Source organism: Klebsiella sp. JB_Kp042 (assembly GCF_040065275.1).
Taxonomy (GTDB): domain Bacteria; phylum Pseudomonadota; class Gammaproteobacteria; order Enterobacterales; family Enterobacteriaceae; genus Klebsiella; species Klebsiella quasipneumoniae.
The window spans coordinates 1-55,935 of the sequence record NZ_JBEAJL010000092.1; the positions used below are offsets into that span (position 1 = coordinate 1).

The following is a 55,935-nucleotide window of genomic DNA, read 5'->3' on the forward strand; positions in this document are numbered from 1 at the left end:
CGGCTGTCGCCTTACCCGGCCTGCAGGGCCCTCTCACAGGCTCATACCCCGTAGGCCCGCGCAAGCGCAGCGCCGCCGGGCAAGATATCAGGCACGGTACCTGTAATTTCGCCGGGTGGCGGCTGTCGCCTTACCCGGCCTGCAGGGCCCTCTCACAGGCTCATACCCCGTAGGCCCGCGCAAGCGCAGCGCCGCCGGGCAAGATATCAGGCACGGTACCTGTAATTTCGCCGGGCGGCGGCTGTCGCCTTACCCGGCCTGCAGGGCCCTCTCACAGGCTCAGACCCCGTAGGCCCGCGCAAGCGCAGCGCCGCCGGGCAAGATATCAGGCACGGTACCTGTAATTTCGCCGGGCGGCGGCTGTCGCCTTACCCGGCCTGCAGGGCCCTCTCACAGGCTCAGACCCCGTAGGCCCGCGCAAGCGCAGCGCCGCCGGGCAAGATATCAGGCACGGTACCTGTAATTTCGCCGGGCGGCGGCTGTCGCCTTACCCGGCCTGCAGGGCCCTCTCACAGGCTCATATCCCGTAGGACCGCGAAGCGCAGCGCCGCCGGGCATGAGGAGATTTACTTCCCGGCTTCCGGATGGGTATCGAACGCCGCCATTACCGCCGCCAGCGCCGCTTCACTAAAGCCATGTTTAGGATCGTCCACGCCCAACCCGAAGCGGGTTTGCAGCCCTTCGTACAGCGCGGAGACATCGGCAAAATCGACCTTCTCCACCACGTGGTTATTCTCCCAGTGGGTAAAGTGGAAATTGGTGAGGGTCATTTTGCCGCCGTCAGGCAGATGACGGCACATCAGCAGGTGGTGACGGAAGTGGGACTGCGGCCAGTGCGCCGACCAGAAGTTACCCATCACATAATCAGACGCATACTGGCGGCCTAAATCGAAATGGTACATCGACTGCCAGTGTTCGTGATGGTTGAACTGCAGCGTCCACTCATCACCTTCATGCACCAGACGATAGCTGCCGTGCGGCGTCTGCTGCGGGATATCGGCCAGCAGCTTGATCGGCGCGGTCAGCGTCTGGCCGCCGAAGCCAACGTCGGCTACCCAGCGCTCGCCCGCCACTTCCACCAGCAATAAACGGTGAGTGCGCGGCGGCATCTGCGGCGGATTGGCCAGCACCACCCGGCCAAGCAGGCTGCGAACGTTAAAGCCTATTTCGCGCAGCGCGCGCTCCAGCAGGCCATTTTGTTCAAAACAATACCCCCCGCGGCGGCCGGCGATCAGCTTCTCTTCCAGCGCCTGGTCATCAAGATGGATCTCGCGCGGCAGCAGGACGTCGAGGTTTTCAAAGGGGATGGCGCTGTTATGCTGCAGATGCAGTTGGCGCAAGGTATCAATGGAAACATCAGGCTCGCCCGTCCAGCCCAGACGGGAAAAATAGGCGCGTAAAAAGGGACTCATCAGGGTCTCCAGCTGTAGGTGTCCGACATTTATAGCCTATTTTTCCGCGCCGACCCTCTTTTTTGTGCGCTTGCCGTTAACCGCGCGTGCTGCGCTGCATCAGCGCCAGCGCCGTCAGCATCAGGACCAGACCGGTCAACAGCGTCAGGCTGGCCATCGCCATGCCCTGACCAACGGATCCCTGTTCAAACTGGCGCCAGATAAACACCGCCACGGTCTGCGTGCCGGCGGGGGACAGCAGCAGCGAGGTCACCAGCTCCCGGGACGCCACCGCGAACACCATCAGCATCGCCGCCAGCAGCGCCGGAAAGACCAGCGGCAGGACAATCAACCGCAGCGCCCGCAGCGGCGACGCGCCGTGCACCCGGGCGGCGGGCTCAAGGTTCGGGCCCAGCTGGCGCAGCGCGCTGCCGACATAGCGCACCGGCCAGGGCAGCAGCAGGCAGCAATAGGAGAGCAGCAGCATCCACAGCGTGTTGTAGGGCGAGCGCGGCCAGAAGGGCTGATTCCACAGCAGGATCAATCCCACCCCCACCACCACGCCGGGCAGCGCCGCCGGCATCAGCGACAGCGCATCCACCACCCCGCGCCCTTTGATCTTCTGCACCATTACCAGCCAGGCGGCCAGCAGCCCCAGCGCGCCGACGATCAGCGCCGAACCTAACGCCAGCGACAGGCTGACGCCGAGGGCCGACAGGGCGTCGCCCTGCTGGTCGAACAGCGCCGCGAAGTGACGCAGCGTGACATTCTCCAGGCTCACCCCGCCCGAGAGGGTGCCCATCAGGCTGGTGAGCATCATCGAGACGGCGGGGACCCCGACCGCCATGCCGCCGACGGTCGCCATCACCAGCAGCGCGGGCAGCGTCATCCAGCCCAGCGACGCTCCGCGGTTTTCTCCCGGTTTACCGGTGACGCTGGTGACCTCCTTCTCACCCACCAGCCGCGTTTGCAGCCACCAGGCGAACAACGCCACCGCCATCAGCAGCAGCGACAGCAGCGCAGCGCCGGTGAGATCCACCGGCCAGTCGGCCAGCTTTTTCTCAATGCCCACCGTCAGCATCACTACTCCCGCCCGACTGCCCAGCGCCGCCGGGACGCCAAACTCCTCGATGGCGAGAGTAAACGCCAGCAGCATCCCCGCCGCCAGCGCCGGGGAGAGCATCGGCAGCGTCACGTGCCAGAAGGCGCGCCAGGCGCTGGCGCCATGGACCCGGGCGACCATCGCCAGCCGTTGCCCGCTCGCCAGCAGGCTGCGGGAGACGGCAAAGTAAACCACCGGAAAAATGTTAAAGGTCATCACCAGCACGATCCCGCTGCGGCTGAACAGCAGGTCGTTTAGCTGCCAGCCGGTCAGCTGCTGCAGATAGCCCTGGCTTTGCAGAGCCAGCATCCACGAGAGCGCCGAGATATAGGGCGGCGTCAGAAAGGGGATCAAAAACAGCAGGTCCCACAGCCGGGGTAGCGGCAACGAAAACATACCGCGCAGAATACCGAGCGGCAGGCCGATCATCACGCTGGCCAGCGCCACGCCGCCGGCAATCCACAGCGTACCGCCGAGCATCGACGGCAGCTGGGGGTCGGCCAGCAGCGGCGCGACGCCGCCAAAGGCGTCATGGAGCGAACCGGCGCTAAAATGGGGAAAAATCGCCTGCAGCAGAATAAACAACAGCGGTAACGCGACCAGCAGCGTCAGGGCGGCAAGCGTCACGCCGGAAAGGAATTTTTGTTTCACAGCGGTTCCTGAAACGAAGCGTTCTCCGGCGGCCAGCGCCGGAGAACCGTGTCAATTAGTGGGCATACAGCTGACTGAAGCGGCTGAGGACGGCGCTACGCTCGCTACACCCCTCGCCGCTGGTGGGCAAGACCTTCAGCGCGTCCAGCAGCGGGCGTTTGGCGGCCACATCGCGGCGAGCGGGCATCAGCCAGGCGTCGGCGACCCGCGCCTGACCTTCCGGCGACAGCACGTAATCGATAAAGGCTTTGGCCTCATCGGCATGCTGGCTGGTTTTGAGGATCATCATCGGGCGCGGGGCGATCACCGTCCCGCTGGCCGGGAAAATCACCTTCAGCGACTCGCCCTGCTGAATATTGCCGTAGGAGACATAATCCACCGCGCCAAACACCGCCGCTTTCGCCCCCTGCATCACCGGCGTCACCGCCTGGGCGTTGGGGCCGCTGACCACCATGCCATTCTTTTTCAGATCGTCAAACAGCTGCCAGGCCTGGTCGCCCATGCTGTTTTGCAGGCCAATCAACAGATCCAGCGACGCGCCGGAGAGCGACGGGTCGGGCGTGGTCACCTTGTCTTTAAACGCCGGCTGGGTGAGGTCGCGCCACTCTTTCGGCTCCGGAGTGCCGCTTTTGCTGTTCCAGACGATGCCAAGCGCCGAGACCCCTTGGGCGATATAGTCCGCCGATTTCAGATTAGCCGGTACCTTGTCGGCGTTGGCGCTGTGAAAAGGCAGCAACCAGCCCCGGTTGTGCAGATCCTCCGCGGTATCCCATGAAGCGGAGATCAGCACATCCGCCTGCGGGTTGGCCTGCTCGGCCTCCAGACGGGCCATCACTTTGCCGGTGGTGGCCTGGAAAACGGTCACCTTCACCCCGGTCTGTTGTTCAAAACCACTGGCCAGGTTTTTCGCCAGCGAGCCGGGGCCGGCGGTGTAAACGGTCAGCGCATGGGCGCTGGAGAGCATCATGGCGGAGAGAGCCATCGCGAGTACCACTCCTTTCTTAACGGTCATAACGGTGTTCATGCAACTTCCCCTGAGGTTGGCGTAACGGCGCGGACAGCGGCCACGCGGCCCGCGGATAAATGGACGATCCGGTCGGCTAACAGGTCGGCTTCACGGCGGTCGTGGGTGACATACACGGCGGTGGTGCCGAGCTGTCGCAGCAGACGGCTCATTTCGCCACACAACGATTCGCGCAGTTCGCTGTCCAGGTTGGAGAGCGGCTCATCAAACAGCAGCACCCGCGGCGCGGCGACGATCGCCCGCGCCAGCGCCACCCGCTGCTGCTGGCCGCCGGAAAGGCCTGAAGGTTTACGTTCCGCAAAGCCGTCGAGGCCCACCCGCGCCAGCGCCTCGCTCACCCGGCGCTCGCGTTCGGCGCGGGCAACGCCGCGCATGCGCAGCGGAAAGGCGACGTTCTGCGCCACGCTCATATGCGGCCAGAGGGCGTAATCCTGGAAAACCATGCCGATATCGCGCTGTTCCGGGGGCAATCCCCATCCTGCGCGGGCGACCAGCCGATCGCCAAAGCGGATTTCACCGCTGGCCGGCACGCTCAGCCCGGCCAGCAGGCGCAGCAAGGTGCTTTTGCCGCAGCCGGACGGGCCCAGCAGCGCCACAATGCTGCCGGGTTCGATATGCAGCGAGAAGCCATCGAGAATGGGGGTCTCTGCGAAGGCGAATGAGACCGCCTGCAGAGTGATAGGGGTCAGCGCGCGCATTGTCGCCCTCCCTTGCGGGAAAGCAACCCTTGCCCGGCGGTCGACATCCGACGGGGCACGCTCACCTGGGATAACATCAGGGGAGCCAACATATTGTGATCCTCTTTGGGACTTTGTGCTGGCGACTATAGTCAGACGAGATGACGTATTGATTACATTTTCATTGCGGCTTAACGTGTTACCTGCCAACCGACCCATTACTCAAGGAACGCCTATGAGCCGCTTTCGCCACGTGGAACTGCAGTATGCCAGCCGCCTGCTCAACCACGGCCCGACCATTTTGATCACCAGCTACGACGCGGCCTCCAACCGGCGCAACGTCATGGCCGCCGCCTGGTCGATGCCGGTGGAATTCGCCCCGCCGCGGGTGGCTATCGTGGTGGATAAAAGCACCTGGACGCGGGAAATCATCGAGCGCAACGGCACCTTCGGCATCGTGGTTCCCGGCGTGGCCGCCGCCAGCTGGACCTACGCGGTCGGCAGCGTCAGCGGCCGCGATGAAGACAAATTCAATGCTTACGGAATTCCGGTGGTGATCGGCCCGGAACTGGGACTGCCGCTGATCGAGGAGAAGTGTCTGGCATGGATGGAGTGCCGCCTGCTGCCGGCGACGGCGGCCCAGGAGCAGTACGATACGCTGTTTGGCGAAGTGGTTTCCGCCGCCGCCGATGAGCGTGCGTTTGTCACCGGACGCTGGCAGTTCGATGACGATAAGATCAATACCCTGCATCATCTGGGGACCGGCAATTTTGTCGCCAGCGGCCGCCACGTGCGGGCCAATACTCCGGAAGAGTAGCTCTCCTCGCCTCCGGGGCAATCCTTCACCACCCTGCGCGTCTCTCCCGGGGGCGGCGCGCAGCGCCTTGCCCGGGCTACCGGATCGCAGACCGCTGAGGACGCGTAGCCCGGACAGATGCGCAGCATCGCCTCCGGGGAGAGAACTAGCGCTGCAAACGCCGCCGGTCTTCGCTGGGCGTCAGGCCAAAAACCTTTTTATATAAAGTGGTAAAGTGATTACTGTTGGCAAAGCCGCATAGATAGGCCACTTCGGTAATCGTCATATCGGTCTCGCGTAATTTTACGCGCGCCGAAACTAATCGCAGACGCTTTAAATAATTATCCGGCGTCAATCCCGTCGCCTCTTTAATATGGCGAAATGCGGTCCGCGTAGTGAGATGGAATTTCTCCGCCAGCTGCTGCCAGTTATGCTCTTCAAAACAGTGCTCCTGTAACCAGGTCAGCAATTTATGCAGCTTATATTTGGTGGTGCTATATTCGGCTTCGGTTTCGGCATGCAGAATCGTCGTCACCAGCTGGAAAAACGCGGCTTCGCGCAGAGCAATATTTTGCTCCTGCCGCAGCTCGGCAGAAAATATCTTATCCACCAGTTCCTTGCAGATATGGCGGGTGTCCGGCGCCAGCCAACCGTAGCAGGACGCATTCTGCGCAGAGAAAGTCTGTAATAAGGTATCGAGAGGCTGTAAATAATGAAAGCCTACCAACGGATTAATCAGCACATTAATTAACTTAAGCGTCCCCAGCTCATCATAATAATGAACGTCGCCAGGCTGAACGTAAAAAACGTCGCCCTGTTGAATATATAGTGGCCTGCCATTAATAACGTGTAAACCGTGCCCTTCCTCAACGATCACCAGCTCAGCAAATTCATGACTATGTTCATGGCTATTATCTTCCGGATCGCTGGCATACATGCCCAGCTTATCCTGCGGATGGGTGAAATAATACTCAACGGTCAACATCATCATCTGTAAAGTCCAAAACGGCTTACGGCGCAGAGGCAAGATAATGCATTTTCCCGACCGCCACGAGCAAGATGTTTGGAAGTGTGATCGGCAACTCGCCCATCTCATTATCAGTGCCAATCTGGCAAATGCATTGGCATTGCCAGAGTGGTTGCCCCCGTGGCCGGCATCTTATGCTGCGGACAAATAAATACAGAGGACGCAGTATGTCACAGGCAATTCAGCATAATTCTCAGGTCTCGATGACCCGCCACCCGGATTTTCTACGCACCGCCGAGACGCTCCGGCCCGCGCTACGCCGGCAGGCGTACCCGCCGATCGCTGTGGTGGAAGCCCACGCCGACGCCACGGCGCTGTTTGGCTGGCGCGCTGAGCCGGTAAGTTCCCTGGCCGCGTTTTATCAGCGCGAGCTGAGCAGCGGCGATAGCGTCATTATTGATTTTGGCAGCCACTTTGTTGGCTACCTGCATTTTCTCTGTCAGAGCGTCGGGAGCCCGCCGGACGCTCCGGCCCATCTGCAGTTCACCTTCGGCGAAACGCTGAGCGAAGTGTGTGAGCCGTTCAGCGATTACCAGGGCTGGCTAAGCAGCAGCTGGCTGCAGCAGCAGGATCTGTGGCTTGATGTTCTGCCCGCCGAAGTTGATCTGCCGCGCCGCTACTGCTTCCGCTATCTGAAGGTGGAGGTCAAAGCCGTGTCGCGCAAGTTTCGTCTGCAGTTCAACCAGATTCAGGTGAATGCCGTTACCTCCGCCAGCGGCGCATGCCCGGCAGCGACAACCGCCGACCCGCAGCTCAAGGCCATCGACAGCGTTGCCGTTCTGACCCTGCAAAACTGCATGCAGGAGGTGTTTGAGGATGGCCCCAAACGCGACCGCCGCCTGTGGCTCGGCGATTTACGTTTGCAGGCGCTGGTGAACGATGTGACCTTCACCCGTCACGATTTAGTACGCCGCTGCCTGTACCTTTTCGCCGGGCATACTCGTGAGGACGGTATGGTATCGGCCAACGTGTTCGTGCAGCCGGATATCATTGCTGACGATACCTTTCTTTTTGATTATTCTCTGTTTTTTGTTGACGTTCTCTACAACTATCTGCAAAGCGCGGAGGATATTGCTACGGCCCGCGAGCTGTGGCCCACGGCCCGTCGTCAGATTGAACTGGCGCTGAAACGCTGCGACGCCTCCGGGGTTGTGCGCGATAGCGACGACTGGTGGGTGTTTATCGACTGGCAGGCTTCGCTGAATAAACAGGCTGCAGCGCAGGGCGTGCTGATTTACTGCCTGCAGCGCGCCGTCTGGCTGGCGGAGCGTTTCGAACCTGAGCTGGCCGTCCGCTATCGCCAGCGTTTACAGCAGCTTAAAGCTGCGGCCCTCGATGTCTTATGGGACGAGCAGCAAGGCTTCTACATCAGCGGCGAGCAGCGGCAGGTCTCATGGGCATCGCAAATCTGGCTGGTACTGGCGGAAGTCGGTACTCCCCAGCAGCGCCGGGAGATCATGCATAATCTGGAGCAAAATCCCCCCGCGATCGCCATGAACACGCCATACCTGCGTCACCACTATATTGCCGCTCTTCTGCAGTGCGGGCTGCGCGACGACGCTATTGCGCAGATCAAAGCCTACTGGGGAGCAATGGTCGACTACGGCGCCGATACCTTCTGGGAAATCTTCGACCCGGCGCATCCTGATTTTTCCCCTTATGGCAGCAAGCTGATAAACAGTTATTGCCATGCGTGGAGCTGCACCCCGGCCTGGTTTATTCGCCAGTACGGACTTTAACAACAACGATAAGCGAGTTTACTTTTATGGCAGAAACAACCTTTACCCTTTGGCGGCAGCGCCTTGGCTATGGCATCGCCGACCTCTCCTGCAACCTTGTGTGGCAGATGATCTCTCTTTATCTGATGTTCTTTTACACCGACGTGATGGGCCTGCCCGCTTATTACGTAGGCCTGATGTTCCTCGTGACGCGCCTGGTGGACGGCGTTGCCGACGTGCTAATGGGGCTGGTTATCGACAATACCGCCACCCGCTGGGGGCGCTGCCGTCCGTATCTGCTGACTGGCGCGATCCCCTTCGGACTGCTGTGTATTCTGGCCTTTTACGTGCCTGATTTTGGCACCACCGGTAAGCTGATCTACGCTTTTGTCACCTATCTGTGCCTGTCGTTTCTCTATACCCTCGTTAATATTCCATTCTGCGCCATGCTGCCGTTTCTGACGAACGACTCGCGGGAGCGCACGACGCTGTCGGCGGTACGTATTCTGCTCGGCTCGCTCGGCGCGACTATTGTCGCGGTCGCCACGCTGCCGCTGGTTGGCGCGCTGGGGAAAGGCAATCAGGAGCACGGCTTCTTCTATACTGCGGTGGTTTTCGGCGTTATTGCCACCTTTTTTCTGCTGGTGAGCTTCCGGAACGTTAAGGAAAATATCAGCATTACTCAGGAGCGCATGACCTTAAAACGCGCCTGGGTCAGCCTGCGCGCCAACCAACCGTGGATCGTCTTCGCCATCAATATTTTCCTGATGTGGGGCGCGTTTTTCTTCCAGACCGGGGCGCTGGTCTACTTCTTCCATTATTACGTCGGTAATAACGATCTCACGGCGATCGTCGCCGGGATCTCCACCTTCGTTCCTCTGCTGGGTACCCTCACCGTTCCGCTGCTCGCCAGTCGGATGAAAAAGCGCCACGTCTATCTGGTCGCCAGCGCGATCAACCTGGTCGGCATGGGTATGATGATGGCGGCAGGCGTTAACAGCTGGGGTCTGGTTGCCGGAGCGGTCGTACTCTCGCTTGGCGCCGGACAGCGCACGGCAATTTACTTCTCTATGCAAGCCGATCCGGTGGATTACGGAGTATGGAAAACCGGCATCAATACCGCCGGCATTTTAACCTCCATCAACGGCTTTCTTGGCAAGGTGGCGATGGCGGGCGCGGGAGCCATTACCGGGGTCCTGCTCTCATCCGGCGGTTATATCGCTAACCAGACGCAAAGCGACGGCGCGATGCTGGCGATAAAAGCCTGCTACCTCTATATCCCGGCGCTGCTGATTGTGGCTTCAATGCTGTGGATTGGTCGCTTCTACCGACTCGACGATCAGTACGAGCAGATCCGCGCCGACCTTGACGCTGGACGCCGTGCGCCGTCGAACCCATCGTCCGTTGCTGGAGAAAACCACGCCCTGTAAGGCGCAGCACCCCCTACATACCTCTGAAAAAATAAGGATTGATATGCGTATCTCTTTGATTAGCGCAGCGGTTTGCTGCGCCCTTTTTTCGGCTTACGGCGCGAGTGCGGCCCCGCTCACCGTCGAACAACGGCTAGCGCAGCTGGAGGCCCGGCTTAATCATGCGGAGCAGGAGGCCGGAGAGGCCAAACGTCGGGCGCAGCAGGCGGAGCTGCGCACCAGCGCCGCGGAACAACGCGCGGCGGCAGCGGAAAAGCAGGTGCAGACCCTCAGTCAGCGCACCGCAGCGACCGAGCAAAAGCAGCAGGCTGCTGACAAACAGCTGGCGAAAAGCAGCCTCAGCGATGGCTTCGAGTTCAACGCCTACGCGCGCTCCGGGATGCTGGTTGACAGCCATGGTAAAGGCGCGCGCGGCGGCCCGGGTGTCTCCCCGGCCAGTTCGCTCAACGGCGATGCCCACGTTGGCCGTCTCGGCAACGAGAAAGATAACTACGTGGAGCTCAGCTTCGGCAAAAAAATGACCTTCAGCGACGGGTCATGGGCGCACTTTAAAACCATGCTTGCCGACGGGGCAACCAACCCGGATCCATGGGTACAGGATAACGACAGCCACCACCTGAACGTGCGTCAGCTGTACGTCGAGATGGGCAATTTCGCCGATTTTTCCGGGCCGTTCAGGAGCGCGTCCATCTGGGCGGGCAAGCGTTTCGACCGCGATAATTTCGATATCCACTTTACCGATAGCGATATTATGTTCCTCGGCGGTACCGGCGGCGGGATCAATGACGTGAAGTGGGGTGATACGCTGCGCGGCGATTACTCGGTCTATGCGCGTAACTTCGGCGATCTGGGTAGCGATAACTACCAGGATAACGATATACAGAACCTGATGTTCACCGCCAACCACTTCTGGAACAACTGGCAGCTGATGACCACGGCGATGACCGCCCAGGGCAATGATGACCTGAAAGATAATACCTCGACCACCGGCAGTTACGCTCTGCGCAGCGATAATACGGCGAAAAACGGCTACTACGCGATGCTGGCGTATCACGACAAACAGCAATTCTATGGCCTCGCGCCGGGCGTATCGGAGAGCGCCCTGCAGTACGGCGGCGGGCTGGGCGCCGAGGCGCGCCAGCCCGGCAGCGATGGCGATCTTACCGAGAACGCAAAGTCCCTGCGTTTTGCGTCCTACGGCATTTTGCCGCTGGGGAAAAACTGGCAGCTTGCACCATCGGTTATCGCCCAGCATAGCGAAGATCGCTACCGCGATGGAGACCGCTACGATTGGGCAACCTTTAACCTGCGGGTTTCCCAGGGCATCACCCGCAACTTCGCCCTGCTATACGAGGCGTCCTGGCAATATATGGACCTGAATCCCAACGGCCGAACCTATCGCTACGACAGCGGCGTGCATCAATACCAGGCGGTGAGCGGCGATTTTTACAAGCTGACCTTCGCCCCGACGTTCAAAGTGGGCGATGTGTTTGATATCAAAGCGAGGCCGGAGATACGTTTCTTTGTCACGTGGATGAATTGGGATAAAGACCTGGATCGCTATGCGATCAACGATGATTTCGGCAGTAAAGGCTTTACCGCCGGAGGAAACTGGAACTTTGGCGTGCAGACGGAGATTTGGTTTTAATAAAGGAGCCCGTCCGGGGCAAACGCCTGGACGGGTTGATTTAAATACACGCTGTTACTTAACGCCAACGGCCGCTGCAAAGTCCTGCTGTTTTAAACCTGTGGCTTCACGTATCGCTTTCACGTCAATTTCGCTGAAGGTATGAACGTGCTGCTCCTTCGGCATTTGTTGACCTTTCTCGATCCTGACCATTTCTTCTGCACTCGCCAGCAGATCGGCAAACAATTCGTCTTTCATACCCACCTCGGTTGGCTCTCTGGCGCTTAGGATAGATGAACATGCTGTTTCTCTCAGTGCGTCGCCGGAGAAGCCCCTCCCCGGGGGCGGCGCAAAGCGCCTTGCCCGGGCTACGGAACTGCAGACCGCTGAGAACGCGTAGCCCGGACAGATGCGCAGCATCGCCTCCGGGGCGCCGGGTTACATGCTATAACCCGGCTTCTTAATCAACTGCGCCATCTGCGGGGCGATCTCACTGTCCCACACCGCCTGCCACGCGTCCGGCTCAACCTGAGTGAGCGCGACGCTGACCGCGCCTTCTTTACTGTTCAGATGGCGGATCAGCACCTCGGTAATGTCGGCGGCCAGCGCGGTTTTTTGTTCGTCAGTCAGTTCACGGGGAAAGCATTTAATATCAACATGCGGCATAGCAAAGACTCCTTGTGGTGAAGGCCATAACGCTACCACAGAATGGCGGTTGCTGTTGGCATCGCGTGCGTTAAATCAGCTTGTTACGTCGTAGCGCCGCGGCCAGCTCCGGTCGCTGATAGACCGCCAGGGCGACGGCGGCAAATTTGGGCGTATGGGCGTTAAACCACGCCTGCCTGGGCCCCCAGCTATACATCGCCGCGATATAGCAGTCCAGGAGGGTAACCGACGCGCCCAGCGCCCATGGCCCGGCGACCAGCTGCTGTTCGAACCAGAGATAAAGGTTGTTCCGGTACTGGCGACAATTTTCCACCAGCTGCTCCGCCGCGGCGGGCGCCCAGCGTTCCGGGTAGTCGGCATAGGTAAAGGTGGGATAGACATTCGCCACCAGCCAGATCAGCAGACGCTGAAACTGCTGACGCTGCGGCGTCCCCGGCGCGGGGGCCAGATCGGGGCGTTGGTCGAGGATCATCAGCGCGATGGCGGCGGTTTCGGTCATGATGCTGCCGTCGGCCAGCCTGAGGGTGGGCACCTGGCACAGCGGGTTAATCTGCCGCAGGCGCTCGCGCGCCGGGCCGGGCTGGTCAAAGCCCTCGACGTCAACCACCTCGTAGGGAATATCGGCCAGGGAGAGCATCAGCTCGCTAATCGTCGAGCCCCATCCCGGCACGCCATATACGGTAATCATGGTCTGCCTCCAGGGTAAAGCCTAAGTGTAGGCAGAAAATTGCCGCTCACCCACCCGGCATACCCTGGCCCTGGCGGTTAGTAGGTGATCCCCGGCGGGTTGACTACCGACTGCGCCACCGCTTCGCCCTGCTCTCCCCAGCGCGCCAGCACCTGTTGATATTCACCGCGGGCGATCGCCCCGTCGAGGGCGGCCTGCAGGGCAAAGACCAGACCGTTGCCTTTTTTAGTGGTCGTCGCCACCCACGCTTTTTTCGGCCCCAGGCCTACCACCCGGGTCTGGCCGTTAAGGGCCGCTTTATAGGCGGCCACCGACTGCGGACCGAAAAAAATATCCGCCCGCCCGGACTGGATATAGAGGTTGCCGGAGGCATCATCGGTCAGGTAGACCGGCTGGGCCGGCGGCCGCCCGGCGGCCCGGTTGTCCTCATTCCAGCCCAGCAGGATCCGCTCCTGATTGGTGCCGGACCCAACGATCACTTTGCGCCCGGCAAGGTCCGCAGGTCCATGCACCGCGGCGATGTCGCTGGTGGATTTCACCGAGAAGGCCAGAGAGTCCACCCGATAGGTGGCGAAATCGAACTTCTCTTTGCGCTTCTCGGTTACCGCGATATTAATCAGCGCCACGTCATAGCGGCCGGCGGCGATGCCCAGCGGCCAGTCCTCCCACGCGGTGGGCACCAGCCTGAGCTTCAGGCCAAGGCTCCCTGCCAGCAGGCGGGCTATATCCGGGTCGCTGCCGATCCGCGTGCGGTTGTCGCTGGCCAGCAGCGCCAGCGGTGGCGAATTGAGCACCGAGATCGCCACCGTCAGCGTCCCCGGCTCCACGAAACGGTAGCCCGGCGGAATTTTCGCTATCGCCTGCGGGTCGCGGGTGACCGGCAATGGCTGCTCATTGGCGCGCAGATCCAGCGCCGCGTGAGCGTCCAGCGCCAGGGCGCTGAATACAAGGGTCGCTATCGCTCTGTTCATGACGGCAGCACCCTGGATAAAAACTGCCGGGTACGCGGATGCTGCGGATGGTTGAGCACCTCGTCGCTGCTGCCCTGCTCGACGATCCTGCCGTCGACCATAAACACCACCTGGTCGGCCACCTCGCGGGCAAAGCCAACCTCGTGGGTGACCACCACCAGCGTGGTGCCAGAGCGCGCCAGCTTCTTGATCACATCCAGCACCTCGCCCACCAGCTCCGGATCCAGCGCCGAGGTGGGCTCATCAAACAGGATAACCCGCGGGTCCAGCGCCAGCGCCCGGGCTATGGCGATACGCTGCTGCTGGCCGCCGGAGAGATGCCGCGACCAGGCGTCGGCTTTATTGCGCAGTCCGACGACGTCCAGCAGCTCCCAGGCACGGGCAATGGCTTCTTTGCGCGTGACCTGCCTGTGGGCGATCGGCGCCTCTATCAGGTTCTCCAGCACCGTCAGGTGCGGAAACAGGTTAAAGTTCTGGAACACGTAGCCGACGTTGATCCGCTGGCGGAGGATCTCCTTCTCTTTCATCTCATACAGCTTGTCGCCTTTGCGGCGATAGCCAATATAGTCGCCATCAATCTGAATAAACCCCTCATCGACGCGCTCGAGGTGATTAATGGTGCGCAGCAGCGTGGACTTGCCCGAACCGGAAGGGCCGAGGATCACCGTCACCGTGCCCGGAGGGATCTCCAGCGACACATCGTCCAGCGCCTTGTGGCGGCCATAGTATTTGCTGACCCCGGTGATAGAGATATGGCCATTACGAGAGCTGGGCATGGACGGCCTCCTGGGGCTGTGGTTGACGTGCGGGTTGATTCAGACGGCTGCCGCGGGCGCTGTTCACCGCCGAGCGGCGCTCACTGCGCGCCAGGCCACGTTCCACCAGGTACTGAATGGCGGAGAGGACGCTGGTGATCGCCAGATACCAGGCGGCGCCGACCATCAACAGCGGGATCACCTCCTGGGTACGGTTGTAGATCATCTGGATGGTGTAGAACAGCTCCGGCATCGCCAGGACGTACACCATCGCCGTTCCTTTCGCCAGACTGATGATCTCATTGAAGCCGGATGGCAGGATGGTGCGCAGCGCCTGCGGCAGAATAATGCGCAGCGTGCGTCGCCAGGCGGGTAGCCCCAGCGCGGCGGCGGCTTCATACTGCCCGTGGTCAACGCCGAGGAACCCGCCGCGAATAATCTCCGCGGTATAGGCGCTCTGCACCAGGGTCAGGCCCACCACCGCCGTGGAGAATTGCCCCAGCACGTTTATCGTCTGGTAGCTTGCCCAGGTGACGTCGGTAAACGGGATCCCCAGCGACAGGGTGTCGTAGAGATAGGAGAAGTTGTAGAGAATGATCAGCACGACAATCAGCGGCAGCGAGCGAAACAGCCAGATATAGCCCCAGGCGAGGCTGCTGAGCAGCCACGATGAGGACAAGCGGGCCAGCGCCAGCAGGCCGCCGAAGATCACGCTCAGCATCGTGCCAAGCAGGGTCAGAAGCAGGGTTTGCCCCAGCCCTTCGAGGATCACCGGGTCGAAGAACCAGCGGGCGAAGACGCCCCACTCCCAGCGCGGGTTAAAGGCCACCGACTGGATCACCACCGCCAGCACCAGCAGGGCCACCAGGGCCCCGACTACCCGCAGCGGATAGCGCGCCGGCACCACTTTGATCGTTTCAGATGAATGCATCATGCCTCCTCAGGCGCTGTGGCTGAAGGCGCTCACCGCCAGCGCTTTAGTGAACCGCAGTCGGCCATCGTATGGCGGCTGACTGTACTCTTCGGGGTCTCGCGCGAGGTCGAACTGCGCCTCATACCCCTGGCTGAGATAGAGTTTGACAGCCTCCGGCTGACGAAAGCCGGTGGTCAGGTAGATATGGCTGTACCCGGCCAGCACCGCCCGCCGCTCCAGCTCCTGAACCACTTTCGCCGCCAGCCCCTGCTGGCGCAGACGGCGGTGCGTCCAGATACGTTTGATCTCTGCGGTGTGGCGATCCTTCGGCTTATAAGCGCCGGTGGCGATAATTTCGCCCTCACGCTCAAGGACTATAAACAGCCCCTGCGGCGGCAAATACCACTCGCTCAACTCCACTTCCGCATCGCGGGAAAAATAGTCACCGTAGCGGGCGGCGTATTCGGCAAACAGCCCGCTAATAATCGGCTGCAGCTCCGGTGCGTCCGGAGAAATATCGCGGAATGCTTCGCTCATCGCGCCTCCTGTCAGTCGCCCAGTCCGGGCGGGTTGATCTCCGATTGCGGAATGCTTTCCACTCCCTCTCCCCAGCGGTTAAGCACGTTGGCGTAGTCCCCGCTGGCGATAGCGCCGTTCAGCGCCGCCTGGACGGCATTCACCAGCCCGCTGTCTTTTTTCAGCGTCACCGCGATATGCGCCGCTTTCGGCCAGCCGCCGTCAACGCTGCCCACCAGTTTGGTTTTGCCGGTCAGCGCCGCCTTCCACGCGCCAATCACATTGGGGCCGAAAAAGGCATCGGCTCGTCCGGTCTGCAGCGCCAGAGTCTGGGCGGCATCATCCTTGGTGTAGACCGGGGTAAACGGCTTCAGCCCTTTTTTGACGTTCTCCGCGTTCCACGCCAGCAGGATCGCCTCCTGGTTGGTACCGGAGCCGACGATAATCTTCAGCCCGGCGATGTCTTCCGCCTTGTCAATCTTGTTCAGCGGACTGCTGCTTTTGACGTAGAAGCCCAGCGAGTCTTTGCGGTAGGTAGCGAAATCGAACTTCTCTTTCCGCGCTTTGGTGACGGTAATATTGCTGATCGCGGCATCATATTTGCCGGAGGTAACCCCCAGCGGCCAGTCTTCCCAGGAGGTGGGAACCACGTTCACCTCCAGCCCGAGACTCTCCGCCACCAGCCGGGCGATATCCGCCTCGCTGCCGAGCAGGGTTTTGTTGTCATCGGCGAAGACCGTCAGCGGCGGTGAGTTCAGGGCCGCCACCGCGACGGTAAATTTCCCCGGCACCGCCAGATGCAGATCTTTCGGCAACAGGGCAATGGCCTGCGGGTTTTTCGCTGTGTGAATGGGCGTTTTGTTGGCCTCAAGGCTTACCCCGGTGCCATTGATCTTGACGTCCTGTGCCCACGACGAGGCGCTAAATGCCAACGCGACGGCCAGCAAGAGTGTTGTTTTCTGCATAGCGTGATTCTCTTTTCTTATTTTTGGAATTGATTAGCGGGTAGCGCCAGTCCCAGACTTTCCCGCAGGGTGGCGCCCGGATAGTCGCGACGGAACAGGCCGCGCGCCTGTAACAGAGGCACCACCTCATCCACAAAGCGCGGAAAGGTTTCCGGCGTGCCGCCCTGAATAATGAAGCCGTCCGCCGCGCGCTGTTCGAACCACAGTTGCAGGCCGTCGGCGACATCGCTGGCGGTGCCGGTAAAGCGCGGACGCGGGCTCGCTGCCTCCAGGGCCACCTGGCGCAGGGTTAATCCGCGCTCGCGGGCGTGACGTTTAATCTCGTCGGTGGTACTGCGGAAGCTGTTTTGCCCGAGGTCGCCAATATCCGGGAACGGTTCATCGAGCGGATACTGCGAAAAATCATGGTGTTCGAAATACCGCCCCAGATAGTTCAGCGCATCCTCGATGGAGACCAGCGCCGCGGTGGTCTGGTACTGGCGCTCCGCGTCTTCGGCGTCATCGCCGACAATGACGCTGACGCCCTGGAAAATATGCAGCTGATCCGGGGTGCGCTGCCAGGCCGCCAGCTGGCTTTTCACGTCCTGATAAAATGCCTGCGCCTCGGCCAGCGATTCCTGATGGGTAAAAATGGCATCGGCGTGGCGTGCGGCTAATTTTTTGCCGTCGTCCGACGCGCCAGCCTGGAAAATAATCGGTCGTCCCTGCGGCGTGCGGGCAATATTCAGCGGTCCGGCCACTTTAAAGAAATCGCCGTGATGATCGAGCGTATGCAGCTTATTTTTGTCAAAGAACTGACCGGTCGCTTTATTGCGCACAAAGGCATCTTCTTCCCACGAATCCCACAAGCCTTTCACCACCTGCAGATATTCATCGGCAATGCGATAGCGCAGCGCATGATCCGGATGCTGGGCCCGGGAGAAGTTTTTCGCTGATCCTTCCAGCGGCGAAGTGACCACGTTCCAGCCCGCCCGCCCCTGGCTTAAATGGTCGAGGCTGGCGAACTGGCGGGCGGTGGTAAACGGCTCGCTGTACGAAGTGGATAAGGTCCCCACCAGCCCCAGCCGCCGGGTGACTGCGGCCAGCGCGGAAAGCACCGTTAAAGGTTCGAAGCGATTTAAAAAATGAGGAATCGATTTTTCATTAATATATAAACCGTCGGCGACAAAAATAAAATCCAGTTTTCCCGCTTCCGCTTTTAACGCCGTCTCTGTAACAAAATCAAAATTAATACTGGCGTCCGCTTGCGCCGCCGGATGACGCCAGGCGGACATATTTCCCGATGCGCCATGTAATATCGTCCCCAGACGCAATTGTCGATTTTCAGACATAGCTACCCCTTCCCCTGTCATCCATTAAATGTGTTGTAATGCCTGCTCCGCCAGACGGGCGAAATAGTGCGCTGCGGGTGCAATAAGCCGTTCGTCCGGATTAAATGCCGGATGGTGCAGACCATATTCGCTGGCGCTGCCGATACTGACGAACGCCCCGGGAATATGCTGAAGATAGACCGCAAAATCTTCACCACCGAGATGCAGATCGGCGTGGTGGGTGCGGTACCCGGCCTGGGCCGCTACCTCGCTGGCGAAGTCGGCCCAGCGGGCGTCATTGACCAGCGCCGTCGGGCCGGCATACCAGAAGACGTCAATCTGCGCGCCAAAGGCGCTGGCGAAACCGGCCGCAATCTCGCTGACCCGGGCCTTGACCCGCTGCTGCACTTCACTGCTGTGGGTGCGCAACGTCCCCTCCAGCTCGACGCTCTCCGGCAGCACGTTCCAGGTATTGCCTCCCTGGATCCGCGTCACGCTGAGCACCACCGAGTCGAGGGTGTTCACTTCCCGGCTGGCCACGCTCTGCAGCACCGTCACCAGCTGGCTGGCCAGCAGGATCGCATCCTTGCCTTCATGGGGGCGGGCGGCATGCGCCCCCTTCCCGGTCACTTTGAAGACGAAGCGGTCGACGTTGGCGTAGAACGCGCCGCCACGGGTGGCAAATTCCCCCACCGCCAGGCCGGGCTCATTGTGCATGCCAAAGATCGCCGACACCTCCTCCAGCGCCCCGGCGCGGATCAGGGTTTTCGCCCCGCCGAAATTTTCTTCCGCCGGCTGGAACAGGATCCGCACCCGCCCCGGGAGTTCCGCTTCCCGATCCTTCAGCAGCAGCGCCGCTCCCAGCATTACGCTGGTGTGAATATCGTGCCCGCAGGCATGCATCACCCCTTGATTCTGCGAGCGGTAAGGCAGACCGGTCGCCTCCTCGATGGGCAACGCGTCGATATCCGCCCGCAGGGCTATCACCTTGTCGCCGCTGCCGACTTCGGCCACCAGCCCGGTTTTCAGATCGTAGGGCAGCAGGGTCAACCCGCCGCTTTGCAGCCAGTCGCGGATCCGCGCAGTGGTGGCCACCTCCTGCAGGGAGAGCTCCGGGTTCTGGTGCAGCTCGCGTCGCCAGCTAATCAGTTGTTGTTCAAAGGACATTCAGCACCGCCTTGCCGTAGTGAGCCTGCGCCAGCAGGCGCAGGGAGCGCAGGCGCGCAGGCCCGTCGCTAATGGGGGTATCAATGATGAGTTCATCCAGCTGATCTTCCGCCTGCAGCGCGTCCAGCCGGGCTTTCACCTCTTCGGGGGTACCCGATATCAGCGAAGATTCGCGGCGGGCGATACGGGTGGGACGGCTACCGGCCTGGCGGGCAAAGGCAACGGCCTGCGCCTCACTGCCGACGGTCACCCGCTGGCCGTTCTCCAGCTCAACGCCCCACGCCTCCACCTGCTGCGCCAGCGCGGCGGCGGTAGCGGGATCGTCGGCGACCACCACCTGCACGGCGACAATCGCCTCGCGCGGGCTCAGCTCGCGCCAGCGGTTGAGCACCGTGCGGCGCAGCGCGCTGTCGCCATTGAGATGGGCGGCAAAGACAAAGTTCCAGTCAAGGCGGGCCGCCAGTTCAGCACTCTCCAGGCTGGCGCCGAGCAGAAAACCGTCTGCCCGGCGCGGCGGGATCGGCGTGGCGCGCAGGCTCTCTTCCCCTCCGGGCTCAGTCAGCGACAGCCAGTTATCCAGCTGCGCCAGCTGGTCGGCAAAGGCGCCTTTCTCCTCCTGATGCAGGCCCTGCTGCAGCGCGCGGGTGGAGAGCGGCAGGCCGCCAGGCGCCTTGCCGACCCCGAGATCGATGCGGCCCGGCGCGAGGGCGGCCAGCAGGTTGAAGTTTTCCGCGACCTTATAGGGGCTATAGTGCTGGAGCATGACGCCGCCGGACCCGAGGCGGATCCGCCGGGTGTGGCCCAGCAGCCAGGCGATAACCAGCTCCGGCGAGGGGCTCGCCAGCTGATCGGTATTATGGTGTTCGGCGACCCAGAAGCGGTGATAGCCCCAGGCTTCGGCGTGTTGCGCCAGCGTTAATGTACGCGCCAGCGCCTGCGCGGCGGTTTCCCCGGCGGCAAGCGGACTTTTATCCAGGATACTGATTCGATAAGACATTTCGCAGGCTCATATGAAAGTACGTGCCTGCATTATTAAAATCTCTGCTAACTATTGAGAAACAATTAATTCACATGTGTACTGCTGAAAATTAGATATGCCCGCCTGACCGCTGCGCTTCCAGCTCGCGGAGCAGCGCCTCGGCCTGCCGCGGACTGCGCAGCCGGACGAAGCGAATATGACGATATTGCGGATCCTGCATATCGGCCAGATAGCGTCGGCGATTCTGCCGCCAGGTTTTCAGCGTCCAGAGGATGATGGATTCCCGGCTGCAGAACGAACGGCGGAAACTCTCGCGGTTGCCGGTGCCCGGCCACAGCTCCTGACGGCGCCACGCCCGGCTCGCGGCCCGCCACACCGCCTGGCGCAGCGTGCGCCAGAGGCCATAATCCAGCCAGATCACCAGATCCACCTCGCGCCATTTGACCCCGCGGCTGCGATTGTAGTTGCCATCCAATACCCAGCCCGGGGTGGCCGTCGCGGCGGCAATGGCGGCGAAAAACGCCTCATCCGGCGCGCCCTGCCAGTTCGGCCGCCAGTACAGGCGATCCAGTTCGATGCACGGCAGCCCCAGCCTGTGCGCCAGGCGACGAGCCAGGGTGGATTTGCCTGAGCCGCTGGTGCCGACCACGTTGATGTTCATCTCTGTTTCTCCCTGGTAGCCATTCCCGTTGTTCGCCGCCTTTGCCCGGATGGGAAAAGGCAGTATGTACAGCCGCTTACGAAAGCAAGCGAAAGGCAAAAAATTTCCGGCTGATCGCCCCACCTGTCATCCCGCGCCAGTGGAGATAGCGCCGCCGCCGACAAAGCAGTCTTTATCCAGCGTCAGGCTGGCGATCTTATGCACCGGGCCTCGCATACAGACCTGAAAATCCGCGCCGAAGGTGATGCGCAGCTGGCCGCCTGGCATGTTGACCTCCACCCGATCGTCCACCTTCCCTAACCGGCGCATGGCGCTGGCCGCCGCGCAGCTGCTGCTCCCGGAGGCCATCGTAAACCCGGCGCCCCGCTCCCAGATACCAATCTTCAGCGTATGGCGATCGACAACCTCCACGAACTGCACATTGCAGCGTTTGGGGAACAAAGGATGATGTTCAATTTGCGGCCCTAAGCGATGAACCTGTTCCAGGTCGAGCTTATCCACGAGGACAACGCAGTGGGGATTGCCCATAGAGACCAGCACGACGGACAGTGTTTCATCCGCCAGCGGCAAGGGATAATTCACCGCCTCGGGCAAATTCACCAGGGCGGGTAACGCCGCCGGATTGAAATTCGCCCGCCCCATGTCGACGCTAATCTGATGAAAATCGCTCTCCACGGTGCAATAGACGTCTCCGCCCGCCGTGTGCACTAAAAAGGGCTCATGCCCGACACGACCGATATCAAACAGATAGCGCGCATAGATCCGTAGCCCATTCCCGCTTTTCTCCGCCTCGGAGCCGTCCGGATTGATAATACGCAGCGTGGGGTGGGTTCGATCGCCGCTGTCGATCAGGAGACCATCAGACCCGACGCCATAGTGGCGATGGCACAGAATTCGAATATGCTCGTTGCTCAGCTGGTCGGCAACGGCGCGATGGCATACCAGGTAATCATTACCCAGTCCGTGATATTTATGAAAGTGCAAGGGGGGCATTGTGTAGGTCGCCTGGCGCTACGGGTATGTTTTTCCATCTTACAATACCTGCCCCGGCAGAATGAATTAAACAATAAGGGTTAACCGCTCTGTTCATTCTGCTCCCCTGCAGGCATCACGCTTCCTCCGCCTGCGCGGCGCCGTGACCGACGCGGAAGCCATTTATGCTGGAATAACCGGATATTAACATCAAAATCACTGATGATAATGGCTAAAAAATGGTCGTGGATGACCGGTTAAACGCCCGGCTGCGACCCGGCGAGCAGGTGGCCATCGCCCGTGGCTAACGGATGCAGAAGCAGCGAACTGCGCCTCCGCCGTCCCCTGACAACCTCGCGCTTACCCCAGTCGACGCCAGCATACCAGCGCTTTCATTCTGTTGCGGGAAACTCTGCGACGCTGATCTCATTGATAAATCTGTCAAATGCTATCGGTAAATGTTTTAGGTGCGTAACTATTAGGTTACGTGTAGGATTCAGCGCCATGTCTGAGCTTATCTCCTACGTCAGAATGATGAGAAAGCCAGCATAATGTGCCAGCCGTCCTCCACGCCGGCTGCAAACATGGGCATTGACAGGAAACTGATACATCAATGAATACGAAACACGACACTGCAGCGGAGCACCATGCTGCAAAACGCCACTGGCTCAACTCACATGAAGCGGGTTATCACAAAGCGATGGGCAACCGTCAGGTACAGATGATCGCCATCGGCGGCGCCATCGGTACCGGTTTGTTCCTCGGCGCCGGGGCACGTTTACAAATGGCAGGGCCAGCGCTCGCACTGGTCTATCTGGTCTGCGGCATCTTCTCTTTCTTTATTCTTCGCGCCCTCGGCGAACTGGTTCTCCACCGCCCCTCGAGCGGCAGCTTCGTCTCCTATGCCAGGGAATTCCTCGGCGAAAAGGCCGCCTACGTGGCCGGCTGGATGTACTTCGTTAACTGGGCAATGACCGGGATCGTCGATATCACCGCCGTGGCGCTGTATATGCACTACTGGGGCGCGTTTGGCGATGTGCCGCAGTGGGTCTTCGCCCTCGGCGCGCTGGCCATCGTCGGCACCATGAACATGATCGGCGTGAAGTGGTTCGCCGAGATGGAGTTCTGGTTCGCGCTGGTCAAAGTGCTGGCGATCGTCGCGTTTCTCGTGGTTGGCACCATTTTCCTCGGCTCCGGTAAGCCGCTGGACGGTAATGCCACCGGCTTCCACCTGATCACCGATAACGGCGGCTTCTTCCCGCACGGCCTTCTGCCGGCGCTGGTGCTGGTGCAGGGCGTGGTCTTCGCCTTCGCCTCCATTGAACTGGTGGGCACCGCGGCCGGTGAGTGTAAGGATCCGGAGACGATGGTGCCGAAGGCCATCAACAGCGTGATCTGGCGTATCGGCCTGTTCTACGTCGGGTCGGTGGTGCTGCTGGTGCTGCTGCTGCCGTGGAACGCCTACCAGGCGGGACAGAGCCCGTTCGTTACCTTCTTCTCAAAACTGGGCGTACCGTATATCGGCAGCGTGATGAACATCGTGGTGTTAACCGCCGCCCTCTCCAGCCTCAACTCCGGCCTCTACAGCACCGGGCGTATTCTGCGCTCCATGTCGATGGGGGGCTCCGCGCCGAAGTTCATGTCGAAGATGAGCCGTCACCACGTCCCTTACGCCGGGATCCTGGCGACGCTGGCGGTGTACGTGGTCGGGGTGTTCCTCAACTATCTGGTGCCGTCGCAGGTGTTTGAGATCGTCCTCAACATCGCTTCGCTGGGGATCATTGCATCCTGGGGCTTCATCGTGGTGTGTCAGATGCGTCTGCGCAAAGCGATTAAGGAAGGAAAAGCGGCTCAGGTGAGCTTCAGAATGCCAGGGGCGCCGTTCACCTCCTGGCTGACGCTGCTGTTCCTGTTTAGCGTACTGGTGCTGATGGCCTTCGATTATCCGAACGGCACCTATACCATTGGCTCCATCCCGTTGCTGGCGGTGCTGCTGGTGGCGGGCTGGTTTGGCGTGCGTAAGCGCGTGCATGCGATTCACAGCACAGCGCCGACGCTCAAGCAGTAAATGGCAGGACTCCCGGTTTGTCCATCGCGGGCAAACCGGGAGGTCAGGACTTAGTTATCCTCAACCAGCTGCGACACGTCGCTGCTGTTAATTTCCCGCTTATTACCAGACTCATCGATATAGCTGGTCATCCCCGTTTCTTTATCCAGCTGCGGCTTGCCGTGGGTGACGATCGTCTGACCGCTTTTGGTGGTCATAACGTAGTTGGACGAACAGCCTGCCAGCAGCGCCAGCATCGCGCCGGCGCAAATCACCATGAATGGTTTTTTCATTTTATCTCCACTGATTACCACTGCCCGCGCGAGGCGGGAAAGCGATAAGTGTATAACCTTCAGGTTTATCAGGCCAATACGCGTTTGTAACAGAGGGTGAGATGCCGGGCGCAACCACCGGTAGCAATGGTCGTCGCGCCCGGGACCTTACAGGGCGATGCGGATCACGTCGTCCGGCGCCGTGGCCTCTTTCTCACGGCTGGATGCTTGTTTCACGCTGACGTACAGCGTTTTGCCGTCATCAGAGAGCGCCAGGCTGTTGGGATGGGTCGGCGTTTTAAAGGTCTTCACCACCTTATAGCTCTTGCCGTCGATAACGCTCACTTCCCCCGCCTTACGGTGCGTCACATAGGCTTCATTGCGGGTGGGGTTAAACAGCACCGCCAGCGATTCCGGCGCGGTGATTTTCTCCAGCACTTTGCCGTCGCGGGTATCGACCACCAGCACTTCCGGCTGCTTGCTGTCGGTAATAAAGGCGCGGTGACCGGCGGTATCGAGGCTCAGGTTAAGGTAGAAATGCGCCTTGCCGTCATCCAGCAATTTTTTGCGCGACACAATGGTGTTGCTCTCGCTGTCGATGGTCAGCAGTTCGCCGTCAGCATTGGTGGTATAAAGGCGTTTCGCCTGCGGATCGATCGCCAGGCCGGTGGCCATCGCCCCGGTGCCGGTAATCGTCGTTTTCAGCTTCAGGGTAGCGCCATCCACCACCCAAATCACGCTCTCTTTGCCCAGACCGGTAATGTAGATAGTGTTGGTCTGCTCATTGACCGCCAGCTCGCGCGGCTGCAGCGGGCGCACGGTTTCACTGCGCTGACGCTCGTCCAGCACCAGTCGCCCCTTCACAGCGCCGGTTTTGGCGTCAATGGCGGTGACGGTGCTGTCGACGGTATTACCAAACCACAGCGTACCGGTGGCATGGTTGATAGCGGCGCCAAACGGCTTCAGATCGTTGTGAATAATCTGCGTCACGTCGAGGGTGGTGGGGTCAAGACGATAAACAATCCCCCCTTTGTCCAGCGAACGACTTTGCGAAGTGGCGACCCACAGCGCGTTCTCCTGCTGGCTGTAGGCCATTTCGTAGGCCCCTTTCCCGACGGCCTTGCGCAGCATCTCTTCCGCGGCGTGGGCGCTAAAGCTGCCTGCCAGCAGCAGAGAAGTGAATAACAGTGAATGGCGCAGACGCGGCGCGGCAAACTGACGTAATGACATGACGACTCCCTTTGATAAACCTGTATGTGCTGACCCGACATCGCTTCCGGCGGCAAAGTCATAGCTCTGCCTTATTTTGAATGCGAATAGTAATCATTAATTATCTCAAAGTGGAGCGCTAATTGTTGTTGCCCGGTAAATTCGTCAGCCTGGAGCACTATCCGTTAACCAACGGCAGTTAATAATTTTTAAATATTTTACAAACGGGGTAACATATATACATATGTTCCATTTGGTTCGTCTCCCGAGTACTATCGATGAAAATCCTATCCGTGCGACACGCGGCCCTGCCGGCCCTGCTGCTGCCGCTCATCGCCGCCGCCCAGGCCGCCGATGAACAAACCATGGTGGTGACCGCTGCGCCAACCACTGTTTCTGAACTGGATACCCCCGCCGCCGTCAGCGTGGTCAATGGGGATGAGATGCGCCAGGCCGCGCCGCGCGTCAACCTCTCTGAATCGCTGGGCGCCGTGCCGGGCCTGCAGGTGCAGAACCGACAAAACTATGCCCAGGATCTGCAGTTGTCGATTCGCGGCTTTGGCTCCCGCTCTACCTACGGCGTGCGCGGGCTGCGCATCTATGTGGACGGCATCCCGGCGACCATGCCCGACGGCCAGGGGCAGACCTCCAATATCGATATCGGTAGCGTCGACACCCTCGAGGTGCTGTGCGGCCCCTTCTCTGCCCTCTACGGTAACTCGTCCGGCGGGGTGATCAATGTCACCAGCCAGACCGGCACCCAGCCGCCCACCGTGGAAGCCAGCAGTTACTATGGCAGCTTCGGCACCTGGCACTATGGGATGAAAGCCACCGGCGCCGTTGGCGACGGCAGCCACGCAGGCGATGTGGATTACACGGTGTCGACTAACCGCTTCACCACCCATGGCTATCGCGATCACAGCGGCGCGCGCAAAAATCTGGCCAACGCCCGGCTGGGGGTGCGCATCAACGACGTCAGTAAGCTGACGCTGCTGCTGAATAGTGTTGATATCAAAGCCAATGACGCCGGCGGCTTAACCGCCGATGAATGGCGCGATAACCCGCGCCAGTCGCCGCGCGGCGACCAGTATAATACCCGCAAGGATACCCGGCAGACCCAGGCTGGCCTGCGCTACGAGCGTCAGCTGAGCGACCAGGACGATCTCAGCGTCATGATGTACGCCGGGGAACGCGAAACCACCCAGTACCAGTCGATCCCGCGCGCGCCGCAGCTGAAGCCGAGCCATGCCGGCGGGGTGATCGACCTCACCCGCCACTACCAGGGGATCGATACCCGGCTGACCCATCGCGGCGAGCTGCTGGTGCCGGTCACCCTGACCGCCGGTCTTGACTACGAGAACATGAGCGAGCGCCGCAAGGGCTATGAAAACTTTGTGATGGTCAACGGCGCGCCGCAGTATGGCGAATAGGGCGCGCTACGCCGTAACGAACGTAACCTGATGTGGAACGTCGACCCTTACCTGCAAACCCAGTGGCAGCTCACCGACAAACTTTCGCTCGATGCCGGGGTGCGCTACAGCTCGGTATGGTTCGACTCGAATGATTACTACATCACCCCAGGCAATGGCGACGACAGCGGCGATGCCAGCTATCACAAATGGCTGCCCGCAGGCTCGCTGAAGTATGCCCTGACCGACGCCTGGAACGTCTACCTCTCCGCTGGCCGCGGCTTCGAGACGCCGACCATTAACGAGCTGTCATACCGCGCCGATAACCAGAGCGGTCTCAACTTCGGCCTGAAGCCCTCCACCAACGACACGGTGGAGATCGGCAGCAAGACGCGGATTGGCAATGGGTTGCTCACCGCCGCCCTGTTCCAGACCGATACCGATAATGAGATCGTGGTCGACAGCAGCAGCGGCGGGCGCACCAGCTATAAAAACGCCGGCAAGACCCGTCGTCAGGGGATGGAGCTGGGACTGGATCAGCAGTTTGGCGAGAGCTGGCGCCTGAAGGCGGCCTGGACATGGCTTGATGCGACCTATCGCACCAACGTCTGCGGCGACGCCAGCTGCAACGGCAACCGTATTCCGGGGATCGCGCGCAATATGGGTTACGCCTCCTTCGGCTATCAGCCGGAGCAGGGCTGGTACGCCGGGAGCGATATTCGCTACATGAGCGACATCATGGCGAATGACGAAAACACCGCCAAAGCCCCTTCCTGGACGGTGGTCGGCCTGACGACCGGCTATAAGTGGAGCTATGGCAGGATGGATATGGATCTGTTCGGCCGGGTCGACAACCTGTTCGACCGCGAATACGTCGGGTCCGTCATCGTTAACGAGTCCAACGGACGCTACTACGAGCCCGCGCCGGGACGCAACTACGGTATCGGGCTGAACCTCGCCTGGCGCTTCGAGTAACGCCCGGCTTCGCCCGCGGACCGGCGGGCGAAGGCGTTACCCTCAGGCGCTGGCGCCCGGGGCGCTGATTACAGCAGGTTTCTCAGGGACAATTCGAAAATGATCTTTTCCGCCTGGCAGGAGAAGGCGATGGACAGATCGAGTTTCACCTCGTCGCCGGCGGCGGCGAGCGTGTAGTCAACCTGCGGTGGTTCACTGGCCGGCGCCGCCGCGGCGGCACGCTCGCGAACGGCGGCTACGGTTGACTCCGCTTCCTCGCGGCTCGGGAATAACTTCTCAGCCCGGTAGACGCAGTCCTCGTTATCAATAATTGTCCCGACATCAATGGCGCAGCCTTTGGTGCTGCATTTATCTACTACATCTTTCATCGTCATAACCTCTTGAGTTTTCTTAAGGATAAGAATCCGCTCGCCGAAAAGCAAACCATTAATATCCGTAAGGATTAGCGATTTTTATTCTATCGCGCCGCGCCGGACGCTAGCTTGCGCCACCGCAAGGCGAGGCATGATGATGCAGGACCGCCGCGACTCACCGCGCGATTGCCCCTGCAACCGTGCTAGCCATCACACTATTCTGCACACTTTCTCGTCTGCCTCGCGCCGCAGCGTTAGTCTGGTCACAGAACAACGCCAACAAGGAGCTGCTATGGCACTGCCGATAATGATTGATTGCGATCCGGGACATGATGACGCGATCGCCCTGGTCCTCGCCCTCGCCTCGCCGGAGCTGGAGGTGAAAGCCGTCACCGCCTCCGCAGGCAACCAGACCCCGGAGAAGACCCTGCGCAACGTGCTGCGTATGCTGACCCTGCTGAACCGCGCGGATATTCCGGTCGCCGGCGGCGCGTGGAAGCCGTTAATGCGCGATCTGATCATTGCCGATAACGTGCACGGGGAAAGCGGACTGGATGGCCCGAACCTGCCGGAGCCGGCCTTTGCGCCGCAAAACTGCACCGCCGTCGAGCTGATGGCCAGGGTGCTGCGCGAAAGTCAGGAGCCGGTGACGCTGGTAGCCACCGGGCCGCAGACGAACGTGGCGTTGCTGCTCGCCAGCCATCCTGAGCTGCACGCGAAGATCGCCCGCATCGTGATCATGGGGGGCGCTATGGGGCTGGGCAACTGGCAGCCGGCGGCGGAGTTTAATATCTACGTCGATCCGCAGGCGGCGGAGATGGTCTTTCATTCGGGGATCCCGGTGGTGATGGCGGGCCTGGATGTCACCCACCGGGCGCAGATCCTTCCTGCGGATATTGAGCGATTCCGCCAGATTGGCAATCCGGTATCGACCATCGTCGCCGAACTGCTCGACTTCTTTATGGCCTACCACAAGGACGAAAAGTGGGGCTTCGACGGCGCGCCGCTCCACGACCCCTGCACCATCGCCTGGCTCCTCAAGCCGGAGCTCTTTACCACTATCGAGCGCTGGGTCGGCGTGGAAACGGAAGGCAAATATACCCAGGGGATGACGGTGGTCGATTACTACCATCTGACCGGCAATCCGCCCAATACCACCCTGATGCTGGATGTGGACCGCGAAGCCTTTGTCGAACTGCTCGCCCAGCGGTTAGCCTTTTACGCCTGATATTCATGCAGCGCCTCTCTTCCCGGCCGGGAGAGAGGCGCGTTCAGGCTATACCCGGCGTATTAGTCATCCGCCGACACGCGGATCACCACCTTACCAAAGTTTTCACCTTTCAACAGGCCGATCAGCGCCTGCGGCGCCTGCTCCAGACCGTCGATCAGCTGTTCGCGATATTTAATTTTAACCTCCTGCACCCAGCGCCCCATCTGCTGCTGGAATTCCGCGATCCGATGCCCATAATCCTGGCCGATAATAAAGCCCTGCATCCGAATGCGTTTCTTGAGGATGGTCGCCATCAGCAGCGGCAGACGGTCCGGCCCGTCCGGCAGACCGGTGGCGTTATAGCCGCTCACCAGTCCGCAGACCGGAACCCGCGCCGCGGTGTTGAGCAGCGGCAGCACCGCGTCAAAAACCTTGCCGCCGACGTTTTCGTAGTAGACGTCAATGCCCTGCGGGCAGGCCTGGGCCAGCTGTTCGGCAAAGTCCGCCGCGCGATGGTCAAGGCAGACATCAAAGCCTAAGGTGTCAACCGCATAGCGACATTTCTCCGCGCCGCCGGCGACGCCGACGGTACGGCAGCCCTTAATTTTGCCGATCTGTCCGACCGTAGCGCCCACCGGCCCGGTGGCCGCAGCGACCACCAGCGTGTCACCCGGTTTCGGCTGGCCAATGTCCAGTAATCCCATGTAGGCAGTGAAGCCCGGCATCCCCAGCACCCCCAGCGACCAGGACGGGTGCTGCGGGTTGTCCCCCAGCTTCACCAGCCCGCTGCCGTCGGAAAGCTCATAATCCTGCCAGCCGCTGTAGCCCAGCACCCAGTCGCCGGGTTGAAAATCATCATGCTGCGAGGTCACGACGCGACTCACGGTCCCGCCCACCATCACCGCGCCGATGGCCACCGGCGGTGAATAGGACGGCGCGTCGCTCATCCGCCCGCGCATATAGGGATCCAGCGATAAATAAACGGTACGCAGCAGAACCTGACCCGGCCCCGGGGTGGGCACCTCGCGCTCTTCCAGGCGGAAATGCTCTGCCGTCGGTTCACCATGGGGACGGGAAGCCAGTACCCAGCGGCGATGGCGTTGCGGTTGTTCTGACATAGCAAACTCCTCTTGTTAGCAGACAGTACTGAGGCTAGCTGCTTTATGCACAATGCGCTTTATCATTAAGAGCCGGATGGCGATTGATTAAGGCGCACCACCAGATAGACGCAGGTCTCTGCGGATTCATTGATAAAGCGGCAGTCGTTCGGTGGGCCGAGCTCCAGACAGTCCCCGGTCTGCATCTCGTGGCGGGTATTCCCTTCCAGGAACACCAGCTCGCCCCGCTGCAGCCAGATCAGCTGGCGGGCCAGCGCATAGGACGAAGCCGGCATCGGCACATCGCTGCCGGGCGGCAGCTCGATCTGCACCAGGTCAATGGGCAGATCGCTGCGCGGCGAAACGTGGCGGCGGAGATAGTGGCTTTGCGGGTCGTGCCATACCGGCTGGCTGGCAAAACGCAGCAGCTTGCCTTCCTGCATTTCCGCCCTGGCGATCAGGGTCGACATACTGATGCCGAAGGCGCCGGAAAGGCGGCCCAGCATCGACGCCGTCGGGCTGCTTTCGCCGCGCTCGATTTTATGGATCATCGCCCGCGAGGCGCCCGCCCGTTCGGCCAGGTCGTTCAGCGACCAGCCACGGGATTCGCGCTCGATGCGGATGCGCGCGCTGATACGCTGATTGAGGTTGTCTTCTATAGTATTCATAACGTAACACTATAGTGTGGGCGCAGGCATTACACAACCGCCCGTCGGGCCGCATAACCCCTGGCCCATCAGGAAAAAATTTGCTGAAAACGGATGACAGCGTGGCGTTCATTATTGTAATAATATCGTACTACTATAGTGTACGAAAACTGAGGTTTGCTATGTCCATCCGCCCTGCCATTAAAGACGATTGCGCGGCGATCGCCGAGATCTATAACCACGCCGTCGTGCATACCGCCGCTATCTGGAATGACAAAACCGTGGATACCGACAACCGCATCGCATGGTTTGAAGCCCGCCAGCTGGCAGGCTTTCCGGTGCTGGTGAGCGAGGAAAACGGCGTCATCACCGGCTATTCCTCCTTTGGCGACTGGCGCACGTTTGACGGCTTTCGCCACACCGTGGAGCATTCGGTGTACGTTCACCCCGAGCACCAGGGGAAAGGCCTGGGCCGCAAACTTCTGGTCGCCTTGATCGCCGAAGCGCGTCGGCTGAATAAACATGTGATGGTCGCCGGGATCGAGTCGCAGAACCACGCCTCGCTGCACCTGCATGAAACGCTGGGCTTTATCACCACCGGGCAGATGCCGCAGGTGGGAACCAAATTTGGTCGCTGGCTGGATCTGACCTTTATGCAGCTGCAGCTTGATGCGCGCCAGGACCCGGACGGCCAGGCATGAATGGGTCGCTTACCCTCGCCTTTCTGGTGGCCGCCGGCGTAGGCCTGGTGGTGCAGAACACCCTGATGGTGCGCATCACCCAGTCGGTGTCGACGATCCTCATCGCCATGCTGCTCAATTCGCTGGTAGGTATCGTTATTTTCGTGACCTTGTTGCTGCTGCGCCAGGGTGTCGCCGGCTTTCATGAGCTGGCCCTGAACGTGAAGTGGTGGACGCTGATCCCCGGCATGCTGGGATCCTTTTTCGTCTTCGCCAGCATCAGCGGCTATCAGACCGTGGGCGCAGCCACCACCATCGCGGTACTGGTGGCCAGCCAGCTGGTCGGCGGGTTGATCATGGATTTAATTCGCGCCCACGGCGTACCGCTGCGGGCGCTGATCGGGCCATTATGCGGCGCGGTGATGCTGGTGGTGGGCGCCTGGCTGGTGGCCAGACGCCAGTTCTGAGCGACTGTTCAGAGGATCGCGCCGCCTTTGGTCAACTGCTCGCGGCGCGCGTCCTGCTCTTCCTGATGCTGTCGCCCATGGTGAGCGATGGCGGTGCGCAGGCGCTGCTGCTGAGTATAGCGTTCCTCACGACTGAGCTGCGCGTCATCGCTCAGGGCGATCAGCAGCTCATTCATATGCGCGATAACGCCCTCGGCAAGGATGTCATCGACTTTAACGATGACCTCATCCAGATGTGCCATTCTGTTCTCCTTTCACTTAATTCAGCTTCGCTTTGGAAAAATCGCTCCCCATCATGCTCACAGTGTAGCCGCTGACGTTGCTGCGGGTGGCATAGAAGGTCTTGCCGGTCGCCAGGGTGATCCACGGCGCCTGCTGGTAAAAGATCTCTTGCGCCTGTTCGTAGAGTTTGGCGCGCGCCTGCGGATCGCTCACCAGCAGGGCTTTCTTCACCAGCGCGTCATACGACTTATCGCACCAGCGGGCGGCATTAGAGCCGGTCTGGATATTATCACAGCTGAGCAGCGTGCCGGCAAAGTTGTCCGGGTCGCCATTGTCTGACATCCAGCCGTACAGGGCGCTGTCGTGTTCGCCTTTACGCATGCCGGCCAGGTATTCGCCCCACTCATAGCTGACGATCTTCGCTTTCACCCCGACTTTCGCCCAGTCGTTTTGGATCATTTCAGCAATGCGTTTTGAGTTCGGGTTGTAGGGCCGCTGAACCGGCATCGACCACAGGGTCACTTCCGCCCCTTGCTCCAGACCCGCCTGTTTGAGCAGCGCCTTCGCTTTCTGCGGATCGTAGTCGTAGTCCGGGAGGTCTTTTTTATACCCGAGCATGGTGGATGGGATCGGCGACTTCGCCACCGTACCGGAATCGAGGAACACCGCCCTAACGATGGCCTGTTTGTCGGTGGCGTAGTTTAACGCCTGGCGCACCAGCACATTATCAAACGGTTTTTTCTCGGTGTTGAACGCCAGATAGCCGACGTTCAGCGCCTCGACGGCGTGCAGCGTCAGATCGTTATTGCCCTTGATCACCGGGAACTGTACCGGCGAAGGCGCCGGAATAATCTGGCACTCGTTAGTCTGCAGTTTAGCCAGTCGGGTCTCGACGTTCGGCGTGATGGAGAAGATCAGGTGCTTCGTCGGCACCTCGCCTTCCCAGTAGTGGGGATTGGCGATATAGCGGATTTGCGAATCCACTTTATACTGCTGCAGAGCATAGGGTCCGGTGCCGACAGGCCAGTTATCGACGTTTTCTGGCGTTCCTTTCTTCAGCATCGCCTCGCCATATTCCGCCGACAGAATAGAGGCGAAGTCCATTCCCCAGTCGGCAAGAAACGCCGCGTTCGGCTGATTGAGCACAAACTGGACGTGATAGTCATCGACCTTTTTCACCGACTTAATCAGCTTATCGAGGCCCACGTCGTGGAAGTACTCATAGTTCCCCTGCGACACCTTGTGATAAGGATGCTGAGGATCCATCTGGCGCAGTACCGAAAACAGGACGTCGTCGGCGTTAAAATCGCGGGTCGGTTTGAAGAATTTATTGCTGTTGAACTTCACTCCCTGACGCAGCGTGAAGGTCCAGGTTTTGCCATCTTCAGAGACGTGCCACTCGGTGGCCAGCGACGGGATCGGCGTGTTCTTCACCGGGTCAAAGGTGACCAGGCGGTTATACAGCACCTGTGAGCTGGCGACGAACGACGGGCCGGAGCTGGCGATCTGCGGGTTGAAGGACTCCGGGGAGGCCTCTGAGCAATAGACCAGCGTGTCATTGCCCGCGGCCCATGCGGCGCTGGCCGGCAGCAGCGCGCTCAGCAGCAGCGCCAGCGTGGTTTTCCCTGTAGACATGGTTATAAGTCCTGATTATTGATTATAAGAACCGTAATAACAGCACAGCCCCTGGCCCCCGGCAAATAATCAATGGCTATCACCTTATGCCAATCGCGCTGAATTTGCTGGTTTAAACGGCGTCGCGCTGCTTTTTGCGCCAGGTACAGTTGGGATGTTGTGAGCTACGCACAATTCCGGCAAAAAAATGTGCGATAACCGCCCCGCTCACGCTCGCCGCCAGCCGCGACCGGTACACTGGAGGAACCGCAGAATAAGAGGTTACCTCCATGACAATCACCTGCAATCTGTACATTGCCGGCCAGTGGCACGATGCCGAAGACCATCGGACCTTTACCCGGCGCCACCCTGCCCACGACGACATCGCCTCGGTTGCCGCTGCCGCCAGCCTCGCCGACGGTAAACGCTGCGTCGAGGCCGCGGCCAGCGCCTTCCCGCAGTGGCGCGATACATCCCCGGCGGAACGGCGACGCTTACTGCTCGACGCGGCGGAACATATGCTGCTGCGGGAAGCTAAATTTATCGCCGCCATGGCGGCGGAGACCGGCGCCACCGCCCACTGGGCGGGATTTAATGTCCATCTGGCGGCCGATATCCTGCGCGAAGCGGCGGCGCTGACCACCCAGATCGAAGGGCAGATCATTCCATCCAACGTGCCGGGCAATCTGGCGATGGGGGTCCGCCAGGGTGCCGGCGTAGTGCTGGGCATGGCGCCGTGGAACGCGCCGCTGATCCTTGCCACCCGGGCACTGGCGACGCCGCTGGCCTGCGGCAACACGGTGATCCTCAAGGGCGCTGAGCTCTCCCCGGCTACACAAGGATTGATTATCGACGCCCTCGACGCGGCGGGCTTCCCGCCGGGCGTGGTGAACTATCTCACCTGCGCGCCTCAAGAAGCGCCGGCGCTGGTGGAGTCTCTGATCGCCCATCCGGCGGTGCGGCGCGTTAACTTTACCGGCTCCACGCCGGTGGGGCGGATTATCGCCCGCACCTGCGGGCAGTATCTGAAACCGGCGGTGCTGGAGCTCGGTGGCAAAGCGCCGCTGCTGGTCCTCGACGATGCCGACATTGAGCAGGCGGCGGCGGGCGCCATTTTTGGCGCCTTCGCCAACGCCGGACAGATCTGCATGTCCACCGAGCGCATTATTGTCGACAACGCCGTGGCGGAGCGCTTTATCCCTCTGCTGACCAGGCGCGCCGCTTCTCTCCCTGCCAGCCTGACCGGCCCGGTGGTCGACATGAACACCGTCACCCGCTGCAACGCGTTAATCGACGATGCCTTAGCCAAAGGCGCCCGCCTGCTGACCGGCGGCAAAGCCAGCGATACCCACATGGCGCCTACCTTGCTGGACGGCGTCACCCGCGAGATGCGGCTGTGGAACGAAGAGTCCTTCGGCCCGGTAAAAGCGATTATTCGCGTTAATAACGATGAAGAGGCGCTGGCGGTAGCCAACGACAGCGACTATGGCCTTTCCGCTGCGGTCTACAGCCGCGACAGCGCCAGAGCGTGGAACCTGGCGCAACGTCTGCAAACCGGCATTTGCCATATCAATGGCCCAACCGTTCATGATGAAGCGCAAATGCCGTTTGGCGGCTGCAAAGCCTCCGGCTATGGCCGGTTCGGCGGCCGGGCCGGGATTGCGGAATTTACCGAGCTGCGCTGGATAACGCTCCAGACCCAGCCTCGCGAACTGCCATTCTGACGCCGTCCCCCCCCTTAGCCGTGGCTGGCGATAAGCTGCGCCAGCCCTTCCTGGTTTTCCCACGCCATCGAGTGCCCCGCTTGGGGCACAATCCCGACCGGGATCCCTTGCGCCTCTACCCGTTCGATATCCGCATAAGGGAGCGACTGCTCGCCGACGATCAGCATCTTCTGACAGCGCAGCTGGCAGAGCTGGGTAAACCAGGGGGTGTCGCTGCCGTGTATCAGGCTGCTGGCGGCTCGCCAGACGGCCCAGGGGGCGCTGTTTTGCAAACAGCCGGCCCAGGGCGAGCGCTCTTCCGCCAGCATCCTGGCGTAACCTTCGGCGATAAAGGCCGCCTCTGACTGCGCCGCTATGCGCCGGCTGTACTCGCCGCCTCCGGCGACCAGGTTGGGTTCAGAAACCAGTAGCGTGGTCACCCGCCCCGCCAGCAACCCTGCCGCTTCGATGGCGATGCTTCCCCCCATGCTATGCCCGTACAGCGCGAAGCGCTGCAGGCGCAGGTGGTCGAGGACTTGCTCCACCGCTTGCGCCTGGCTATGTATGTTGTAACTAAAGTCGTGCGGTTTATCGCTATAGCCGAAGCCCGGTAGATCGATAAGTATTTTGCGCCGCCCGTTGAGCGCGGGGGCGCTGGCGACGCGGGGGTAGTCGTAAGATGACGCGCAGCCGAGGCCGTGGATAAACACCAGCGGAAGCCCCTCTCCCGGAAGATCGAGCCAACGCAATGTGGCGCCTGCGACGGACGAAAAGAAACCGTTCACCTGTTTGCCTCCATGATAAGGTTACTGTGTTTTTATACAGTAACCTTATCCATGCCGCCACCCTTTTCTGTCGTCCGCCGCCGGAGCGTTAAAACAGCGAGACGAGTAGCGCCATCGGGAAGCTGAACGGCCAGGTGGCGCCGATCAACAGGGCCGCCAGCAGGCGGATCACCCGGCTCTCTTTGGTTAAAAACCAGCTAATTACGGCGCAGATCACGCCCATAATGGCGTAAAACACCAACATTTTTTGATATAACGTCATTCTTCGTTTTCCTTCCCTGAGGAGCGTTCCATGGTGGGATAATTATCTGCCATGACGTCGTGATTCAGAGATACCTGTATAACAAATTCAGAATCGGGCTGAATATTCAGAACAAAGCCCGATTCGTCTTAATCCGATAGCGCAACCGCGCCCGCCGTACTATACCTTTAGGGACTTACTCATTAAGGTGGCGTTATGGATGTCTCCAGCAAGACCGTCGTTATGATTAATGTCTGCGCCGCGTTCGCGCTTATCAGCCTGCTGTCGGTGAGATTTGGCTGGTTTTAATCATTTTACTCAGCAACGAAACCTAAAAAAGCAGCCCTCTGGGCTGCTTTTTTACGTGCGGAGGCTCGCGCCTATATTAGGGTCATAAACAATACGGGCTGAGTGGCCTGCGATAATAACCTTGTTTAGCGCAGGGTTATAATGAGGCAAAACATTCACTTTCTCACTATCCCATTCGGCGGCGGCGCAAACGGCCTGCCCCACTCCCGCGCTCTCACAGCCCTGAATACGTTTTGCCGGCGCGTTACCATAGCTCAGCGCCACGGTGCCGACAGCCAGCAGAATAAAAGCAAAAATTTTCACAGCGACATCAACGTTAAAACCGAATATGCGTGAAATGATCGCATGAGCGGCGGCGGAAAGTCAAACCCGGGAGCGTGCGCCAACGCGCTGGCGCGTATGGCGGATTGACGCGCCGGTTATTAAATATTGCGAATAAATATTACCCGTTAACCGTAAATATAAAAGACTTATTTATCGTCGTGAAATAGTTTCTGTTCAGCGCAATCTGATTCGTCTGATAAAGATAATATTTCGCCAATCGCAAACCAAAAGATTATCGCGCGTTGGCCGAAAATGCGATATACCGCGCAGGCGCTGGATCTTAATAAGATAAAAGGCGGCTACAAGCCGTTGTAACTTAACCTTTTCATGTCAGGCCTCGCTGGCGAGGGCCCCCGATAGCGCTAAATGACAACAAATATCATTTGCCTTCTCTTCAGAGAATACTTACATTCATAACTATTGGTAATGTTTTTAGCGCTGTGCGCTTTTATATTTCGAGGTGGATATGTCCGGAATCATCACCCTGGTCATCGCGCTGATCCTGCTGGTCGCGGCGGTGTATAATCTTATTTCCTATATACGGGACCGTCGCAGCGCCAGCTTGCCGAGCAAAAAAACCAAGCGCTGAACACGGTTAACGCGATTTCCTTCCTGCGCCAGCATCGCTGGCATACTCCTCTTCCTGGCTTAGTGCGGACATAAAAAAAGCCCCTGCCATCAGGCAGGGGCCGGTATTGGGTCGCAAACCGCGACGTTGCCGCCTCACCCGCCGGGCGCGACGCGCCCAGGGTGACTGGCGAACCCCATCCGGCGCTTATCTCCGGCACTCACGATGGCTTAGCTCTTGAAGGGGTATCAGAATAATCTCACATTCTCCGCCGCGAGTTTTAACCATTTTTGCCATCGTGACTATTAGCGAACTAACACACCCATTGCGTAATCATTCGTTGCCGCTTATGGGTCAATCCGTTAGCCATGTTTAACCATCACATGGCGGACCACGGTGTAATCCTCAAGGCCGTACATCGACATGTCTTTCCCATAGCCCGACAGCTTCTGGCCGCCATGCGGCATTTCACTCACCAGCATAAAGTGGGTATTGACCCAGGTGCAGCCATACTGCAGCCTGGCGCTGAGCCGGTGGGCGCGGCCAACATCTTTCGTCCACACCGAAGAGGCCAGACCATACTGGGAGTCATTTGCCCAGCTCAGGGCCTGCGCTTCATCGCTGAAAGGCGTCACGCTGACCACCGGGCCAAACACTTCGCGCTGCACGATGGCGTCTTCCTGCCGGGCGCCGGCGAGCAGCGTCGGCTGGAAATAATAGCCCGCGCCGTCCGCCCGATTGCCGCCGGTCACCACTTTAATATGCGGTAGCGCCTTTGCGGCTTCCACCGCGGCGCTGACGCGCTCAAGATGGGCCAGCGAGCTCAGCGGTCCCAGCTCGGTGGCGACATCCTCCGGCGCTCCCATTTTCAGGCTGGCCACCGCCGCCCCGAGCTTCTCCACCAGCTGCTCATAAATACCCTGTTGGGCGTAGATCCGGCAGGCGGCCGTACAGTCCTGGCCGGCGTTGTAAAACCCGAAGGTCCGAACGCCATCCACCACCGCATCGATATCCGCGTCGTCAAAGACGATGACCGGCGCCTTACCGCCCAGCTCCATATGGGTACGTTTAATCGACGAGGCGGTATGGCCGATGATATGCGCGCCGGTGGCAATCGACCCGGTCAGGGAAACCATTCGCACTTTCGCGTGGGCGGTCAGCGGATCGCCCACCGTTTTGCCGCGGCCGAACAGTACGTTGACCACCCCTTCCGGGAAAATATCTTTTGCCAGCTCAGCCAGCTTCAGCGCCGTCAGCGGGGTGATCTCGGAGGGTTTTAGCACCACGCAGTTGCCTGCCGCCAGCGCCGGGCCCAGCTTCCAGGCCGCCATCATCAGGGGATAGTTCCACGGCGCGATGGAGGCCACCACGCCCACCGGGTCGCGACGGATCATCGAGGTATGCCCTTCCAGATACTCTCCGGCCGCCATTCCCGGCAGGCAGCGGGCGGCGCCGGCGAAGAAGCGGAAAACGTCCGCAATGGCCGGCATCTCATCGTTAAGCACGCAGTGCAGCGGCTTGCCGCAGTTCAGCGACTCCAGCTGCGCCAGGGTCTCCGCCTGCGCCGCGATGGCATCCGCCAGCTTCAGCAGACATTCCGCGCGCGTTTTCGGCGTCGTCTGGCTCCAGGCGTCGAACGCCCGATCCGCCGCCTCAACGGCGGCATCCACCTGGGCCGCTGTCGCTTCGGCAATCTCCAGGATCACATCGCCGGTCGCAGGGTTGTATACCGGCACCTTCTCGCCTTCACCTGCCACTAACTTACCGTTTATCAAGAGGTTGTGTTGCATAGCATTATCCTGTTTCATGGTTTTATTTCCCGTTTCCGGCGACGTTATCGCCGTCGCGGGTGAGCCACCAGGCCCCTAAGATTGGTATCGTTGTTACCAGCATCACCAACAGCGCGACAACGTTGGTGACGGGCACATCTCGCGGCCGCCCCAGCTGATTCAGTAACCACAGCGGCAAAGTTCGCTCATGCCCTGCGGTAAAAGTCGTGACGATGATTTCATCAAATGACAGGGCGAATGCCAGCATCCCGCCCGCCAGCAGCGCCGATCCCAGATTGGGCAGCACCACGTAGCGAAAGGTCTGCCAGCCGGTCGCCCCCAAATCCATCGAGGCCTCCACCAGGCTCCAGGAGGTCCGGCGGAAGCGGGCGATGACGTTGTTAAACACCACCACCACGCAGAAGGTCGCGTGCCCCACCACGATGGTCAGCAGCCCAGGCTCAAGGCCGACCGCTTTAAAGGCGGTCAGGAGCGCCAGGCCGGTAATAATCCCCGGCAGGGCGATGGGCAGCAGCAGCAGTAGCGACACCGCGTTCTTACCAAAAAAGGTGCTCCGCCACAGGGCTCCTGCAGCAAGCGTGCCAAGCACTAAGGCGATGGCCGTCGACAGGGCGGCAATTTTAAGTGACAACGTCACTGCCTCCAGAATATCGCTGCGCCCTGCCGCCTCGCTGAACCAGCGCAGCGTCAGCCCCTGCGGCGGAAAACTGAAGGCGGCATCTTCCGTATTAAAAGCATAGATGGCGATGATCAGCAGCGGAAAGTGGAGAAAGACCACCCCGCCCCATGTCGCCAGTTTCAGATACCAGGGTGCGCGTTCAGAGTGCATCGAAGGCTCCCAGACGTTTCACGAACGCCAGATAAAGGGCAATCAGCACGATCGGCACGAGGGTAAACGCCGCCGCCATCGGCATATTGCCGATCGCCCCCTGCTGCGAGTAAACCATATTGCCGATAAAGTACCCCGGCGGGCCGACCAGCTGCGGCACGATAAAATCGCCCAGCGTCAGCGAAAAGGTGAAGATAGACCCGGCGGCAATCCCGGGAATAGCCAGCGGCAGGACCACGTAGCGGAAGGTCTGCCGCGGGGCGGCGCCAAGATCGGCCGAGGCCTGCAGCAAAGAGCCCGGGATACGCTCCAGCGCCGCCTGCACCGGCAGGATCATAAAAGGCAGCCAGATGTAGACGAAGACCAGGAAGCGTCCGAGTCCGGAGGTGGATAAGGTGTTGCCGCCCACCGCCGGGACGGTCAGCAGAGCGTTCAGCGCCCCTTCCAGCCCGAGATGGCCGAGGAACCACTGCGCCACGCCATCTTTGGCTAACAGCAGCACCCACGCGTAGGCTTTGACGATATAGCTGGCCCACATCGGCAGCATGACCGCGATATAAAAGAAGGCCTTCATTTTGCCGCTGGTGTAGCGCGCCATATACCAGGCCATCGGCAGCGCCAGCAGGGCACTGGCCAGCGTCACGCACAGCGCCATGACCAGGGTGCGAACGATAATGTCGTAGTTGGCAGGGTTGAACAGCGCCTGCAGATTGGCCAGCGTGAAGTCGCTGGTCACCGACATGGTGAAGTCGTCAAAAGTATAGATACTCTGCCACAGCAGGGTCAGCAGCGATCCCAGATAGACGATGCCAAACCACATCAACGGCCCAAGCAGCAGCAAAAACAGGCCCAGCGCCGGCCGGCGCCAGAAGATCCCCGATACGCGTCCGGCCTGCGCAGGAACAATCGCCATGGTCATCTCAGCCTCCGCTTTCCAGCGGGGTCATCGCCGCACGCGACCATGACGCCTGCACCGTTTGCCCGGTTCGCGGAACGCTCGCCGCCGCCGCGCCGTCGATATTGGCCTGGCTGACCAGCAGCTTGTCGCCATCCGCCAGCCGGAGCTCGATCCGCGTTGCCGCCCCCTGATACTGTACCGCCTGCACCACACCCTGCACCTGCACTTCGCCGCCGCCCTGCAGGCGAACATGTTCCGGGCGCAGCGACCAGCAGCCCGCCAGGCCGCATAGCCGCCGGGCCGCCTCGGCCTCAAAGACGTTGGCGGTGCCGACAAAACCGGCGACAAAGGCGGTCTTCGGATGCAGATAAAGATCCTGCGGGGCATCCACCTGCTCAATGCGCCCGTTGTTAAACACCGCCACGCGATCGGACATCGACAGCGCTTCGCTCTGGTCGTGGGTGACGAAGATGAAGGTGATCCCCAGCGACTGCTGCAGCTTTTTCAGCTCCACCTGCATCTGCTCGCGCAGCTTTAAATCCAGGGCGCCCAGCGGCTCGTCGAGCAGCAGCACCCGCGGCTGGTTCACCAGCGCCCGGGCGATGGCGACCCGCTGCCGCTGACCGCCAGAGAGCTGGGAGGGCTTGCGATGGTGCGCAAAACCGAGGGCCACCTTCTCCAGCGCCTCCTGGGCGCGGGCATGGCGCGCTTTCTTCGCCACGCCTTTGACCATCAGGCCGTAAGCGACATTGTCGAGGATCGACATATGGGGAAACAGCGCATAGTCCTGGAACACGGTATTGACGTCCCGCTGCCAGGGCGGCAGCTCGCTGGCCGGCTGACCGAAGATCCGGATGGTGCCGCCGGAGAGCTGCTCAAAACCGGCAATCAGCCGCAGGCAGGTAGTTTTCCCCGAGCCCGAAGGTCCCAGCATGGAGAAAAACTCGCCGTCGCGGATGCCAATGCTGACCCCGTCCACCGCCCGCACATCGCCATACAGGCGCGATACATTCTGAAACTCGACCGCGTACGTCATTGTTTGCCTCCGATCCTTAGCGGCCGCCCATTATCGCAATGTAGTCCTGCGTCCAGCGGCTGTAGGGAACGTATTTCCCCCCCTCGGCAACCGGCGTTTTCCAGAAGTGGATGCGGGCAAACTGGTCATAGCCGTTGGTCTCACAGCCTTTCTCTCCGAGCAGCGCGCTGGCTTTACAGCCCTCAGGCACCACCGGCAGCGAGCCGAACCAGGCCGCTACATCGCCCTGCACCTTCGGCGTGAGCGACCAGTTCATCCATTTATAAGCGCAGACCGGGTGCTTCGCCTCGCTGTGCAGCATGGTGGTATCCGCCCAGCCGGTCACCCCCTCCTTCGGAAATACGGTAGCGACAGGCTGGCCTTCCGCCTTCAGGCCGTTGGCCTGATAGGGCCACGAGCTGGAGGCGGCCACCCCTTCGTTTTTGAAGTCGTTCATCTGCACGGTGGCGTCATGCCAGTAGCGGTGGATCAGCGGTTGCTGGTCACGCAGCACCTTCAGCACCGCGTTGTACTGGGTTTCGGTCAGTTGATAGGGATCTTCGATCCCCAGCTGCGGTTGGGTGGCTTTGACAAACAGCGCAGCGTCGGCGATATAGATCGGGCCATCATAGGCCTGCACCCGCCCCTGATTGGTTTTGCCATCCGGAAGATCCTGCTTCACGAAGACCACGCTCCAGCTGTCCGGCGGCGTCGGGAATACGCGGGTGTTGTACATCAGCAGATTCGGTCCCCACTGATACGGCGTGCCGTAAACTTTGCCCCCGACGTTAAACCATGCCCCTTGCGCAATGCGCGGGTCGAGAGTGTGCCACCCGGCAATCAGCGCTGTGTTAATCGGTTGAACGCGTTTGCCCATGATCAGACGCAGCGAAGCATCGCCCGAGGCAGTCACCAGATCGTAGCCGCCCTTGGCCATCAGGCTAACCATTTCGTCAGAGGTGGCGGCAGTTTTCACATTAACCTGACAGCCGGTCTCCTTTTCAAACTGGCTGACCCAGTCGTACTGCTTGTCGGTCTGACCGCGTTCGATATACCCCGGCCAGGCAATAATATCCAGCCGCCCTTCCGGTTTATCCAGCGAGGTGAGTGGCTCAGCCGCCTGGACGGTCAGGCAGGCCACCCCCAGCACATAAAGGCTGCAACGGGCCAATTTTTTGCTCATCAGGTGTTACTCCTGTCACAAGGGAATTAGCGGCAGCCGTGCCGTAAAAATATCTCCTGAAATAAGGGTAGTCAGCGGATTAACGCCCTCGGGGGAATTTATTCAGGTTGTGACCCGGGACGCATTACGCAAAAATCGCCAACACAAGACTGACTTTATGGATTATAGACAACGAGTTAGAGAAAAAGGAGGGGTATGCGTATTTCCTATGGTGAGCGCCGGTAAAATAATGACCGGCCTCGATAAAAATCCATCTTCGTTTATTTTTAGCGATTGTTTATCGCGGCGAAAAATAGTCAAAGCGATCAGGAAAGCTGCTCACGAATTAGCTCGCCCAGGCGCTTCACCCCCTGCTCTTCGCGTTCTCCCCAGCCCCAGGCGGTATTAAAGCGGAAAAACGAGGTCCAGCTGGCGGAGGTGGAGAACATTTTTCCCGGGGCGATGCTGATGTGCGACGCCAGCGCCCTGGCGCTCAGCACGCTGGCGTCGGCCCCTTCCGGTAGTTCGATCCACAGAAAATAGCCGCTGTCGCTGTGATGGATAGTGACCTCCGGCGGCAGATGGCGCAGCAGCGCCTGCCAGGCCTGCTGTTTACGTTCCGCCAGCTGGCGGCGGAGACGGCGCAGATGGGCGTCATAGCGTTTGGTCGACAGGTAATCCACCAGGGCTAACTGCATCGGCGAGCTGGTGGAGAGCGTACTCATCAGCTGCAGCTGCTGGATCCGCCGCGCCTGTTTCCCGGCCGCCACCCAGCCGATGCGAAAGCCGGGCACCAGACATTTTGAAAACGAACTGCAGTGCAGCGTCATATCCTGTTGATCCCAGAACTTCGCCGGCAACGGCTTCTCGCGGCCAAAGTAGAGCTCGCTGTAAACATCATCTTCAATCAGCATCACGTCATAGCGCGCCAGCAACGCCACCAGCGCTGCTTTTTTTTCGGCGCTGAGGGTGAAGCCGAGTGGGTTCTGGCCGTTGGTCATCAGCCAGCAGGCCTTGACCGGATAGTTTTGCAGGGCCGCCTCCAGCGCCGTCAGGTCAATGCCCTCTTTGACGTCGGTGGCCACCGACAGCGCCTTCAGACGCAGCCTCTCCAGCGCCTGCAGGGCTCCGTAGAAACAGGGATTTTCCACCACCACCCAGTCGCCGGGCTCGGTCACCGCCTGCAGGCTGAGGTTTAGCGCCTCCAGCGCTCCGGCGGTAATGACGATCTCGTCGGGCGAGACGTTCATCCCCTGCAGGGCATAGCGCCGGGCAATGGCGTGCCGTAGCTCCGCGTTGCCCGGCGGCAGGTTCTCAATCACGCTCATGGCGGTGGCGGTTTTACTCACCTGCGCCAGCGAACGGTTAAGCTGCTGGAGTGGAAAGAGACGCGGGTCCGGGAAGGCCGAGGCAAAGGGCAGCATTGACGCCTGGCGGCTGGCCTGGAGCACCTCAAAGATGTAAGTATTGATATCGACCGCTTCATCGCGGGTCACCTGAGCAGGCGGCGCCGGCTGACGAAGCTTCACCGGCTGGGGAGCGACGTAATATCCCGACTGCGGTCGGGCGACGATGCGCCCCTGGCTTTCCAGTAGCTGATAGGCATGGCTGACGGTCATAAAGCTCATGCCGCTGCTGACCACCTGCTCGCGCAGCGAGGGGAGCCGATCGCCCGGCAACCAGACGCCAAGCGCGATCTGGTCGGTCAGCTGCTGCGCCAGCTGTTGATACTTTTTCATTGTCACCCTTTCCTTGCTGCAACCTCCCTTTATCATATATCAGTTGTTATAAATTAACACTTTTAAGTAACTGTTATGCAAAACAGCGCAACCCGGTCACACAGAACGCCCGCAGGAAAGGTTCACGAGAAAATTGTCCAAAAAAACGATATGATGCATAACCAAAAAATGAACATGATACCGATGGTAATACATAAGCTATGTAATCCTTTTTCTGACATGACCATTCCCTTTTATTGATATCCTGAGAATAAAATACAAAGCACGGCTAAACACGACAATTTAAAATTATTTAATTCATAATTAACTGACTCATCCTTTTTACTGATTCTCATACTAACAAACGTGTGCAGACGTTAAATTCATTAATAAAGAACAGATAATAAAATGCTATATCTGTCGTAATCAGAGGATATTGCTCACAAAAATTAAACGACCGCGCTTTCCCGGGCAGCTACAGGTCTAAGCTGATCCGTAAGACTACGATAATACAGTGAAATAGATTATTAATATTTTCCTGGCCAACAATCTGGCTTTGCTTTCAGCGTTAAAAATGACGCTTTTCATTGGGGGGATTTCCATGTAGGCGGTCCCCGGAGACCGGCAAAAAGATCATAACAGCCGCCAACTGTTATGATAAAAAATGAACCGACTGCCTCTGCCCCCTTGCCGCCACCCTGCCTAAAATTGCGCTGAATCAATTTTGTTGTGGAGTCCTGCATGTTCGGTCTTGATGCATTCCATCTGGCGCGAATTCAATTCGCCTTTACGGTCTCGTTTCATATTATCTTTCCCGCCATCACCATTGGCCTGGCAAGCTACCTGGCGGTTCTCGAAGGCCTGTGGCTGAAAAGCAAAAATCCCACCTGGCGCTCGCTGTACCATTTCTGGTCGAAGATCTTCGCCGTCAACTTCGGTATGGGAGTGGTGTCCGGGCTGGTGATGGCCTATCAGTTCGGCACTAACTGGAGCGGTTTTTCGCAGTTCGCGGGCAGCATCACCGGCCCCCTGCTGACCTATGAAGTCCTGACGGCGTTCTTTCTGGAAGCCGGTTTTCTCGGGGTCATGCTCTTCGGCTGGAACCGCGTGGGGCCGGGGCTGCACTTTTTCGCCACCTGCATGGTGGCGCTGGGGACTATCATCTCGACCTTCTGGATCCTCGCTTCCAACAGCTGGATGCAGACCCCGCAGGGCTTTGAGATCGTCGATGGCCAGGTGGTGCCCGTCGACTGGCTGGCGGTGATCTTTAACCCGTCGTTCCCCTACCGCTTGCTGCACATGACGGTGGCGGCATTTCTCAGCAGCGCGCTGTTCGTCTGCGCCTCGGCGGCCTGGCATCTGCTGCGCGGCAATCAGTCGCCAGCGATCCGCAAGATGTTCTCCATGGCGCTATGGATGACGCTGCTGGTCGCGCCGGTCCAGGCGCTGATCGGCGATATGCATGGCCTGAACACCCTGAAACACCAGCCGGCAAAAATCGCCGCCATTGAGGGCCACTGGGAAAACCCGCCCGGCGAGCCGACGCCGTTATTATTGTTTGGCTGGCCAGATATGGAACAGGAGCGCACCCGCTACGGGCTTGAGATCCCGGCGCTGGGCAGTCTGATCCTCACCCACAGCCTGGATAAACAGGTGCCGGCGCTGAAGGAGTTCGCCCCTGAGGATCGGCCAAACTCCACCGTGGTGTTCTGGTCATTTCGCCTGATGGCTGGTCTCGGCATGCTGATGTTGCTGCTCGGGGCGCTGGCCCTGTGGCTGCGCCGCGGCGACCGGCTGTACCACTCGCGGCCGTTTCTCCGCTTTGCCCTGTGGATGGGCCCCTCAGGACTGATTGCGATTCTCGCCGGCTGGGTGACTACCGAAGTGGGCCGCCAGCCATGGGTGGTGTATGGCGTTCAGCGCACCGCCGAGGCGGTTTCCGCCCACGGCGATCTGCATATGTCGGTCAGTTTGTTAACCTTTATTGTGGTTTACAGCGCCGTCTTCGGGGTCGGCTACAGCTACATGCTGCGCCTGATCCGCAAGGGGCCGCAGGAGGTGCAACCCGCGACAACCGGTACGCCAGCCCGCCCGCTGTCCGCCGCTACTGAAGGTTATCTGCAGAAGGAGTCTCGCTAATGGGTATCGAATTATCGGTGATCTGGTTCGTGATTATCGTCTTTGCCACGCTGATGTACATCGTCATGGACGGCTTTGATCTGGGCATTGGCATGCTGTTCGGCACGGTCCGGGGCAGCACAGAGCGCGACGTGATGGTGAACAGCGTCGCCCCGGTATGGGATGGCAATGAGACCTGGCTGGTGCTGGGCGGCGCCGGTCTGTTTGGCGCCTTTCCCCTCGCCTACGCGGTGATAATCGACGCCCTGTCGATCCCCCTGACCCTGATGCTGATCGGCCTGATCTTTCGCGGCGTGGCCTTTGAATTTCGTTTCCAGGCCACGCCGTCGCACCGGCCATTCTGGGACCGCGCCTTCTTTGGCGGTTCCCTGCTGGCGACCTTCAGCCAGGGCGTGGTGGTCGGAGCGGTGATCGACGGTTTTACCGTCAGCGGTCGCGCCTTCAGCGGCGGCATGTTTGACTGGCTGACCCCGTTCAGCCTGTTTTGCGGACTCGGGCTGTGCGTGGCCTATGCGCTGCTCGGCGCTACCTGGCTGGTGATGAAGAGCGAAGGCGCGCTGCAGCAGCGGATGCGCAGCGCGTCGCGACAGTTGCTGGTTGCCCTGCTGGCGGTGTTTGCCGTCATCAGCCTGTGGACGCCGCTGGCGCACCCGGCGATCGCCGCCCGCTGGTTCAGCCTGCCGAATCTCTATTTCCTGCTGCCGGTGCCGCTGCTGGTGCTCCTGATTAGCGCCTGGCTGTGGCGCACACTGCCTCTGCACGACCGCCATGTCTCGCCTTTCACCCTAACGCTGGGCCTGGTGTTTCTCGGCTTTAGCGGCCTGGGGATCAGCATCTGGCCGCATATTATTCCGCCATCGATTACCTTGTGGCAGGCCGCCGCCCCGCCGCAAAGCCAGGGCTTTATGCTGGTGGGCGCGCTGCTGATTATTCCGGTTATTCTTGGCTATACCTGCTGGAGCTATTACGTGTTCCGCGGCAAAGTCCAGCCATGGGAGGGTTATCATTGATGAAAACCGTCTGGTCGAAACGTCTGCTGTGGCTGATCGCGCTGTGGGGAGGCAGCGTGCTGACGCTGGCCGCCATCAGCCTGCTGTTTCGCCTGCTGATGACCGCCGCAGGTCTTAAAGTTTGAACCAGGATGCAGAGTCATCCGGATCCGGAGCTCTCCATCTTGTCTTCACTTTTACCTGCTGAAATACGCGGACACATCAGAAGAAAGGATATTGCTATGAAGAAGTTAGCTTTACTGTCCGCCGCGATGACGCTGGGAATATCGTCATGGGCTTTCGCTGCCGACAACCCGCCGCCGCCGCCAGAAAAAAGCGCGCAGCATCAGGGTAAATCGGCGGCGAAAAACGGCCAGCACGACGGTAAGCAAGCGCAACACAACGGCAAGCAGCCGCGGCATGATGGCAAGCAGCCGCAACGAGACGGCAAACAACCGCAGCATGGTGGTAAGCAGCCGCCAAAAGGCGGTGAGCACAGCGGGAAACCACTGCCGCCAAAAGCGTAATCCCTCACGCCTGGCCTTCTGCGCCAGGCTTTTTTCACCCTCTTTCAGCAGACATTGACAAACCCTTGCCCTTCTTTGATAAACCGGGAAAAAAACCTGCACAGCGCCTGGCATAGTAAGCCCACGCCATTGATTCACAGAGAAAAGGTATGTTGAGGAGAAGCATGAGCGCCCTGCTGTTGCTGTGCGCGCTTTTTTCCGGGCATCTGCTGGCCCACCGTCAGGGGCACGATTACTTTCCGGTACAGAGCCTCGAGCAGCAGCTGCTGCACGAGGCGGATAGCGATGAGCTTCGCAGCCGGTGCGAAGAGAACGCCGCCGACCTGCGCGAGCATCACCGCTGGCAGGACGCCCGCAAACCGCGGGCATCACACAGCCAGTAGCGTCGCCGCGGATCAGGCCCCTTTGCGCTTCGGCAGGGTCTTCATCAGCTCGTCCGGGCTGACGGAGGCCACGATGCTACCCGGGTGCGGCATTTTGAGGATATGGTTTTTGATCTTGCCGACCACGTGCATTTCGCACGGACGGCAGTCAAACTTCAGGGTCAGCACTTCATCGCCATGGATCAGCTGCATCGGCGTGGCTTTCCAGCTCTTGATGGAGCCTTTCGCCTGTTTCGGACAGAGATTGAAGGCAAAGCGCAGGCAATGTTTAGTGATCATCACCGGCACATCGCCCTTCTCTTCGTGGGCTTCATAGGCGGCGTCAATCAGCTGCACGCCATAGCGCTGGTAGAACGCCCGCGCCTTGTGGTTATAGACGTTGGCGAGGAAGGAGAGATGGGTCTCCGGGTAGACCGGCGGCGGCACAGAGACCGGCTTACGGGTGCCGCGCTGCCAGGCGTTGAGCCGCGCGTCATCCAGCATTTCGGCCGTTTCACGCCGCAGCTGGTTGAGCAGGCTGTTGGGCACAAACAGCGGCGGCAGATTGACCTGCACCTCGCGCGCATAGTAAATGGTTTGCCCCAGTTTTGTGACACCGTCACGCAGGTTGGCCAGCGCTTTCTCCGCCTGGTTAGCTTCGGCGAACTCCCCGTCAAGGGTGTGGGTCACGCTGACGCCATCTTCACAGGTCATGGTGAGAACCAGCTGCTCCTGCCAGCCGCTTAGGGTGACGTCTACGGCGATGCGGCGTTCGCTGGAGGTCTTCAGCAGCGCCTGCTGCCAGTTGTGATCAAGGTTGCGGTTGAGCGCCTGATGCGGGCGCACTTTGTGCAGATCCGCAGGCATCTCGTTCGGCCACACCCGATAGCGGTTTTCGCCGGTTTTTTCCACGGTATTGGCGCGGAAGCCCACCACTTCACGCTTAATCATCACGTTAAGGCCATCGCCGTTGGTTAACGGTTCGCTGACCTCGACGTCGAGATGGTCTTTACCCACCTTCAGCACTTCGCCCACCGGCAGTCCGATAAATTTTGGCGAATCAAAGGCGCCGATATCCCCTTTACGGGCATTAACGAAGTAATCGGTGCTGCCGCGGTGGAAGGTTTTATCGGTGGACGGGATAAAGAAATGCTCGGTGCGCCCTGCCGAGGCGCGCGCGAGATCGCCGCGGTCTTCAATAATGGCGTCCAGCATCTGGCGGTAGTGAGCGGTGATGTTTTTCACGTAGCTCATGTCTTTGTAACGGCCTTCGATTTTGAAGGAGCGCACCCCGGCATCGATCAGCGCCGCCAGGTTGGCGGTCTGGTCGTTGTCTTTCATCGACAGGAGATGTTTTTCATAGGCCACCACTCGCCCCTGATCGTCCTTCAGGGTATACGGCAAGCGGCAGGCCTGCGAGCAGTCGCCGCGGTTGGCGCTGCGTCCGGTCTGGGCGTGGGAAATGTAGCACTGGCCGGAATAGGCCACGCACAGCGCGCCATGGATAAAGAATTCGATGGTGGCGTCAGTATTATCGTAGATGGCTTTGATTTGACTGAGGTTCAGCTCGCGCGCCAGCACGATCTGGCTGAAACCGGCGTCTGAGAGAAACTTTGCTTTCTCCACGCTGCGGATGTCGCACTGGGTGCTGGCGTGCAGCTCGATCGGCGGCAGGTCCAGCTCCATGATCCCCATATCCTGGACAATCAGCGCATCGACGCCCGCGTCGTAAAGGTCGGTAATCAGCCGCTGCGCCGGCTCCAGCTCATCGTCATGCAGAATGGTGTTCAGCGTCACAAAGACCTTGGCGCCAAAGCGATGGGCGAAAGGCACCAGACCGGCGATGTCGCTCAGGCCGTTGCTGGCGTTGTGGCGGGCGCCAAAGCCAGGTCCACCGATATAAACGGCGTCGGCGCCGTGAAGGATCGCTTCGCGAGCGATACCGGCGTCGCGGGCAGGACTAAGAAGTTCAAGACGATGATTGTGCAGGCGCATACGCGTGTTGTTATCCAGTATAAGGGGGTCGAAATGGCGGCTATTGTAGTCAGAACCGGGCGCAGACGAAAACCTTTTCCGCCGTCGCGGGACGACGAATTTTCAGTTTTCAGCAAAGTATTGAAGGAAAAGATATTTCCCTCAAATCACCGTACAGAGTACTGTCATCACGTATTCCGGATTTTCCTCGTCACGTTGTGAGTGGTTATCATCAGTCATCTTGTCTGGCCGCAGGTTCGCCCGCGGTTTTTTCTTTTGGATAGTGGATAAGCGAATGGAAATGAGCCGCCTGGGCGCCGCTGTTCCGGTAGGCATGCGCCGCATCGCCGGCGAAGCGCCGACCCTCACCCGCCTGCAGCGAGTGCCACTCCCCCTGTAAGCAGAGATCCAGGGTACCGCTAATCACGACAACATGCTCAATCACCCCTTGCTCATGCGGCGTCGATTCGCTCAGCGCCCCGGGAGCAAGGGTTATCGAGAAATGATCAAAGCGCAACTCCGGGTCCCACGGGAAGACCGGGGTCACCACCATCGCCTGCTGCTGCGGGTCAAACGCGGAGGGCGCCGCGCCGTCATCCGGAACGATAAACGCCGAAAACGGCACGTTCAGCCCGGTGGCAATCTTCCACAGCGTCGCGACCGTCGGACTCGATTCATTCCGCTCAATCTGCCCGAGCATGGCTTTCGACACCCCGGTCTCTTCCGCCAGACGCGACAGGCTCCAGCCGCGCTGCTGACGCAGATTTTTGAGGGTGCCCGCCAGATGTTGCGCAATATTCATCCTACCTCCTGATTTTTCAGCCCAGAGTATACCTCCATTTGCCTGATTCAACAGGGCGATTAGCGGCATCGCGGGCCGTTTGCGACAAGAGCCTCGGTGCGCAGCCCTCACCACGCAGGAACCTTGTGCGCTAAAACGCACAATGATAGAGTGATCGGACGTTATAACGCACAAGAGAAAACTATGCGCTCGTTTACCGTTCCGCTTCCCACCCTGTTCGCCGGCTTCGTCGCCGTGCTGGTGGGCTACGCCAGCTCTGCCGCCATCATCTGGCAGGCTGCCGCTGCCGCCGGCGCCACGCCCGGGCAGATCGCCGGCTGGATGACGGCCCTGGGCCTCGCCATGGGCGTCAGCACCCTCGCGCTGAGCGGCTGGCGAAAAGTGCCGGTGCTCACCGCCTGGTCAACGCCGGGCGCCGCCCTGCTGGTCAGCGGTCTGCAGGGGGTGACCCTCCCTGAGGCGGTGGGGGTATTTATCTTCGCCAATGCGCTGATCGTCCTCTGCGGCGTTACCGGCCTGTTTGCCCGGCTGATGAAAATCATTCCCCATTCGCTGGCCGCCGCGATGCTGGCCGGCATTCTGCTGCGTTTCGGTTTGCAGGCCTTCGCCGGCTTCCAGGATCATCTGCTGCTGTGCGGCGGCATGCTCGCCGCCTGGCTTCTGTGTAAGGCGCTGTGGCCCCGCTTCGCCGTGGTCGCCGCGCTGGTTGCCGGGGCGCTGATTGCCGCGGCCTCCGGGGAGGTGGCCAGCGCCGCTGTGCCGCTGACGTTTGTAGCGCCGGAATGGGTCGCCCCGCAGTTTACCCCGGCGCTGCTGCTCAGCGTCGGCCTGCCGTTCTTCCTCGTGACCATGGCCTCACAGAACGCGCCCGGATTCGCTACCCTGCAGGCATCAGGCTATGCCGTACCGGTCTCCGCGCTGATCGTTGTCTGCGGGGGGCTGGCGCTGCTGCTGGCGCCGTTTGGGGTCTACTCCATCTGTATTGCGGCGATCACCGCCGCCATCTGCCAGAGCCCGGAGGCGCACCCGGATCCGCAGAAGCGTTGGCTGGCGGCCATGGCCGCAGGCGGTTTTTATCTGCTGGCCGGTCTGTTCGGGGGATCGATCACCGCGCTGATGTCGGCCCTGCCGACAGCGTGGATCCAGATGCTGGCCGGCCTGGCGTTGCTCGGCACCATCGGCGGTAGTCTGTTTCAGGCGGTATATCAGGCCAGTGAGCGCGACGCGGCGGTGCTGACCTTTCTGATCACCGCCAGCGGCGTGACGCTGGCGGGAATTGGCTCGGCATTCTGGGGCGTGGTGCTCGGCGGAGTGAGCTACGGCGTGCTATCCGCGCTGCGCCGCCCGTAGCTGGGACGGCGTCAGGCCGGTGGCGGCTTTGACCCGATGGCTGAAATGGCTGGCGGAGCTGAAACCGCAGGCCAGAGCGATCTCGGTGAGCGGCAGCGCGCTGTGGCAGATCAGGTTTTGCGCCTTCGCCATTCGCTGCTGCATCACATATTGATGCGGAGCCATATTCAGCGACTGGCGGAACATACGGGCAAAATGAAATTCACTCAGTCCCGCCTGCTGCGCCAGGTCGGCCAGGGTCAATGGCTGATCGAGGTGAGCGTCGATCCAGGCCAGCACGTGACGCTTCACCCCCGGCGCCAGTCCCCCGGTGACCGAGGGCAAACGCCACTGCACGGTGGAATAGTGCTGGATCAGATGGGTGAGCAATAAACTGCTGGCGGCGCTAAGGGTCAGCTGGTTCGCCGGCTGTCGCCAGTCATTAGCCAGCAAAAACTGACGATACACGGTGGTGATTTTGTCATCGCTGGCGAAGGTTTTCTCCTGCAGGGTGAAGTTCGCCGGGCTGCGATCCCACACCTCCTCCCCGACGCGGCGCAGATGCGCATCGGTACAATAGAGATGGACAAACGACAGATCGCCGCGGATATCCCAGACGCTTTCATCGCCTTTCGGCATCAGGCAAAAGCGATCCGGGCCGCCGCCATTCTTCCAGCCGTGCGGCGTCTTTTGATAGCTTTCATAACCATCGGCGACGTACAGGCTTAAGGTATGATGATCGCTGCGTACCGTTACGGTATCGCAGTTGTTATACCAGGCGGCCAGTTGAATACCGGAATTCAGCTCCACGGTGCCCTTCAGCACCGCGTTCTGTCGCCGTAATGTTTCAAACGTCCCGTAACCCATCGCCTTCACGCATCTGTCCTGTCTGGAAAAACTCTAGTCTAGGGAGACTGCGACGCGGTTTCCAGTCCTCGCCGCCGGCGAAAGACAAATAAGCGCAAGAATTTGCAAGCCGACAACAAGCGGGTGAAAGCCGCAGGTTGCGGCAGGCGGCATACTCCTCCCTTCAACAGGCAGAGGAGAACCAGGGTGAACGCATTACTTTATGCACTCGTTGTCGTTATCTGGGGAACGACGTGGATTGCGATTTTTTTACAGCAGGGGCCGGTGGCGGCACCGGTATCGATTTTCTGGCGTTTCGCCGTGGCCAGCGTCACGATGCTGGCGATTCTGCTCGTCACGCGACGTCTGCGGCCGCTGGGCGCGAAGGACCATCTCTGCTGCCTGCTGCAGGGTTGCTGCGTCTTCTGCTTCAATTTCTGGTGCTTTTATACCGCCGCAGCCTGGATCAACACCGGTCTGGAATCGGTGATCTTTTCCATGGCGGTGCTGTTTAACGCCATCAACAGCTTTCTTTTCTTCCGTCAGCAGCCGCCGGGACGCTTCTGGGCTGCCGCCGCGCTCGGTCTGGCCGGTATCGTCACCCTGTTCTGGGATGACCTGCTGGCCAACGGGCTGAACGCTTCGCTACTGTGGGGGATCGGTCTGAGCGCGCTGGGCACTTACGGCTTTTCGCTGGGCAATATGTTCAGTATTCGTCACCAGCGGCGGGGGCTGGAGACGCTGACCACCAACAGCTGGGCGATGCTGTACGGCACGCTGGTGATGGGCGCCATCGCACTCCTCCGCGGAGATAATTTTATGCCGGAGTGGACCGTCAGCTATCTTGGCGCCCTGCTTTACCTGGCGCTGTTCGGCTCAGTTGTCGCCTTCGGCGCCTATTTCACCCTTGTGGGACGCATCGGCGCCAGCAAAGCCGCCTACAGTACGCTGCTGTTTCCGCTGGTCGCCCTGTCCATCTCCACCGTCTATGAAGGCTATGTATGGCACAGCAACGCCGTTATCGGACTGGCGCTGATCCTGTTGGGTAATCTGGTGATGTTTGCCAAACCGGAACAGCTGCTGCTGCGCCGAAAGCTGGCCTGAAACGGCGGAAGATAAAACAGCGCCGTCGGCAGACGGCGCTGGCGAGATTACCGCTGGGAAGGGTCGAATTTGACGGCGTCGACCGCCATATCATCGATCACCTGCTTCATGGTTTCGATGGTCAGCGGCGTGTTTTCATTAGCCAGGGTTTTTCCTTCCCCTTTACGAACCACTTTGATCACCGGCTTGTTGGTGCTGGCGTCAATCAGTTCAGCTTCAAAATAGAGGTCGGTGTCCATCGTACGATGGCCGGTGGCGGCCTGAGTACCGGCAACAATCATCGCGACCGGAACCACTTCATAGAACTGCAGCC

The 55,935-nt window shown here is 60.1% G+C and carries 54 protein-coding genes and 4 pseudogenes (1 of these 58 only partly in view); 21 read left to right on the forward strand and 37 right to left on the reverse strand.

Annotated features, from left to right (window positions below):
* Positions 1-566 precede the first annotated feature (566 nt).
* From nhoA to ABLV54_RS17165, 4 genes are all read right to left on the reverse strand, one after another.
* Positions 567-1,412: an N-hydroxyarylamine O-acetyltransferase gene (gene nhoA, locus ABLV54_RS17150; RefSeq protein WP_226564550.1), complete on the reverse strand. Its 846-nt coding sequence runs from the start codon at positions 1,410-1,412 to the stop codon at positions 567-569.
* A gap of 76 nt (positions 1,413-1,488) precedes the next feature.
* The gene (locus ABLV54_RS17155) at positions 1,489-3,144 is read right to left on the reverse strand and encodes an iron ABC transporter permease (RefSeq protein WP_226566152.1); all 1,656 of its coding nucleotides are present in this window, start codon (positions 3,142-3,144) and stop codon (positions 1,489-1,491) included.
* Positions 3,145-3,199: 55 nt separating this feature from the next.
* Positions 3,200-4,168 carry an ABC transporter substrate-binding protein gene (locus ABLV54_RS17160; RefSeq protein ID WP_348814200.1) on the reverse strand — a complete coding sequence of 323 codons (969 nt, stop codon included), beginning with the start codon at positions 4,166-4,168 and terminating at the stop codon, positions 3,200-3,202.
* Positions 4,165-4,866: an ABC transporter ATP-binding protein gene (locus ABLV54_RS17165; RefSeq protein ID WP_064154551.1), complete on the reverse strand. Its 702-nt coding sequence runs from the start codon at positions 4,864-4,866 to the stop codon at positions 4,165-4,167. The genes ABLV54_RS17160 and ABLV54_RS17165 overlap by 4 nt, the downstream gene beginning before the upstream one ends.
* Before the next feature lie 214 nt (positions 4,867-5,080).
* On the opposite strand from ABLV54_RS17165, the gene ABLV54_RS17170 reads away from it, so the two are divergent.
* Positions 5,081-5,662, forward strand: coding sequence for a flavin reductase family protein (locus ABLV54_RS17170; RefSeq protein WP_226563962.1), 582 nt, complete (start codon positions 5,081-5,083; stop codon positions 5,660-5,662).
* 145 nt (positions 5,663-5,807) lie between these two features.
* On the opposite strand, the gene ABLV54_RS17175 is transcribed toward ABLV54_RS17170, so the two are convergent.
* Positions 5,808-6,632 (reverse strand): helix-turn-helix domain-containing protein, encoded by an 825-nt coding sequence (locus ABLV54_RS17175; RefSeq protein WP_044523479.1) that lies wholly within the window; start codon positions 6,630-6,632, stop codon positions 5,808-5,810.
* Between the two features lie 203 nt (positions 6,633-6,835).
* On the opposite strand from ABLV54_RS17175, the gene ABLV54_RS17180 reads away from it, so the two are divergent.
* From ABLV54_RS17180 to ABLV54_RS17190, 3 genes are read left to right on the forward strand one after another with little or no spacing between them, the layout of a single operon-like run.
* Entirely contained in the window at positions 6,836-8,407 is a 1,572-nt protein-coding gene (locus ABLV54_RS17180) for a sugar hydrolase (protein WP_226563964.1), read from the forward strand.
* Between the two features lie 26 nt (positions 8,408-8,433).
* The gene (locus tag ABLV54_RS17185) at positions 8,434-9,816 is read left to right on the forward strand and encodes a glycoside-pentoside-hexuronide (GPH):cation symporter (RefSeq protein ID WP_226563966.1); all 1,383 of its coding nucleotides are present in this window, start codon (positions 8,434-8,436) and stop codon (positions 9,814-9,816) included.
* 43 nt (positions 9,817-9,859) lie between these two features.
* Positions 9,860-11,464, forward strand: a complete 1,605-nt coding sequence (locus ABLV54_RS17190) for a carbohydrate porin (RefSeq protein ID WP_004101886.1) — start codon at positions 9,860-9,862, stop codon at positions 11,462-11,464.
* A 60-nt stretch (positions 11,465-11,524) separates the two neighbouring features.
* Here ABLV54_RS17190 and ABLV54_RS17195 read toward each other — a convergent pair.
* The 12 genes and pseudogenes from ABLV54_RS17195 to dapF all read right to left on the reverse strand — a co-directional run.
* Positions 11,525-11,701, reverse strand: a pseudogene (locus ABLV54_RS17195) (transcriptional regulator); the annotation flags it as partial.
* Between the two features lie 180 nt (positions 11,702-11,881).
* On the reverse strand, positions 11,882-12,109 hold the full coding sequence (gene pptA / locus ABLV54_RS17200) for a tautomerase PptA (protein WP_004891592.1): 228 nt from the start codon (positions 12,107-12,109) through the stop codon (positions 11,882-11,884).
* 70 nt (positions 12,110-12,179) lie between these two features.
* Positions 12,180-12,797 carry a glutathione S-transferase family protein gene (locus ABLV54_RS17205; protein WP_023289870.1) on the reverse strand — a complete coding sequence of 206 codons (618 nt, stop codon included), beginning with the start codon at positions 12,795-12,797 and terminating at the stop codon, positions 12,180-12,182.
* A gap of 77 nt (positions 12,798-12,874) precedes the next feature.
* Positions 12,875-13,726 carry a transporter substrate-binding domain-containing protein gene (locus tag ABLV54_RS17210; protein WP_348814205.1) on the reverse strand — a complete coding sequence of 284 codons (852 nt, stop codon included), beginning with the start codon at positions 13,724-13,726 and terminating at the stop codon, positions 12,875-12,877.
* A 38-nt stretch (positions 13,727-13,764) separates the two neighbouring features.
* Positions 13,765-14,544: an amino acid ABC transporter ATP-binding protein gene (locus ABLV54_RS17215; protein WP_032453069.1), complete on the reverse strand. Its 780-nt coding sequence runs from the start codon at positions 14,542-14,544 to the stop codon at positions 13,765-13,767.
* Entirely contained in the window at positions 14,528-15,454 is a 927-nt protein-coding gene (locus tag ABLV54_RS17220) for an amino acid ABC transporter permease (RefSeq protein WP_226563973.1), read from the reverse strand. The genes ABLV54_RS17215 and ABLV54_RS17220 overlap by 17 nt, the downstream gene beginning before the upstream one ends.
* A gap of 9 nt (positions 15,455-15,463) precedes the next feature.
* Positions 15,464-15,973, reverse strand: a complete 510-nt coding sequence (locus ABLV54_RS17225; protein ID WP_004202731.1) for a GNAT family N-acetyltransferase — start codon at positions 15,971-15,973, stop codon at positions 15,464-15,466.
* Positions 15,974-15,984: 11 nt separating this feature from the next.
* Positions 15,985-18,248 (reverse strand): annotated as a pseudogene (locus tag ABLV54_RS17230) (NtaA/DmoA family FMN-dependent monooxygenase).
* 24 nt (positions 18,249-18,272) lie between these two features.
* Complete coding sequence (locus ABLV54_RS17235) at positions 18,273-19,394, reverse strand: M20 peptidase aminoacylase family protein (RefSeq protein WP_087827039.1); 1,122 nt, start codon at positions 19,392-19,394, stop codon at positions 18,273-18,275.
* Entirely contained in the window at positions 19,384-20,391 is a 1,008-nt protein-coding gene (locus tag ABLV54_RS17240; protein WP_023289878.1) for an MsnO8 family LLM class oxidoreductase, read from the reverse strand. The genes ABLV54_RS17235 and ABLV54_RS17240 overlap by 11 nt, the downstream gene beginning before the upstream one ends.
* A 91-nt stretch (positions 20,392-20,482) precedes the next feature.
* A complete protein-coding gene (locus ABLV54_RS17245) occupies positions 20,483-21,034 on the reverse strand; it encodes a (d)CMP kinase (RefSeq protein ID WP_044523492.1) in 552 nt (183 codons plus the stop codon).
* Positions 21,035-21,160: 126 nt separating this feature from the next.
* Positions 21,161-22,027, reverse strand: coding sequence for a diaminopimelate epimerase (gene dapF, locus ABLV54_RS17250; RefSeq protein ID WP_226563971.1), 867 nt, complete (start codon positions 22,025-22,027; stop codon positions 21,161-21,163).
* 155 nt (positions 22,028-22,182) lie between these two features.
* Between dapF and ABLV54_RS17255 the strand changes: the two are divergent.
* A pseudogene (locus tag ABLV54_RS17255) lies at positions 22,183-22,299 on the forward strand (LysR family transcriptional regulator); the annotation flags it as partial.
* A 320-nt stretch (positions 22,300-22,619) separates the two neighbouring features.
* Positions 22,620-24,074 (forward strand): L-asparagine permease, encoded by a 1,455-nt coding sequence (gene ansP, locus ABLV54_RS17260; RefSeq protein WP_023289881.1) that lies wholly within the window; start codon positions 22,620-22,622, stop codon positions 24,072-24,074.
* 50 nt (positions 24,075-24,124) lie between these two features.
* Here ansP and ABLV54_RS17265 read toward each other — a convergent pair whose 3' ends face one another.
* Both ABLV54_RS17265 and ABLV54_RS17270 read right to left on the reverse strand, forming a co-directional pair.
* A complete protein-coding gene (locus ABLV54_RS17265) occupies positions 24,125-24,346 on the reverse strand; it encodes a YgdI/YgdR family lipoprotein (RefSeq protein ID WP_002906779.1) in 222 nt (73 codons plus the stop codon).
* A 147-nt stretch (positions 24,347-24,493) separates the two neighbouring features.
* Complete coding sequence (locus ABLV54_RS17270) at positions 24,494-25,555, reverse strand: YncE family protein (RefSeq protein WP_032453078.1); 1,062 nt, start codon at positions 25,553-25,555, stop codon at positions 24,494-24,496.
* Between the two features lie 257 nt (positions 25,556-25,812).
* Here ABLV54_RS17270 and pqqU point away from each other — a divergent pair.
* Positions 25,813-27,918: pseudogene (gene pqqU, locus ABLV54_RS17275) on the forward strand (TonB-dependent receptor PqqU).
* A 68-nt stretch (positions 27,919-27,986) separates the two neighbouring features.
* Here pqqU and ABLV54_RS17280 read toward each other — a convergent pair.
* A complete protein-coding gene (locus ABLV54_RS17280) occupies positions 27,987-28,286 on the reverse strand; it encodes a DUF406 domain-containing protein (protein ID WP_020481014.1) in 300 nt (99 codons plus the stop codon).
* A 277-nt stretch (positions 28,287-28,563) separates the two neighbouring features.
* On the opposite strand from ABLV54_RS17280, the gene rihA reads away from it, so the two are divergent.
* Positions 28,564-29,499: a pyrimidine-specific ribonucleoside hydrolase RihA gene (gene rihA, locus ABLV54_RS17285; protein WP_226564102.1), complete on the forward strand. Its 936-nt coding sequence runs from the start codon at positions 28,564-28,566 to the stop codon at positions 29,497-29,499.
* Between the two features lie 62 nt (positions 29,500-29,561).
* On the opposite strand, the gene ABLV54_RS17290 is transcribed toward rihA, so the two are convergent.
* Complete coding sequence (locus tag ABLV54_RS17290; protein ID WP_226564104.1) at positions 29,562-30,599, reverse strand: NADP-dependent oxidoreductase; 1,038 nt, start codon at positions 30,597-30,599, stop codon at positions 29,562-29,564.
* Positions 30,600-30,664: 65 nt separating this feature from the next.
* Positions 30,665-31,246 carry an XRE family transcriptional regulator gene (locus ABLV54_RS17295; RefSeq protein ID WP_023289886.1) on the reverse strand — a complete coding sequence of 194 codons (582 nt, stop codon included), beginning with the start codon at positions 31,244-31,246 and terminating at the stop codon, positions 30,665-30,667.
* A 161-nt stretch (positions 31,247-31,407) separates the two neighbouring features.
* Between ABLV54_RS17295 and ABLV54_RS17300 the strand changes: the two genes are divergently transcribed.
* Entirely contained in the window at positions 31,408-31,926 is a 519-nt protein-coding gene (locus tag ABLV54_RS17300) for a GNAT family N-acetyltransferase (RefSeq protein ID WP_226564106.1), read from the forward strand.
* On the forward strand, positions 31,923-32,372 hold the full coding sequence (locus ABLV54_RS17305) for a DMT family transporter (protein WP_023289888.1): 450 nt from the start codon (positions 31,923-31,925) through the stop codon (positions 32,370-32,372). The genes ABLV54_RS17300 and ABLV54_RS17305 overlap by 4 nt, the downstream gene beginning before the upstream one ends.
* Positions 32,373-32,380: 8 nt before the next feature.
* Here ABLV54_RS17305 and ABLV54_RS17310 read toward each other — a convergent pair whose 3' ends face one another.
* Entirely contained in the window at positions 32,381-32,614 is a 234-nt protein-coding gene (locus tag ABLV54_RS17310) for a YdcY family protein (RefSeq protein WP_023289889.1), read from the reverse strand.
* A gap of 16 nt (positions 32,615-32,630) precedes the next feature.
* On the reverse strand, positions 32,631-34,229 hold the full coding sequence (locus ABLV54_RS17315) for an ABC transporter substrate-binding protein (RefSeq protein ID WP_023289890.1): 1,599 nt from the start codon (positions 34,227-34,229) through the stop codon (positions 32,631-32,633).
* Positions 34,230-34,498: 269 nt separating this feature from the next.
* On the opposite strand from ABLV54_RS17315, the gene ABLV54_RS17320 reads away from it, so the two are divergent.
* Positions 34,499-35,932 (forward strand): aldehyde dehydrogenase, encoded by a 1,434-nt coding sequence (locus ABLV54_RS17320; RefSeq protein ID WP_226564108.1) that lies wholly within the window; start codon positions 34,499-34,501, stop codon positions 35,930-35,932.
* Positions 35,933-35,946: 14 nt separating this feature from the next.
* Here ABLV54_RS17320 and ABLV54_RS17325 read toward each other — a convergent pair whose 3' ends face one another.
* Entirely contained in the window at positions 35,947-36,696 is a 750-nt protein-coding gene (locus ABLV54_RS17325; protein ID WP_348814201.1) for an alpha/beta hydrolase, read from the reverse strand.
* An 88-nt stretch (positions 36,697-36,784) separates the two neighbouring features.
* The gene (locus tag ABLV54_RS17330) at positions 36,785-36,958 is read right to left on the reverse strand and encodes a GhoT/OrtT family toxin (RefSeq protein WP_008804686.1); all 174 of its coding nucleotides are present in this window, start codon (positions 36,956-36,958) and stop codon (positions 36,785-36,787) included.
* Between the two features lie 195 nt (positions 36,959-37,153).
* Here ABLV54_RS17330 and yncL point away from each other — a divergent pair, with 195 nt between their 5' ends.
* On the forward strand, positions 37,154-37,246 hold the full coding sequence (gene yncL / locus ABLV54_RS17335) for a stress response membrane protein YncL (RefSeq protein WP_002906891.1): 93 nt from the start codon (positions 37,154-37,156) through the stop codon (positions 37,244-37,246).
* Positions 37,247-37,297: 51 nt separating this feature from the next.
* Here yncL and ABLV54_RS17340 read toward each other — a convergent pair whose 3' ends face one another.
* The gene (locus tag ABLV54_RS17340; protein WP_032428864.1) at positions 37,298-37,549 is read right to left on the reverse strand and encodes a hypothetical protein; all 252 of its coding nucleotides are present in this window, start codon (positions 37,547-37,549) and stop codon (positions 37,298-37,300) included.
* Between the two features lie 487 nt (positions 37,550-38,036).
* Here ABLV54_RS17340 and ABLV54_RS17345 point away from each other — a divergent pair, with 487 nt between their 5' ends.
* The gene (locus ABLV54_RS17345; RefSeq protein ID WP_004175940.1) at positions 38,037-38,159 is read left to right on the forward strand and encodes a small membrane protein; all 123 of its coding nucleotides are present in this window, start codon (positions 38,037-38,039) and stop codon (positions 38,157-38,159) included.
* Positions 38,160-38,500: 341 nt separating this feature from the next.
* Here the strand turns inward: ABLV54_RS17345 and patD are convergent, their stop codons facing one another.
* From patD to ABLV54_RS17375, 6 genes are all read right to left on the reverse strand, one after another.
* Positions 38,501-39,928 carry an aminobutyraldehyde dehydrogenase gene (gene patD, locus ABLV54_RS17350; protein WP_226564110.1) on the reverse strand — a complete coding sequence of 476 codons (1,428 nt, stop codon included), beginning with the start codon at positions 39,926-39,928 and terminating at the stop codon, positions 38,501-38,503.
* Between the two features lie 22 nt (positions 39,929-39,950).
* Entirely contained in the window at positions 39,951-40,757 is an 807-nt protein-coding gene (locus ABLV54_RS17355; RefSeq protein ID WP_017900483.1) for an ABC transporter permease, read from the reverse strand.
* Entirely contained in the window at positions 40,747-41,676 is a 930-nt protein-coding gene (locus ABLV54_RS17360) for an ABC transporter permease (protein WP_004202776.1), read from the reverse strand. The genes ABLV54_RS17355 and ABLV54_RS17360 overlap by 11 nt, the downstream gene beginning before the upstream one ends.
* 1 nt (position 41,677) lies before the next feature.
* Positions 41,678-42,691, reverse strand: coding sequence for an ABC transporter ATP-binding protein (locus ABLV54_RS17365; RefSeq protein ID WP_004202778.1), 1,014 nt, complete (start codon positions 42,689-42,691; stop codon positions 41,678-41,680).
* A gap of 16 nt (positions 42,692-42,707) precedes the next feature.
* Positions 42,708-43,853 (reverse strand): putative ABC transporter substrate-binding protein YdcS, encoded by a 1,146-nt coding sequence (gene ydcS / locus ABLV54_RS17370; RefSeq protein ID WP_248860882.1) that lies wholly within the window; start codon positions 43,851-43,853, stop codon positions 42,708-42,710.
* A 305-nt stretch (positions 43,854-44,158) separates the two neighbouring features.
* On the reverse strand, positions 44,159-45,571 hold the full coding sequence (locus ABLV54_RS17375; protein ID WP_032453089.1) for a PLP-dependent aminotransferase family protein: 1,413 nt from the start codon (positions 45,569-45,571) through the stop codon (positions 44,159-44,161).
* Positions 45,572-46,291: 720 nt separating this feature from the next.
* Between ABLV54_RS17375 and ABLV54_RS17380 the strand changes: the two genes are divergently transcribed.
* The 5 genes from ABLV54_RS17380 (at position 46,292) to ABLV54_RS17400 (ending at position 49,588) form a co-directional block, all read left to right on the forward strand.
* A complete protein-coding gene (locus tag ABLV54_RS17380) occupies positions 46,292-47,689 on the forward strand; it encodes a cytochrome ubiquinol oxidase subunit I (RefSeq protein WP_226564242.1) in 1,398 nt (465 codons plus the stop codon).
* Positions 47,689-48,699, forward strand: a complete 1,011-nt coding sequence (gene cydB, locus ABLV54_RS17385) for a cytochrome d ubiquinol oxidase subunit II (RefSeq protein ID WP_226564245.1) — start codon at positions 47,689-47,691, stop codon at positions 48,697-48,699. Before ABLV54_RS17380 ends, cydB begins: the two co-directional genes overlap by 1 nt.
* Complete coding sequence (locus tag ABLV54_RS17390) at positions 48,699-48,824, forward strand: DUF2474 domain-containing protein (RefSeq protein ID WP_004202785.1); 126 nt, start codon at positions 48,699-48,701, stop codon at positions 48,822-48,824. The genes cydB and ABLV54_RS17390 overlap by 1 nt, the downstream gene beginning before the upstream one ends.
* Before the next feature lie 96 nt (positions 48,825-48,920).
* On the forward strand, positions 48,921-49,205 hold the full coding sequence (locus ABLV54_RS17395) for a hypothetical protein (RefSeq protein ID WP_048297631.1): 285 nt from the start codon (positions 48,921-48,923) through the stop codon (positions 49,203-49,205).
* Positions 49,206-49,354: 149 nt separating this feature from the next.
* On the forward strand, positions 49,355-49,588 hold the full coding sequence (locus tag ABLV54_RS17400; RefSeq protein ID WP_032428865.1) for a DUF2554 family protein: 234 nt from the start codon (positions 49,355-49,357) through the stop codon (positions 49,586-49,588).
* Between the two features lie 12 nt (positions 49,589-49,600).
* Here ABLV54_RS17400 and ABLV54_RS17405 read toward each other — a convergent pair whose 3' ends face one another.
* Positions 49,601-51,562: a U32 family peptidase gene (locus tag ABLV54_RS17405; protein ID WP_226564247.1), complete on the reverse strand. Its 1,962-nt coding sequence runs from the start codon at positions 51,560-51,562 to the stop codon at positions 49,601-49,603.
* A 33-nt stretch (positions 51,563-51,595) separates the two neighbouring features.
* Here ABLV54_RS17405 and ABLV54_RS17410 point away from each other — a divergent pair, with 33 nt between their 5' ends.
* Complete coding sequence (locus tag ABLV54_RS17410) at positions 51,596-51,763, forward strand: hypothetical protein (RefSeq protein WP_032429169.1); 168 nt, start codon at positions 51,596-51,598, stop codon at positions 51,761-51,763.
* Between the two features lie 10 nt (positions 51,764-51,773).
* Here ABLV54_RS17410 and ABLV54_RS17415 read toward each other — a convergent pair whose 3' ends face one another.
* Positions 51,774-52,343: an XRE family transcriptional regulator gene (locus ABLV54_RS17415; protein WP_226564249.1), complete on the reverse strand. Its 570-nt coding sequence runs from the start codon at positions 52,341-52,343 to the stop codon at positions 51,774-51,776.
* Between the two features lie 183 nt (positions 52,344-52,526).
* Here ABLV54_RS17415 and ABLV54_RS17420 point away from each other — a divergent pair, with 183 nt between their 5' ends.
* Positions 52,527-53,693 carry a benzoate/H(+) symporter BenE family transporter gene (locus ABLV54_RS17420; RefSeq protein WP_348814202.1) on the forward strand — a complete coding sequence of 389 codons (1,167 nt, stop codon included), beginning with the start codon at positions 52,527-52,529 and terminating at the stop codon, positions 53,691-53,693.
* Here ABLV54_RS17420 and ABLV54_RS17425 read toward each other — a convergent pair.
* Positions 53,670-54,539: an AraC family transcriptional regulator gene (locus ABLV54_RS17425; protein ID WP_032453100.1), complete on the reverse strand. Its 870-nt coding sequence runs from the start codon at positions 54,537-54,539 to the stop codon at positions 53,670-53,672. The genes ABLV54_RS17420 and ABLV54_RS17425 overlap by 24 nt on opposite strands.
* A 186-nt stretch (positions 54,540-54,725) precedes the next feature.
* On the opposite strand from ABLV54_RS17425, the gene ABLV54_RS17430 reads away from it, so the two are divergent.
* Positions 54,726-55,622 carry a DMT family transporter gene (locus ABLV54_RS17430; RefSeq protein ID WP_023289904.1) on the forward strand — a complete coding sequence of 299 codons (897 nt, stop codon included), beginning with the start codon at positions 54,726-54,728 and terminating at the stop codon, positions 55,620-55,622.
* Between the two features lie 47 nt (positions 55,623-55,669).
* On the opposite strand, the gene ABLV54_RS17435 is transcribed toward ABLV54_RS17430, so the two are convergent.
* Positions 55,670-55,935: the 3' end of a DUF3313 domain-containing protein gene (locus ABLV54_RS17435; RefSeq protein ID WP_004202796.1), read on the reverse strand. 403 nt of this gene lie beyond the right edge of the window; the window shows 266 of its 669 coding nt (coding positions 404-669); the start codon falls outside the window, past its right edge — the gene reads right to left on this strand; its stop codon occupies positions 55,670-55,672.

Coding starts and splice junctions, on each gene's coding strand:
- ABLV54_RS17360 (WP_004202776.1), bottom strand. CDS start 41,676: ATGACCATGGCGATTGTTCCTGCGCAGGCCGGACGCGTATCGGGGATC.
- yncL (WP_002906891.1), top strand. CDS start 37,154: ATGGATGTCTCCAGCAAGACCGTCGTTATGATTAATGTCTGCGCCGCG.
- pptA (WP_004891592.1), bottom strand. CDS start 12,109: ATGCCGCATGTTGATATTAAATGCTTTCCCCGTGAACTGACTGACGAA.
- ABLV54_RS17415 (WP_226564249.1), bottom strand. CDS start 52,343: ATGAATATTGCGCAACATCTGGCGGGCACCCTCAAAAATCTGCGTCAG.
- ABLV54_RS17345 (WP_004175940.1), top strand. CDS start 38,037: ATGTCCGGAATCATCACCCTGGTCATCGCGCTGATCCTGCTGGTCGCG.
- ABLV54_RS17225 (WP_004202731.1), bottom strand. CDS start 15,973: ATGAGCGAAGCATTCCGCGATATTTCTCCGGACGCACCGGAGCTGCAG.
- ABLV54_RS17190 (WP_004101886.1), top strand. CDS start 9,860: ATGCGTATCTCTTTGATTAGCGCAGCGGTTTGCTGCGCCCTTTTTTCG.
- patD (WP_226564110.1), bottom strand. CDS start 39,928: ATGCAACACAACCTCTTGATAAACGGTAAGTTAGTGGCAGGTGAAGGC.
- ABLV54_RS17170 (WP_226563962.1), top strand. CDS start 5,081: ATGAGCCGCTTTCGCCACGTGGAACTGCAGTATGCCAGCCGCCTGCTC.
- ABLV54_RS17425 (WP_032453100.1), bottom strand. CDS start 54,539: ATGGGTTACGGGACGTTTGAAACATTACGGCGACAGAACGCGGTGCTG.
- ydcS (WP_248860882.1), bottom strand. CDS start 43,853: ATGAGCAAAAAATTGGCCCGTTGCAGCCTTTATGTGCTGGGGGTGGCC.
- ansP (WP_023289881.1), top strand. CDS start 22,620: ATGAATACGAAACACGACACTGCAGCGGAGCACCATGCTGCAAAACGC.
- ABLV54_RS17245 (WP_044523492.1), bottom strand. CDS start 21,034: ATGAACATCAACGTGGTCGGCACCAGCGGCTCAGGCAAATCCACCCTG.
- ABLV54_RS17310 (WP_023289889.1), bottom strand. CDS start 32,614: ATGGCACATCTGGATGAGGTCATCGTTAAAGTCGATGACATCCTTGCC.
- ABLV54_RS17265 (WP_002906779.1), bottom strand. CDS start 24,346: ATGAAAAAACCATTCATGGTGATTTGCGCCGGCGCGATGCTGGCGCTG.
- ABLV54_RS17175 (WP_044523479.1), bottom strand. CDS start 6,632: ATGATGATGTTGACCGTTGAGTATTATTTCACCCATCCGCAGGATAAG.
- ABLV54_RS17215 (WP_032453069.1), bottom strand. CDS start 14,544: ATGCCCAGCTCTCGTAATGGCCATATCTCTATCACCGGGGTCAGCAAA.
- ABLV54_RS17305 (WP_023289888.1), top strand. CDS start 31,923: ATGAATGGGTCGCTTACCCTCGCCTTTCTGGTGGCCGCCGGCGTAGGC.
- ABLV54_RS17365 (WP_004202778.1), bottom strand. CDS start 42,691: ATGACGTACGCGGTCGAGTTTCAGAATGTATCGCGCCTGTATGGCGAT.
- ABLV54_RS17295 (WP_023289886.1), bottom strand. CDS start 31,246: ATGAATACTATAGAAGACAACCTCAATCAGCGTATCAGCGCGCGCATC.
- ABLV54_RS17330 (WP_008804686.1), bottom strand. CDS start 36,958: ATGACGTTATATCAAAAAATGTTGGTGTTTTACGCCATTATGGGCGTG.
- ABLV54_RS17405 (WP_226564247.1), bottom strand. CDS start 51,562: ATGCGCCTGCACAATCATCGTCTTGAACTTCTTAGTCCTGCCCGCGAC.
- cydB (WP_226564245.1), top strand. CDS start 47,689: ATGGGTATCGAATTATCGGTGATCTGGTTCGTGATTATCGTCTTTGCC.
- ABLV54_RS17205 (WP_023289870.1), bottom strand. CDS start 12,797: ATGATTACCGTATATGGCGTGCCGGGATGGGGCTCGACGATTAGCGAG.
- ABLV54_RS17165 (WP_064154551.1), bottom strand. CDS start 4,866: ATGCGCGCGCTGACCCCTATCACTCTGCAGGCGGTCTCATTCGCCTTC.
- ABLV54_RS17315 (WP_023289890.1), bottom strand. CDS start 34,229: ATGTCTACAGGGAAAACCACGCTGGCGCTGCTGCTGAGCGCGCTGCTG.
- ABLV54_RS17380 (WP_226564242.1), top strand. CDS start 46,292: ATGTTCGGTCTTGATGCATTCCATCTGGCGCGAATTCAATTCGCCTTT.
- ABLV54_RS17160 (WP_348814200.1), bottom strand. CDS start 4,168: ATGAACACCGTTATGACCGTTAAGAAAGGAGTGGTACTCGCGATGGCT.
- ABLV54_RS17420 (WP_348814202.1), top strand. CDS start 52,527: ATGCGCTCGTTTACCGTTCCGCTTCCCACCCTGTTCGCCGGCTTCGTC.
- ABLV54_RS17395 (WP_048297631.1), top strand. CDS start 48,921: ATGAAGAAGTTAGCTTTACTGTCCGCCGCGATGACGCTGGGAATATCG.
- ABLV54_RS17185 (WP_226563966.1), top strand. CDS start 8,434: ATGGCAGAAACAACCTTTACCCTTTGGCGGCAGCGCCTTGGCTATGGC.
- rihA (WP_226564102.1), top strand. CDS start 28,564: ATGGCACTGCCGATAATGATTGATTGCGATCCGGGACATGATGACGCG.
- nhoA (WP_226564550.1), bottom strand. CDS start 1,412: ATGAGTCCCTTTTTACGCGCCTATTTTTCCCGTCTGGGCTGGACGGGC.
- ABLV54_RS17400 (WP_032428865.1), top strand. CDS start 49,355: ATGTTGAGGAGAAGCATGAGCGCCCTGCTGTTGCTGTGCGCGCTTTTT.
- ABLV54_RS17180 (WP_226563964.1), top strand. CDS start 6,836: ATGTCACAGGCAATTCAGCATAATTCTCAGGTCTCGATGACCCGCCAC.
- ABLV54_RS17290 (WP_226564104.1), bottom strand. CDS start 30,599: ATGTCAGAACAACCGCAACGCCATCGCCGCTGGGTACTGGCTTCCCGT.
- ABLV54_RS17240 (WP_023289878.1), bottom strand. CDS start 20,391: ATGTCTTATCGAATCAGTATCCTGGATAAAAGTCCGCTTGCCGCCGGG.
- dapF (WP_226563971.1), bottom strand. CDS start 22,027: ATGCCCCCCTTGCACTTTCATAAATATCACGGACTGGGTAATGATTAC.
- ABLV54_RS17410 (WP_032429169.1), top strand. CDS start 51,596: ATGGCGGCTATTGTAGTCAGAACCGGGCGCAGACGAAAACCTTTTCCG.
- ABLV54_RS17270 (WP_032453078.1), bottom strand. CDS start 25,555: ATGTCATTACGTCAGTTTGCCGCGCCGCGTCTGCGCCATTCACTGTTA.
- ABLV54_RS17235 (WP_087827039.1), bottom strand. CDS start 19,394: ATGTCCTTTGAACAACAACTGATTAGCTGGCGACGCGAGCTGCACCAG.
- ABLV54_RS17220 (WP_226563973.1), bottom strand. CDS start 15,454: ATGCATTCATCTGAAACGATCAAAGTGGTGCCGGCGCGCTATCCGCTG.
- ABLV54_RS17390 (WP_004202785.1), top strand. CDS start 48,699: ATGAAAACCGTCTGGTCGAAACGTCTGCTGTGGCTGATCGCGCTGTGG.
- ABLV54_RS17320 (WP_226564108.1), top strand. CDS start 34,499: ATGACAATCACCTGCAATCTGTACATTGCCGGCCAGTGGCACGATGCC.
- ABLV54_RS17355 (WP_017900483.1), bottom strand. CDS start 40,757: ATGCACTCTGAACGCGCACCCTGGTATCTGAAACTGGCGACATGGGGC.
- ABLV54_RS17280 (WP_020481014.1), bottom strand. CDS start 28,286: ATGAAAGATGTAGTAGATAAATGCAGCACCAAAGGCTGCGCCATTGAT.
- ABLV54_RS17300 (WP_226564106.1), top strand. CDS start 31,408: ATGTCCATCCGCCCTGCCATTAAAGACGATTGCGCGGCGATCGCCGAG.
- ABLV54_RS17375 (WP_032453089.1), bottom strand. CDS start 45,571: ATGAAAAAGTATCAACAGCTGGCGCAGCAGCTGACCGACCAGATCGCG.